The sequence below is a fragment of the Saccharopolyspora cebuensis genome (genome assembly GCF_039542665.1).
GTDB lineage: Bacteria > Actinomycetota > Actinomycetes > Mycobacteriales > Pseudonocardiaceae > Saccharopolyspora > Saccharopolyspora cebuensis.
On record NZ_BAABII010000003.1, the window covers coordinates 556,420 to 614,090 of the forward strand.

Below are 57,671 nucleotides of genomic sequence, written 5' to 3' on the forward strand. Positions count from 1 at the left end.
AGACCAACGGAGCGGTCTGGCGGGCCTGAGGCCGGAGCCCGTCCTCGGTGATGACCGGCCGTCGGGGCGGCGCCCCGAGCCCTCCCGGCGGCCCTCGCCGCGGCCCGGACCAGACCCCGCGTCGAGCGGTTTCGGACAGTGCGATGCGGTTCGGCCGTCGGGGAGTGACCCCGGCTTTCCCGACCGCTCCCACCGCGGCCGTCGGGGCCGCTTCCGCGAAACGAGCGTGTGGAGGATGTCATGAGCGACAAGACGGGGATCGACTACTGGCTCGAAAGCGACATGTGGGAGGACACCCAGTACGCCGATTGGAACAAGATCGACTCCTTCGTCGAAGAAGGACTCCTGACGGAGGAGGAGCGGGACCTCATCCAAGCGCGGGGCAGCGCTGCCGCCGCGGGGCATGCCGACAGTCCGGATGAGACGGACGACAGCTGGTCGAAGTACCTCGACCTCAAGGAAGAGTACAAGGACGACCCGAGGTTCGGGGACAACGGTACCGCCGAGGACCTGCCGAAGCCGGAGGGCGAGGGCGAAGGCCCGAACGAGGACACCGATTACGTCGACCAGTCCGGTCTGGACTACCCCGGGGAGAAGCCACCGCAGGTGGGGGACGGCCCGAAGCCGCCGAACTACGGCGGTGAGGAGGGCGACGGCCAGCAGGTCGTGGTGAGCACCGAGGCGATCCGGCGCTTCATCGCCACCGTGGGGGAACTGCGCGGGATGCTGGACCCGGCCAAGGGCTACGTCGGCGACATCGACGTCAAGCCGGGCGCTTTCGGCGCGGCGTACGCCTTGCGGGACCGGGTCATGGGGCAGGGCAAGGATTCGGTCGGGCTCCAGCCGACCATCCTGAGCTTCCTGGAGGACATCACGGTCGGGATGGACCACCTGGAGGACGACCTCGCCAAGGTGCTCAAGAACTACGAGGACGCCGAGGAGCTCAACAAGGCCAATGCGGCCGATGTCGAAGGTCTCATGGTGAATTCCACCGCCCGGCTCGGCGGTTCGCCGGGCGCCTGAGCTCGGCGGTGGAGGCGCTCGCGAGGTGCGCAGGCGGACCGGCGCCCGTGCACCGAGCGGCGCCGTGGCGCGGCCGCTCGCCTGCCGCCGGGGCGGCGCGTTCCGGCGTCGCGGCGGAGCTGTTTCGAAGTGGTGCGCCGGGGCCTCCCGATGGCGGGGCTGACCCGGTGCGACGAGGTGACCAGGGGCGGTAGGAGCGGGACGTGGCCGACGAGAAGAGCGAGCACGAGCAGACGTACGGCTCGGAGGACGGCAACACCAAGACCATCGAGGGCGACGACCTCACCGTCGTCGGCAACGCCGAGGGGCAGGCCCCCGAGGGCGGGACGAACGACTTCTCCACGTGGGACTGGAAGCAGATCAAGGCCGCGCTGTTCGGTGCCGCGGCCATCTCCGGGAGCGCGGACGTCGACCCGCTCGACATCGTCGACCCGATGACCCTGGCGCAGGCCGCAAACAACTTCGACCACGCCCAGCAGACCCTGTCGGTCGTCGCGCAGAGCCTCCGCGCCCACGCCCAGGCCACCGCGGGACCGGAGGGCGCGTGGAAGGGCGAAGCCGCGAAGGCGTTCCTGGCCAAGATGGAGACGCTCGCCAACACCGTCGAGGCGCACGCCCTGATGCTCAGCGAGGGCGCCGGCGGCTCGGACAGCCCCTCGATCGGCGCCACGCTCCGGCACAACGCGAACTTCCTCGCCTGGGGCCGGGAAACGGTCGACTACTACGACGGGTACTACGCCGATCTCGCGCTGGACCGGGGCATCGCCGACACGTTCATGAGCGACGGCAAGGAACTGGTCATGGTCAGCAAGGACCCCGAAGTGGTCGAGGCCATGACGAAGTCGATGCGCCAGGTCATCGAGAAGGTGCAGGAGAACTACACCTGGAACGTGACCAACGACGGCCGGCCCTACATCCCCGACCCCGTCAAGGCGACCCCGGAGCCGCCACCGGGGCCGGGCGGGCCGCCGGGCGGGCCTCCGGAGGGCCCGCCGGAAGGGCCGCCCGAAGGACCGCCGGAGGTCAAGGGTCCACCGGAAGGACCGCCGGAGGGGCCGCCGGAGGTCAAAGGCCCGCCGGAAGGACCGCCGGAGGTCAAGGGGCCGCCGGAAGGGCCGCCCGTGGGTGAGGGACCGCCGGTCGGTGAGGGACCGCCCGTGGGTGAGGGACCGCCCGTGGGTGAAGGGCCGCCCGTGGGTGAAGGGCCGCCGGTTGGTGAGGGACCGCCCGTGGGTGAAGGGCCGCCGGTTGGTGAGGGACCGCCGGTTGGTGAGGGACCGCCGGTCGGTGAGGGACCGCCCGTGGGTGAGGGACCGCCCGCTGGCGGTCCGGAGCTGACCAAGAGCGCCGTCGACACGCCTCCGCCCGTGGGCAGCCCGCCCCCGGTGGATCCGCCCGCGTCCGCCGGTGGACCCGGCGGGACCGGGACGCCGCCGCCGGTCGGGGCACCTCCACCGGTCGGGGCGCCGCCGCCGGTCGGTGGCGGTGCGCGCACGCCGCCGCCGACCGGCGACCGGAACCGGCCGCCGGGCAACGTCCCACCGGTGACCACGCCGCCGACCCCGGACACCCCCGATCTCGGCGCCCCGCCGTCCGTCCCGGAGGTTCCGGCGCCGAACGGCGGCGGGTTGGGCGACCTGCCCCCGGTGGGCAGCGCACCGCCGGTGGGCTCGCCCCCGCCGGTGGGTGACGCGCCGCCGGTCGGCAGCGCGCCGCCGGTCGGTGAGACGCCGCCGGTCGGAAACCCGCCCGCGGTGTCCCCGCCGGGGGAGTGGTCCCCCGGTGCGGATGGGCCGCAGGCGCCCGGCGGCGGCAACCGCGGTGGCATGCCGATGATGCCGCCGCCGATGATGCCGCCGGGTGCCGGTGGGCAGGGCGGTGGCGCGGAGCGCTCGGATTCGTCGGGTCTGCTCGACGCCGGGAACCGGCCGTGGGAATCCCTCGGCTCCGGTCCCGCCGTGGGCGATCCGGAGGCGCCGGGCGGTGCGCTGCCGGGCGCTCCCTCCGTGGACTCGCCGCCCGTGGGCGACGCGCCGCCGGTCGGCGAGACGCCGCCGGTGGCGACCCCGCCCGGGGTGTCCCCGCCGGGGGAGTGGTCGCCCGGTGCGGACGCGCCGCAGGGCTCCGAGCAGGGCGGTCGCATGCCGATGATGCCGCCGCCGATGATGCCGCCGGGTGCCGGTGGGCAGGGCGGTGGCGCGGAGCGCTCGGATTCGTCGGGCTTGCTCGACGCCGGGAACGAGCCGTGGACCGGCTCCGGTCCGGTCGTGGGTGATCCGGCGGCCCCGGCGGGTGCGCTGCCCGGTGGCCCGGGTCTGGACGCGCCGCCGGTCGCCCCGGTGGAGACGCCCCCGGTGGAGGCACCGGTGGAGTCCCCGGTCGCCGAGGAGCCTCCGGCCGAGACGCCGGTGGCCGCCGGGCCGCAGCCGACGGAACAGGCCGGGCCCGGTGGCATGCCGATGATGCCGCCGCCGATGGTGCCGCCGGGTGCCGGTGGCCAGGGCGGCGGTGCCGAGCGCTCGGATTCGTCGGGTCTGCTCGACGCCGGGAACGAGCCGTGGACCGGCTCCGGTCCGGTCGTGGGTGATCCGGAGGCCCCGGCGGGTGCGCTGCCCGGTGGCCCGGGCCTGGACGCGCCACCGGTCGCCCCGGTGGAGACGCCCCCGGTGGAGACACCGGCCGCCGAGTTGCCCGGTGCGGGCGGGAGCTGGGTCCAGCTGGCACCACCGCCGGTGGTGCCGCCGGTGGCCGGTGCGCCCGAGCGCTCGGCCTCCTCGGGCCTGCTCGACGCGGGTGCCGAGCCGTGGACCGGCTCCGGTCCGGTCGCGGGTGATCCGGTGGCGCCGGGCACCGAGGTCCCGCCGGAGCGTTCCGGGGTGGCGGACGCCCCCGCACCGATGCCCGGTGTCGTGCCGGTCGTGCCCCCGGTGCTGCCCCCGGTCGGCGGTCCCGGCACGCCCGGCGGACCGCGACCGGAGGCCCCGGCCGCGGGTCCGCCGCCGGAAGCCGCAGCACCGGAAAGCGCAGCACCGGAAGCCGCGCCGGAAGCCGCAGCGCACGAGCCTGGGGCGCCCGAGCCGGAGTGGCCGCCGGACCAGGTCCCGGTGGTCCGGGAGGACGAGTCCACCAAGGACACCAGCGCCTGGGACGCCCCCGGTGTGCTGCCGTGGCTGGTGCCGCCCCCGGTGGGCGGGTCCGCCGAGCGCGAGCGGGACGAGCCGGCCGCGGACCACGTGCTGCGGGACAGCACCCCGTGGGAGCCGGACGACTCCGGTTTCGCGACGTGGCGGCGCGCGAACCTCGCCGAGGGGGAGCAGATCGAGCCGGAGGCGCCGGGCCTGCGGTGCGCCGGTCCGAACTACACCCGCGAGCAGCTGGCCGCGATGCGCGCCGAGGAGGAAGCCGAGGCCGAGGCCGAGGAGGAGGAAGAGGAGGAGAAGGAGCGCACCAGTTCGGACCTGCTCGTGAGGGATACCTCTGCGTGGGGCGGACGGACCTCCGCACCGCCTCCGGGCGTGCTGGGATGAGGCCGTTTCCCGGGTCGAGCGACACGAGCGAGGCGCAACCATGAGCACCATCACGGTGAAGCGGCCCCCCAGGGCCGCCGGGCCGGAGATGCCGGAGGGCGTGGTCGAGCTGCAGGAACCTCCGGTGATGGAGGAACCGGCGGCGCTCGACTTCCGCTCCATGGCGATGATCCTGCCGATGGGCATGGGCTCCATGGCGATGATCATGATGGTCTCGTCGCGGGGCGGCTCGTCGATGATGTACCTCATGGGCGGGGCCATGGCCTGCGCGATGGTGATCATGATCATCATCCAGATGACCCGTCCCGCTGCCGACCGCAAGCAGAAGATGGCCTCGGAGCGCCGGGACTTCCTGCGCTACATCGGCCAGTTGCGGGAGCAGGCCCGGGAATCCGCCGACCAGCAGCGGCAGGCCGTGGTGTGGAACAACCCGGCGCCGTCCTGGTTGTGGTCGATCGCCGCCGGCCCGCGGCTGTGGGAGCGGCGGGCCAACCACGACGACTTCGGCCGGGCCCGGATCGGCCTGGGCACCCAGGCCGCGGCGGTGGAGTACACCGCGCCGTCGACCAAGCCGATCGAGGACCTGGAACCGCTCGCGGCGGTCTCGCTGCGGCGGTTCCAGGAGGCCTACGGCACGGTGTCGGGCACCCCGATGTCGGTGGGGCTGCGCAGCTTCACCAGCGTGGAGTTCGCCGGGGCGCAGGAGCCCGCGGTCGACCTGGTCCGCTCGATCCTCGGTCAGCTCGTCACCTTCCACTCGCCGGACGAGCTGCGGGTGGCGGTGCTGACCGGCGAGCCGAGCCTGCCCGAGTGGGACTGGGTCAAGTGGCTGCCGCACAACGCCCACCCCGACGCGCACGACCCGGCGGGGCCGCTGCGGCTGCTGGCCAGCGACCACGACGAGCTGATGGACGTGCTCGGCGCGGACATCACCGACCGGCCCGACCACGACCCGAGCAGCCGCCCGGGCACCGTCGAGCCGTTCGTGGTGGTGGTCGCGCACTCCACCGAGATCCCGGAGTCCTCGCGGCTGCTCGACACCGGGCTGCGCAACGTGGTGCTGCTGGACCTGACCGGGCGGATGCCGGGCGGGGCCAAGGTGCTCCGGCTGACCGTCGAGGACGGCGAGGTGAGCTTCCCGGTGGGCGAGTCCACCGGGACCGCCCGGTGCGACGGGCTCAGCCGGGTGCAGGCCGAGGTGCTGGCCCGGTCGATGGCGCCCAAGCGCACCAGCGGCTCGGTGGACGTGGTGGACCAGCCGCTGGAGAGCGACTTCGAGCTCACCACGCTGCTGGGCATCCGCGATGCGCGCACCTTCGACGTGCCCGCGCAGTGGCGGCCCCGGGCCGCGCAGCGCGCCCGGTTGCAGGTGCCGATCGGGGTGACCACCGACGGCGAGGTCGTCGAGCTGGACCTGAAGGAACCCGCCCAGGGCGGGATGGGCCCGCACGGCATGCTGATCGGCGCCACCGGTTCGGGGAAGAGCGAGCTGCTGCGGACCCTGGTCGCCGGGCTCGCGGCCACCCACTCCTCGGAGATCCTCAACCTGGTGCTGGTCGACTTCAAGGGCGGCGCGACGTTCCTCGGCATGGACGAGCTGCCGCACACCTCGGCGGTGATCACCAACCTGGCCGACGAGCTGCCGCTGGTCGACCGGATGCAGGACGCGCTCAACGGTGAGCTGGTGCGCCGCCAGGAGCTGCTGCGGGCCAGCGGCTACTCCTCCTCGTTCGAGTACGAGAAGGCCCGCGCCGGGGGCGCGCAGCTCGTGCCGTTCCCGGACCTGCTGCTGGTGGTCGACGAGTTCAGCGAGCTGCTGGCCAGCAAGTCCGAGTTCATGGACCTGTTCGTCTCCATCGGGCGGCTCGGCCGCAGCCTCGGCGTGCACCTGCTGCTGGCCTCCCAGCGGCTGGACGAGGGCCGCATCCACCGCGTCGAGGGCCACCTGTCGTACCGGATCGCGCTGCGCACGTTCTCCTCGATGGAGTCCCGCGCGGTCATCGGCCAGACCAAGGCCTACGAGCTCCCGTCGGAACCCGGCAACGGCTACCTCAAGATCGACACCAGCACGCTGGTGCGGTTCAAGGGCGCCTACGTCTCGGGGCCGTGCCCGGAGCGCGAGGGCTCGGCGCCGGTCACGGCCGAGGCGCGGGCGTTCTCCGAGGTCGTCGCGTTCCGCGCCCAGCCGTACCCGAGCCTGCACCAGGTCCGGCAGGCCGCGGTGGAGCAGGACCGGGAGGAGCCCGAGCCGAGCGCGGAGCCGGAGCCCGGTGAGGACGCGCCGTCCTTGGTCGAGGTCCTCATCGACCGGCTCCGGGGCGCCGGACCGCCCGCCCGGCAGATCTGGCTGCCGCCGCTGTCCGAGGCGCCGAGCTTGGACGGCCTGCTGCCGAGCGTGGTGCCCGACCCGGAGCGCGGGATGTCGGCGAACCCGGGGCGCGACCAGCACCCGCTGCGCATCCCGGTCGGCGTCATCGACCGGCCCTACGAACAGCTCCGGGAGCTGATGGTCGCGGACCTGTCCGGTTCGGAGGGGCACGTGGGCATCGCGGGCGCGCCGCAGACCGGCAAGTCCACGCTGCTGCGCACCCTGCTGCTCGGCCTGGCGCTGCACAACACCCCGGAGGAGGTGCAGTTCTACTGCCTGGACTTCGGCGGTGGCGGGCTGATGTCGATCTCCGGGCTGCCGCACGTGGGCACGGTGGCGACCCGGATGGAGCGCGACCGGGTGGTGCGCACCATCGCCGAGCTGATGCAGCTGCTGGAACGCCGGGAGGCGCTGTTCGCCGAGCGCGGCTTCGAGTCGATCGGGGCGTACCTGGAGGCCCGCGAGCGCGGCGAGGTCGACGACCCCTACGGGCACGTGTTCCTCGTGGTGGACGGCTGGTTCACGGTCAAGCAGGACTTCGCCGACCTGGAGGAGCGGTTGGGCGAGCTCGCCTCCCGCGGCCTGTCGTTCGGCATTCACCTGGTGGTCGCGGCGACCCGGTGGTCGGAGATCCGCACCTGGCTGCGCGACCTGCTGGGCACCAAGTTCGAGCTGCGCCTCGGTGACTCGATGGAGTCCGAGATCGGCCACCGCAAGGCCGCGACGGTGCCGAACCAGGTCGGGCGCGGGATGACCGCGGACGGCTACCACTTCCTCACCGCGCTGCCCCGCCTGGACGGCAGCTCCGAGGCGGGCGACGTCTCGGAGGCGACCAAGACGGTCGCCGAGGAGATGCGCGCGTTCTGGCCGGGGCGCACCGCGCCACCGGTGCGGATGCTGCCGACCAGGCTGCTCGCCGCGGACCTGCCCGCGCCGCAGCAGCAGTTCCGGATGGCCCTGGGCCACGACGAGCAGCGGTTGCAGCCGGTGTGGCACGACTTCTTCACCCACCCGCACCTGATGGTGCTCGGCGACAGCGCGACCGGCAAGACCAACCTGCTGCGCCTGGCGCTGCGCTCGATCCGGCAGCGCTACGGCCCGGACGAGGCCAAGATCGTGCTCGGCGACGCCCAGCGCGACCTCGACCGGGAGGTCCCCGCCGAGTACAACGTCGGCTTCGGCTTCACCCCCGACGGCATGCACGAGCTGGCCGGGCAAACGGTGTCCTCGCTGACCAAGCGGTTGCCCGGCCAGGACATCTCCTCGGAGCGGATGCGCAAGCGGGACTGGTGGACGGGCCCGGAGCTGTTCCTGGTCGTCGACGACTACGAACTGCTCAACGGCTCGATGGGTTCGGTGCTGGACCCGCTGCTGCCGATGCTCCCGCAAGGCGTCCACATCGGACTGCACCTGGTGATCGCGCGGAGCACCTCCGGTGCGATGCGGGCGATGGCGGACCCGGTGCTGCGCCGGCTCTGGGAGCTCGGCACCCCGGCGCTGCTGCTGTCCTACCCCAAGGAGGAGGGCAAGTTCCTCGGGGAAGCGGCCCCGCGGACGCTGCCCCCCGGCCGCGCCCAGCTCGTCACCCGGCGCGGCATCCAGCTCGTCCAGACCGGCCTGGTCGAGGGAGATCCCGCGCTGGTCCCCCAGGCGGCGAACGCGAACGCGAAGGAGAACCGATGACCAGCGCCAGGGTCGCGGAGCTGTGCCGCGTCACCGTGCACGGCCCGGACGGCAGGGCCGACCTGGCGGTGCCGGTGTCCACCCCGGTGGCCGACCTGATGCCGGTGCTGCTCAGCCACACCAAGCGCCAGCCCGCCGACGACGACCCGGGTTCCTGGGTGTTGCAGCGGCTCGGCGAGCAGCCGCTGGACCCGGACGGCACCCCGGAGACGCTGGACTGGCTGGAGGGCGAGCAGCTGCACCTCCGCCCGGCCGCCGACCCGCTGCCGCAGCTGGACTTCGACGACGTCGCCGACGGGATCGCCACCCACGTCGAGGAGCGCCCGGACCGGTGGAAGCCGGAGTACGCCGCGCCGCTGTTCCGGGCGTTGTCGGGCGCGGTCGCCGCGGTGGTCGCGCTGGTGCTGCTCGGCGAGGGACCGACCGGCCTGCACGCCGGGTTCGCCGCCGGGCTCGGGGTCCTGCTGGCCGCCGCCACGGCCCCCTTGGCGAAGAAGGTCAAGGACGTCGCGATGATCCGGCTCACCGGGCTGGGCGGGGTCGCCTTCGCCGGGATCGCCGGGCTGATCGCCGCCGACGGGGCTGCCGGGATCGCGGTCCCCACCGTGCCCGGCCTGCTGGTGGGCACCGGCAGCGCGGCGTTCGCCGCCGCGGTGGTGCTGGTGCTGCACCGCTTCGCCGACCGGCGGATCCCGTTCACGCCGTTCCTCGCCGCGCTGCTGCTGGCCGTCGCGGTGCACGGCGCGGTGTGGACGGCGGTGGGCTTCGGGCTGACCCCGGGCCAGACCGCCGGGATCGCCGCCACGTTCGTGTTCGGCATCGTGGTGTTCGCGCCCAAGGTGACCATCCGGGCGGCCTTCCTGCGCGGACCGCAGCTCCCGCGCAACGCCAAGGACCTCCAGGAGGACATCGACCCCGCCGGGGCCGAGGACGTGGCCACCCGGACCACCAACGCCGACCGCTACCTCAGCGCCGCCCTGGTCTGCGCCGCCGCCGTGCTCGTCGGGGCCTTCCCGCTGATCATGACCGAGACCGGCTGGGTCACCTGGACGCTGACCGGCGTGCTGGCGAGCGCGGTGCTGCTGCGCACCCGCGCGCTGCTCGGGATGTGGCAGCGGGTGTCGCTGGCGGTGGCCGGGACGGTCGGGCTGGGCCTGGTGGTGCTGCACTTCGCGCGGACGTTCACCCCGGGGTGGCGCGCGGTGCTGGTCCTCGGCGTGCTGCTGGTGCTGGTGGGCCTGGTGCTGGCCGCGCTGCGCCCGCTGAACCGGCGGATGCTGCCGATCTGGGGCCACCTGGCCAACGTCTTCGACACCGTCACCGCCATCGCGGTGCTGCCGCTGCTGTTCCAGCTCCTCGGGCTCTACGCCTGGGCGCGCGGATTGGCCGGGTGAGCCGTGCAGACCCAGCGGGACCACGTCCACGCCTACCAGTTCCTGATGAACCGGATGAGCTCGGCGCTGGTGCTCGGCGACCCGGCCAGCGCGGAGGTCCCCGCCAGGCGGGCGAAGACCGGGCTGATCATCGGGCTGGTGCTCACGATCCTGATCGGCGTCGGGTTCGGCGTCTACGGGATCTTCGTGCCCGGCGGCAACGAGAAGTGGAAGGCGCAGGGCGCGATCGTGGTGGAGGAGGAGACCGGCACCCGGTTCGCCAACGTCGGCGGGGTGCTGCACCCGACGCTGAACTACGCCTCGGCGAAGCTGCTGCAAGGTCCGGGCTCCACCGTGGAATCGATCTCGCGGGCGTCCCTGGAGGGCGCCCCGCGCGGGGCGCCGATCGGCATCCCCGGCGCTCCGCAGACGCTGCCCCCGGCGGCGGGGATGGTCGGTTCGCGCTGGCTGGTCTGCCTGCCGAGCGCCGGTCAGGACGGCAGCGTCAACCTCGACTTCGACCCGGCCGCCGCCTCGGCCGCGCCGCCCGCCGACACCTACCTGCCGGTGCGGTCGGTGGACGGCACCGAGTACCTGCTGTGGCAGGGGCGCAAGCACCGGATGGCGGACCCGTCGGTGGCGGTCGCGCTGGGCATCGCCAACACCCGCCCGGCGACCGCACCGCCGTGGTGGCTCGACGCGGTGCCGGCCGGGCCGGTGCTCCAGGCGGCGCCGGTCGAGGGCGCGGGCAGCACCGCGGTCGGCGGTACCGCGCACCCGGTGGGGCAGCTCTTCGAGCAGCCGGTCCCCGGTGCCGAGCCGCAGCGGTTCGTGCTGCTGCCGGACGGCCTCGCGCCGGTCGGCCGTACCGAGTTCGCGCTCCAGGCCGCCCGCCCCGGGGCCGCGGACCCGGTGGTGCTCGACGCCGCCGCGGTCGCCGCGGCACCCCGCTCGGCCGACCGTTCGCTGCTCGACCGGCTGCCCGACCTCGGTGGCGCCCGCCCGCACGGCAGCGGCGACGCGCTGTGCCTGCGGCAGTCCCCGGCGGGCGACCAGGTGCGCAGCGAGGTCGTGCTCGCCCCGGCCCGGCAGGCGAGCGCCCCGGGCGGCTCGATCCACGTGCCGCCGGGCTCCGGGCTGGTGGTCGGCGCGGTGCCGGTCCCGCCCGGCCAGCGGGTGCCCGACCGCTACCTCATCACCGACCAGGGAACCAAGCACCTGATGCCGGACGACGAGTCGATCCGGTCCCTCGGCCTCGGCGCCGCGGCGGTGCGCCCGATCTCGAACGAGCTGCTCGCCACCCTGCCGACCGGCCCGGTGCTCAGCCGGGCGGCGGTGGGCGCGGGCGGGAAGGTGAGCTGATGCCCGCGCTGACCAGGCGCCGCCGCGACGAGCCCGACGTCCCGCTGATGAAGCAGACCGTGGGCAACGCCCTCGTGGTGTCCCCCGAGCGCCGGATGACCCCCGAGGCGCAGGAGATGGCGCTGTCGGTGGCCCCGGACACCGAGCACGACATGGTGGTCGTCGACCTGCCCGGTGACCTGCCGATCTCGGCGTGGGACTCGGTCGCCGCGCTGCTGCCCCGGCACCGGCGCGGCGTCCGGCTGGTGCTGGGCGGGCGCTCCCGGGAGGCCACCGCGCTGGCCGGGCAGTGGCTCTCCGAGCGCCTCGGCCGCACCGTGGTGGCCCCGGACGGGGTGATCTTCCGGGGGACCGGCGGGACGCTGTTCGTGCACTCCGGCAAGGGCAGCGGCTGGGTCCGGTTCCGGCCCGGCAAGGCGCCGGAGTGGGAGGCCAAGCGGTTCCCCCGGCCGATGTGGGACGCCGGCGTGGTCGAGCCGTGGCCGACCAGCTCCGTCGGCGTCGCCGAACCGATCCCCGGCGGGGTGTGGATCCACCCGGCGGTCCGGGATGCGCGCACCGGCGGGCACTGGGACCGGCTGACGCGCGGGATGCCGTGCCAGCCGGAGGTGCTCACCATCGTGCTGGGCTGCCCCGGCGCGCCCGCGCTCTCGCTCGACGACGTGGCGCGGTTCTGGCGCCGGCTGGACCCCGCGCTGCGGGACCGGGTGCGCTTCGTCCAGTACGGACCGGTGCACCTGCCCGAGGGCGACGCGCTCGGGCAGGCCCTCGCGGACCTGCTGCACACCAAGGTCGTCTGCTACAGCGGGATGCCGGTCGGTTCGCGCTTCGCACCGGACGTCTACACCATGCTCCCGGACGGCGAGCTGGGCTGGCACGCCTTCGCCCGCGAGCTCGGCTACGCGCCCCGCGGGCACGCCGCGCACCAGGACGCCCCGGTGCTGCTGAGCCACCGCGCCCCGTTCGCCGGCCTGGAGCAGGTCGCCCCGGCGGTGTACTGGTACACCCCGGACGCGGTCCTGGAGGTCGTGCAGTCGGGGCTGTGGGTGCGTCCGCCGGAGGGAGCGCAGAACGCCGACGCGGTGCGCGCCGAGCCGGGCAGCGCGGAGGTCAACGTGCTGTCCTACGACGCCGTCGACGAGCGCCGCGCCGCCCGGATGCGCCGGCTCGCCGAGGACGTGCTGGCCCGGTTGGACCCGGCCACCCGGGTCCGCTGCCGGATCGCGCCCGCCTCGGAGGCGGGCCGGGGCGCGGTGCGCGTCACCGGCCCGGCCGGGGGCGCCCTGGGCGCGGCACCTGCCCCCGACGCCCCGGCGGCGGGGTCCGCCGCCGCGCCGCCGGAGGCCATCACCGACGTCTTCGCCCCGGCCGTCGACGCGCCCCCGCCGGTCGAGGCGCCCTCGGCCGGGCCGACCGCGAGCCCGGTGTCCGCGAGCCCGGGGCCCGCGCCCGGAACTCCGGCCCTCGACGTCCCACCGCCCGCCGGAACCACCGCGCCGCCGGAGGCAGCCGCACCGCCGCAACCCGCCGCCCCGCCGGAGGCAGCCGCACCGCCGGAGACCACCGCACCGCCGGAACGCACCGCGCCGCCCGCGACCGGCGACGAACCCGCGTCGGCCATGCCACTCCGGTTGGAGAGCTCCCCGGTCCCCGACATCGGCGCCCCGGCGGAGCCGCCCGGCGCCCCCGCCGAGCCGCCGTCCCGGCCGGAGCCGGAAGCCGTGCCCGAGCCGGAACCCCGATCCGAACCGGAACCCCGGGCCGAACCGGAAGCGCGGGCCGAACCGGGAGCGCGGGCTGCCGAGGAGCGGCCCGCGCCGACCCCGGCGCCGCGCGCGCAGCCCGTGCCGCAGCCCGGGGCCTCGGCATTGCTGCCCGGCACCGGCATCGCCGAGGAACGCGCCTGGCTGCGCAAGTCGCTCAGCCGCGAGTTCGACGCCACCGCGCACTCGGTGTCCCGGATCATCAGCGAGCACCCGGGTTTCCAGAACGACGCCCGCTCCTCGTCCGACGTGCTGACCGACACCGTGGCCGTGCGGCTGTACCTCCAGGCGCACGGCGCGGCGGTCGACACCGCGCTGCGGACCGGCGCGAACGGCCCGCACGTGCCCTTCGCCCGCTGCGTGGTCTCCGGGTTGAGCACCCTGCCCTCGCACCGGGGGGCCACGGTGTTCCCGGCCTCGCCGTCCACGGAGCACTGGGAGCTCTACCGGAAGCGGCAGCTCGTCACCGAGTGGGGCTTCACGCACGCCCTGACCGAGCCCGGCGCGGAGCAGGGGGGCGAGGTCGACGTGCTGGTCTGGTCGATGACGGCCCGGCGCACCAAGCTGCTCGAACTCGACGGCGCCGACCGGGTGGACCACCGCGTGGTGTTCGCGCCGGGCACCAACTTCAAGGTCCTGGAGCTCGTCGAGCCGGGTGCCGAGGGGGAGCGGGGGCGGATCCTGCTCCGCGAGCTGGCGCACTCCGAGGTGGACGAGGAGGGCCGGGTGACCGCGCGCGCCGCGCTGGACGAGCTGGCCGGGACCTCGCTGCGGCGCTGCGTGGAGCGGTGGGCCGCGGGCCGCTCCAGCGGCGTCGTCGGCGAGGCGGCGCGCGCCCGGTTCGGCGCGCTGCCGGGGCTGGTGTAGCCGGACGTGCCGGTGCGGAGGACGAGGACAGCGCGACGAGGGGACGGTCGATGAACGGCGAAATGCTGGTGGTGGGGCAGGGCGGCGCCTTCGGGTCGATCGGGGCCGCGCTCGCGGCGGCCGAGGACGGCGCCACGATCAGCATCCGGCCCGGCCGGTACGAGGAGAACCTGGTCGTCGACCGCACGGTCAACCTGGTCGCCGAGGGCGGTGCGGGCACCGTCGAGGTGCGCGCCGCCGAGGGCAGCGCGCTGGTGGCCGACGGGGAGGGCGCCCAGCTCCGCGGGCTGGTGCTGATCGGCGACGATTCCCGCTACCCGGCGGTGGACGTGCGGCGCGGCGAGGTCGCCCTCGACGGCTGCCGCATCGAGGGTGCTTCGTGGGCGGCCCTGCTGACCCGGGGCCGGGGTTCGCTGGCCGCGCGGGGCTGCCGGGTGACCAGCAGCAGCGGCGCGGGCATCGTGATCACCTCCGCCGCGCCGAGCACGGTGGAGGACACCGAGGTCGTCGACGTCACCTCCTCGGCGGCGGTGATCGGCGAGGACGGTGCGCTGACCCTGCGCCGGATCGCGGTGCGCGCCCCCGGCGGCAACGGGATCTGCGTCAACGGCCGGGGCCGGTGCGTGCTCGAAGGCGGGACCATCACCGAGGCCGCCAAGCCCGCGATCGTCGTGGAGCAGCAGGGCGGCTTCCGGGCCACCGAGCTGGAGGTGCGCGACGGCGCGAACGTCGACCTGTACCTGACCGGCGGGACGTCGGTGGAGATCGTCGACTCCCGGTTCTCCGGGGCGGCGGGCCAGGCCGCGCACATCGCCGAAGGCGCGCAGCCGGTGCTGCGGGGCTGCACGTTCGCCGCCGCGCGCTGCGGGGTCCAGGTGACCGGGCGGGCCGCGCCCCGGCTGGTCGGGTGCACCGTCGAGGATTCCGCGCTGGGGATCGTGGTGGACGCCGAGGCGGCCCCGGTGTTCGAGGGGACGTCGGTGCGCGGGTCGACCGAGGCGATCGCGCGGCTGTCCTCCGCCGCGACCACCCGGCTGACAGGGTTCCGGGCCACCGCGGAGTCGGGGTCCGGCGTGCTGCTCGCGGGCACCGGCGAGACCGTGTTCGACGACGTGTCGATCGAGACCGGCTCGACCGCCGCGCTGGAGTCGGCCGAGTCCGCCCGGGCCGTGCTCACCGATGCCCGGATCACCACCGGCGCCGAGGCCGCGGTGCTGCTCGGCGGCGGCCGGGCGGAGCTGACCTCGGCGCTGCTGCGCGGCGGCGGGCTGCGCGCGGACGGCGAGGTCGCGCTGACCGACAGCGAGGTCGTCGACGCGGTCGCCGACGGCCTGCTGGTGGCCGGCGGCGGGTCGCTGGCGGCGGTCCGGTGCCGGATCCGCGCGGCGGGCGGGCACGGCGTGCACGTGACCGCCGGGGGCAGCGCCGAACTGGACGCGTGCGAGGTGGTCGACAGCGCCCGCGACGGTGCGCACCTGGACACCGCCGAGCCGGTGTCGGTGCGCGACTGCGTGGTCAAGGGCAGCGGTGGCGTCGCGGTCCACCGGCCGGAGAACGACGCGCGGATCACCGTGCGGGACCTGATCACCGACCCGGGCAGCGGCGGTGCGCCGGAGCTGGAGGTCCCGCGCACCGAGGCCCAGCCGGAGCAGGACGACTCGCTGCGCGGCTACAGCGGCGCGGACCTGAGCGGGCCGCTGGCCGACCTCGACGAGCTCATCGGCCTGACCGGGGTCAAGCAGGAGGTCCGGAACCTGATCAACCTGATCCGGATGTCCCAGGTGCGGCAGGAGAAGGGCCTGCCGATGCCGCCGATCAGCAGGCACCTGGTCTTCGCCGGCCCGCCCGGCACCGGCAAGACCACCGTGGCCCGGCTCTACGGCGCGGTCCTCGGCGAGCTCGGCATCCTGTCCCGGGGCCACATGATCGAGGCGTCCCGGGCCGACCTGGTGGGCCAGTACATCGGCTCCACCGCGATCAAGACCACCGAGCTGGTGAACCAGGCCATCGGTGGGGTGCTGTTCATCGACGAGGCCTACACCCTCACCGCGCAGACCGGCGGCGTCGGCCCGGACTTCGGCCAGGAGGCCGTGGACACGCTGATGAAGATGATGGAGGACCACCGCGACGAGCTGGTGGTCATCGTGGCGGGCTACTCCGAGCTGATGCAGCGGTTCCTGGAGTCCAACCCCGGGATGGCCTCCCGCTTCACCCGGACCATCGAATTCCCGAACTACAGCGTCGAGGAGCTGGTCACCATCACCAGCAACCTCTGCCGCAAGCACTACTACGAGCTCACCGACGACGCGGTCGAGGAGCTGATCAACTACTTCACCCGGGTGCCGAAGGGCGAGACCTTCGGCAACGGCCGCGTGGCGCGCAAGCTGTTCGAGGAGATGATCAGCCTCCAGGCCTCCCGGCTGGCGCAGCAGCCGCCGGCGCGGGATTCGGACCTGAGCAGGCTGACCGCCCAGGACATCACCCCGCAGACCGCGCAGCTCGAACAGCTCCCGGCGGTCTCGGACGAGCCCGACGCGGCGGCGGATCCGCGCTCGGCGCTGCACGCCACCCGCACCTGGCGGCGGCTCGCCGAGCTCAGCGGGCTGGACGGGCCCCGCAACGCGATCGGCACGGCGCTGGTGGGGTTGTGCGAGCGGCGCAACCAGCGCCGCGCCGTCGGCGGGCACGGCAACGCGGTGCTGCTCGGCGCGCGCGGCAGCGGGCGCACCGAGCTGGCCCGGCTCTACGCCCAAGGGCTCGCCGAGCTCGGCCTGGTCGCCGTCGGCCAGCTGGTGCGGGTCGCGCTGGGCGAGGACCTGAGCCCGCAGTGGCCGGGCCAGGCCGAGAGCCTGGTGCGCAAGGCCGTCGAGGACGCCCGGGGCGGGGTGCTGGTGGTCGACGCCGACGCTGCCGAGGCCGCCCAGCAGGAGGAGGCCGAGGCGCTGCTGGCCGCGCTGCGCGGCGACGCGGACGACCTGGTGGTGGTCCTCACCGGCACGCGGTCCGCCCTCGACGCGGTGTTCGCGCGGGTGCCGAAGCTGCGGGAGTGCTTCGCGCTGCGCTGGGAGGTCGGCACCTACTCCGCCGCCGACCTGGCGGCGATCGCCGTGCGGTACCTGCGGGAGCGCGGCCACGAGGTGCCCGACGAGGTGTGCGCGGCGGTGCGCGACCACCTCGCGCGATCGGCCGAGCCGACCGCGCACGCCGCCCACCGGTTCTCCCGGCACCTCGCCCGGACCGCGGCGTCCCGCACGCTCACCGTCGCCGACCTGTCCGGGATCGCGCCCCGCGACGAGCCGGTGCGCGCCGGGCTGACCTCGGTGGGCTGACCGGGCGGACCGGTTGCCCGAACGTCCCCGATCGCCCCACCGCCGGGCCCGGTCGGGTTTCAGTGGAAGACGACCCGCGCGTCGAGGAGGTTCCATGTCCGAAGTGGATCGGTCCCGCATCGAAATGCTGCGCGAGGAGGCGGAGCGCCACCGCGCGAACCTCGCCGAGATGCAGCAGCGCCTGAGCGAGCTCTCGGCGACCGCGGTCTCCCCCCGCAAGGAGGTGTCGGTGACCGTGGGCAACCAGGGCGTGATCAAGGACCTGCACTTCCCCACCAGCGCCTACCGCAAGCTCCCCAAGAAGGAGCTGGCGGAGCTGATCACGAACACGATCGCCGAAGCCCGGGAGAAGGCGACCGCCGAGATCGCCGGGATGGTGGCGCCGAACCTGCCCGCGGGCATCGACGCCAAGGCCATGGTCAACGGCGACATCTCCGCCGAGGCCCTCGTCCCGGGCGAGTCGCGGATGCCGCAGGTGTTCGAGGAGCTGCGCAGGCGCCGCGCCGAGATCATCGAGAGGGGCCCGGCGCGATGAACGACTCGCTGTGGGTGGACCCCGAGCGGCTGGGCCGCAGCGGTGCGGGCTACTTCGACGCCCAGCAGGAGCTGGAGGGCGTCTCGCAGGACGCGCACGCGATCATGCTGCGCTACTACAACAGCATCGGCAGAGACGAGGAAGGCCAGAAGTTCCGAGCCGTCCTGGAACAGGGCATCCAGCAGTACCACAACGGCATCGACCAGCTCAGCGCCGCCATGAACTACGTCGGCGAGGGCCTGCGGAGCAACGGCCAGCTGTTCGGCAGCGCCCGGGACAACGCCGACGAGACCACCCACGGAATCCTGACCGGGATGGAGCAGGGCGCGGCGGCGCTCGGGAAGGGCGTCCCCGCGTCGCCGCCTCCCGGCGAGGTACCGCTGGTGCGGGCGCAGCGCGCGGAGATGGCGCCGCTGGCGCACGAGAAGGGCGAACCCCAGCAGCGGTGGCACCTCGAACCTTCCGAACCGGCGGAGGAGCCGCTGCCCACCGAGCCCGGGGTCGGGGCGGTCGAGGGCGAGCCCGCCGGGGCGTTCATGCCGGCGCACTCGCTGGGCGCGCCGGGCGAGGACGGCCAGATGAAGTACCGGCTGCTGGGGATGGACGAGGTCCGGACCGTCCCGAGCAACACCATGACCTCGCAGCTGTCCATGCAGGCGTTGCGTTCCTCGGAGCAGGTGCTGGCCGGGGGCGAACCGCTCCCGGAGGGCTACCACATCCTGATGGCTTCCGAGCTGCCCGGTGGCGAGGTCCGGTTCGGCGTCGAGGACTACGCCGACGTGGTGCCGTTGTCCGGCGACGTGCGGGTCGAGAACTCCGACGACCCCTCGCTGAGCCGGGACCTCACCGAGGACGGCATGCGCGCCTTCGCGGTCAAGGACCGCACCGAGCAGGACCCGCCGCAGCAGCCGGGGCTGCACATGGCCTTCGGCGAGGACGGCCGGTCCGCGTACTTCCGGTACGAGGACGAGTGACCGGAGCTTCGTGATGGGTTTCCCGGCGGGGCACCGGGGTCGGGTCCACCGCCGCCCCCGCCGGGGGAGGGTGCTGCCCGGACGGGTCCGCGCGGGAGGGAGGTGAGCGGTGGCCGACATCATCGTCGAGCTGCTCACCGGCATCAACCCGCCGGACTCCGACGCGGCGGGCATGTACGCGATGGCCTCGGAGTACCGGGGCAACGGCGACGACCTGCTGAACAAGGGCGCGCACCTCGACTCGCTGTCCGGCGCGGCGCTGAACAGCGTCGACGGCTCGACCGCGGAGGCCATCGCGCACTACACCAGGAACCTCTCGCTCCCGGTGCAGCAGTACGTGACGGCGCTGAACAACACCGCCTCGCTCATCGACGACTTCGCGCTCAACGCCGAAGAGACCATGTACGAGCTCTACACCATGGCCTCGTTCTGGGCGTGGGAGATCTACTCGGCGATGTTCTCGCCGTGGGGCTCGCTGGCGCTGCCCGCCCTGTACGCGTCCGCGCGCCTGTGGTTGAACGACATCGCGCAGGCGAGCAAGGCGGCGGCGAACAACCTCACCGACTGGCTGGACCACGCCTGGGACATGATCGAGGCGGTCGCCCAAGGTGCGGCCGAGGCGCTCGTCCCGCAGTTCGCCACCATGAACAACGGCAACCGGGACGGCGTGGACGGCGAGAAGGTCGGGCAGAACATCTACGGCGAGGTCGTCGGCGAGGCCATCGCCGGGGCCGCGGCCGCGGCGGCCAAGAAGCACGACGTCACCAAGGACCTGCCCAAGACGGCGACCGGCGCGGGCGGCATCGAGGTGCTCGCCGAACTGGGCGCCGGTGGCTCGGCGGCGGCCATCTGGGGCGGCGACTTCAACCCGCTGACCTCCGCCACCTCGGGTTTCATCTCGGGCGCGAGCACCCAGGGCGCGGCGAACATCTCGCAGGACGCCCGGCACGAGTACGACGAGCGCCACCGCGACTCCGACAACCCGCCGACGGACATCAGCTCGAAATCCCCGGACTTCGAGTTCACCCCGCCCCCCGGGGGCCGGGACCAGTCCGCCGGGGCGGGGGACGACCCGGACGGGCCACCGCCGAACGGCGGCGACGAGCCCGCGAAGCAGCCGCCACCGCAGGAGAAGCCGCCGCTGGAGCAGCCGGGCGAGAAGCCGCCGGTGTCCTCCGGCGGCGAGCCCGACGCCAAGGCCCCGCCCGCGCAACACGGCGACGAGAAGGCGCCGCCCGGCCACACCGGCGCGGTCCCGCCGCCGACGTCCCGCCCCGGTGGGCAGGCGCCGCCGCCCGGTGCCCCGCCCCGTTCCGGCCAGGCCCCGCCCCCCGGCACCGGACCCGTCGCGGGCGGGGACACCCCGTCCGGCGACGGGCGGACCCCGCCGCCCGCGTACTCGCCCACCGCGCCGCCGGGGCACGCCCCGCCCACCTACGCCGACGCGACCGGAGCGCCCCCGCCCGGTTCGCCGCCGCCCGGCTCGCCGGTGGCGGGCGAGAACGCGCCGCCCGGCGGTCCGCAGGGGCCGCCGCCCGCGTACGAGCCCGCTCCTCCCGGGGTGGCGCCGCCCAGCTACACCGACGCCGTCGGGCCACCCCCGGCCTACGCGCCGCCGGACGCCGCCACACCGCACGACGTCTTCGCACCGCCGGACGACCTGAAGCCGCCCGTCGAGGGTGCCGACCAGCCCGGCGGGCGGCAGCCGGAGGACGGTCCCGGCGCCGCGCCCGCGACGGGACCGACGCCCGAGAAGCCCGGTGCGGTGCCGGTCGAATCCCGCCCGGACGGCGGTGGCGCGCGCCCCGGCACCGAAGCGCCACCCACCGGTGACCAGGGCGGTACCGCCCGGCCCGCCGACACCGCCCGGCCCGCCGACACCTCGGGCGCCGTGCCACCGCCCGGCGAGCGCCCCGGCACCCCGACCGCGGTCCCGCCCACCTCCGGGCAGAACCCGCCGCCGGGCGCGACGACCCCGCCCCCGGCGGGGACCGACGCGACGCAGCCGCCGATCGCCGGGAACCCGGTCGCGCCACCGGGTTCCGCGCCACCGCCGACGGCGACCCCCGGTGCCGAGAACGGACTCCCGGGTTTCGACACCGACCTGACGCGGCCGGAGGAGGGCCCCGGCGCCCAGCGGCCCTCGGCCGAGCAGGCGACCGGGCAGCCGACCCCGGGACGCGCGGAGACCCCGCCGCCGGGTGCGGACCACCGGCAGACCCCGGGCGAGCAGAACCCGGGCGAGCAGAACCCGGGCGAGCAGAACCCGGGGCAGCAGTCCCCAGGGCAGCAGGGCCCCGGGCGTTCCGAAGTCGACCGCCAGGGCCAGCAGTCCCCGGGCGAGCGGGATTCCGACACCGGTCCGGCGAGCCAGGACTCGACCCAGCAGCCACCGACGCAGCTCCCCGGCCAGCGGCCCGCGGGCGAGACCGGTCGGCAGGAGACCGGCCCGCAGACCTCCGCGCACCAGGAGAGCCCCGGTCAGCGGGACACCACCGGCGAGCGCGACGACCGTGGTCAGCGGGACACCACCGGCGAGCGAGACACGACTGGTCAGCGGGAGCAGGACGCCCCGTCGCGCGGGCAGACCTCGCCGAGCTCCGAGCAGCCCGGTGCCGACCGCACGACCCAGGACTCCGGCCAGCCGACGACCACCGGTCCGGCGGTCGTCACCGGACCGGCCGGTCGAGCCGACAGCACGTCGCCCCCGGCGACGACGTCCCCCGGCCAGCGGGACTCCACCGCGCCGCCCCCGGCGACCGCGCGGGGCGGCGACCCGACCACGTCGAGTCGCAGGCGTCCCGGCACCTCGCACGAGCAGGCCCCGACCGAGGTGCCGACCACCGGACCGGAGCTGTCCCTCGAACGCGAGGCTCCCACCGACGGCCCGGCCACCGGACTCACGCTCTCGACGCCCGCGCCCGAGACGTCCACCGAGGGCGGCGATCGGCACGCCACCGAACCACAGCTCCAGCAGCACCCCGCCGGACCGCCCCGGACCGAGGCCGCTCCGCTGGTCAAGGACGCACCGCCGGTCAAGGACGCTCCGGCGGTCAGGGACACCCCGTCGGCGAAGGACGCTCCGCCGACCAAGAATGCTCCGCTGGCGAAGGACGCTCCGCCGTCGAAGGACGCTCCGCGGACCAAGGACGCTCCGTCGGCCAAGCGCGCCACGGCGACCGAGGACAGCCCGGGGTCCCGGGAGCGGGGCCCCACGCGCGACGACGACGGTGCGCGGGAGGTCCCGCCGGAGGAGCCGGTCACCGGTCCGCGGCGTCCGGTGCGGGTGGTGTCGGCGGCGAACCCGGAGGCGGCGTCGAAGTCCGCCCAGGAGGTGCTGGCGCGGGCCAAGCAGGTCAACGGCGACGCGTACGCCCGCGGTGTGCCGGGCAAGCAGCGCAACTGCGGTCCGGCGTCGGTGTCCTTGGCGGACTCGTTGCGGCGCCAGGGTGCTGAGGTCACCGCGCCGGAGAGCGGGGCGGTGCACCGCGACGACGTCGAGCGGGGGCTGGGCGGGGCGAAGTTCGAGCGCCACCCCGGCGGGATCGACGCGGTGACCGAGCGCTTGTCGCAGGACCCGGAGCACGACCTGCACGTGGTGTACCGGGACCACGGCGACGGCACCGGGCACTTCTTCATCGGGGTGCGCACCGAGGACGACGCCGGCGGTGTCGAGGTCGCCTACGTGGACCCGGTGACCGGGGAGCTCGAAGAACTCGACACCCCCGCCGTCGAGACCTGGTCGGTCCCGTTGAGCCTCGCGGACCGGTCCGAGCTGACCCCGGCGGTGTCGCCGGTCGGTACCACGGGCATCCCGGACGGGCACCAGCCGGGCACGCCGCTGGGCATGGGCGGAATGCCGGCGCGCGACAACGTGATCCGGCGCTGGGACAACGAGACCGGTCCCGGCCCGGTCGTCGAGGGCTACATCGGGGGTGTCCGGCGCGTCACCTTCAACGCGCGGGACGTCCGCTCGTGGGGGCTGACCAACGCCTACGGCCAGTCGATCGGCCCGGCGTTCGTGTCCGCCGCCGAGAGCCGGACGGCGCTGGAGATGTGGGCGACCCCGCCCGATCGCGGCTCCTACACCCACCGGGCGGCCCCCGGCGAGGGGCGGGCGGAGGCCACGGACGTGCGGCGCGCGACCGAGCGGGAGCGTGCGGGCCTGCCCGTGCGGGTCCCCGCTCCCGGGGCGCGGGACCACGCCCGCTACCCGGGCCTCGGGCCGATCGACGTGCCCGCGCACGCGACGACGTCGGGGCGGACCGAGGTGCACCTGCCCGCCGGTACGCCGATCAACGGCAGGCCGCTGCCGATGGACATCACGCTCTTCGTCCCGCCGGTGTCCTTCGCGGTCATCGTCGACCAGGACCCGCACTTCCGGGCGGCGTACCGGAGCAGGCCGGATGCCGACCTGCGCTTCTTCAACTGCTACTCGGGCAACACCATCGCGGGGTACGAGATCGCGCGGACCCTGTACTCGATGGGTTACCGCAACCTCGTGCACAACCCGGTGGGGGTCAACACCACCGTCGGCGACGTCCGCAGCCACAGCACCGAGATGCTCGGCGACTTCTTCGTCGCGGACGGCTGGCGGACGTGGCGGCCGTCGAACGGCGTTCCGCAGCCGGTCCCCGAGACGACGGCGAGAACCCGGTTCTCGGTGGCGGAGGTGCAGGCCCTCGGCATGTTCGAGGGCAACCGGGCCTGGGCCCACTACACCGCCGAGCAGCGGGCCGCGGCGGACGCCTTCGACGAGCAGCAGCAGACCTACGTGTCGCCGCAGGACCTCCGCCGCGACCCGTCGACCTTCGGCGCGTCCGAAGTCGTGTCGGCGGAGACGTTCGAGGAGGACCCCGAGGCGGGGGACCGGTTCGTGCGGGACCGGTTCGCGCCCGTGCTGGGGGTGAACGAGGGCGACCACCACGCGGACCCCACCGGGGAGCGGACCAACGCCGTCGACCGGGCGGTGCGGGACCTCACCGCCGTGGACGACCCCGGTCCGGCCCAGCGCGGGAGCCCGGACGACCGCGCCGGCACCGAGGTGGGCGGGGCCCGTCCGGACGCGCCGTCCGAGCGGGGGACGCGCCCGTCCCGGCTGCGGCTCACGCCGCAGGGCTGGATGCCCGCCACGTCGTCGCGCAGTGGACCGGTCACCGGGCAGGACGGGACCAGTTCCAGCGCGGACGCGCGGTCCGACTTCCGCTCCGCCGAGGACCGGGCGCTCTCCGAGCCCGCGCCCCCGTACGACCCGACGAGCCCGCCGCCGCCGTCGTACGAGTCGATCCAGCAGCGGCCCCAGGACGCACCCCCGTCGTACGAGTCGGCGACCGAGGAAGGGTCGCGGCAGCGGGACGACGGCGATCGCACCGGGGAGCAGGAGCCGTCGACCGGACCCGAGCGGACCTCGCGGCCGAGGGTGGTCGCCAGTGGCAGCTTCGCGACTCCCGAGGAGGAAGCGCGCTACCTGGAGCGCTACCGGGACGTGCTGTCGGTCAACAGCGCCGAGCACGACGACCCGGGTGACCAGCAGGTCGCGCGGGGGCGGGAAACCAACTGCCTCAACGCGGCGGTGCAGGGGTTCAACGCCCTCACCCAGGGCAGGCCGTTCCGAGCGGAGCCGAGCGGTCCGGTGAGCCGGGCCCGTGCCGCGGACGAGCTGGGGGTGGGCTTCCAGCGCGCCGGCAGTTGGGCCGAGTTCGAGCAGCGGCTGCTCGCCGACGACGTGCCGAACGGGACCGCCGGTGTGGTGATCGACGGCACCCAGGCGCTGCTGTTCCACCGGGATTCCGACGGCGTGCTCAACCTGCTGAACCCGCAGAACCCGCCGGACGGGAATCGGGGCGGTTCGCTCGCCGACACCCCACCCGGTCCCCGCGACATCCACTGGGCGCCGCTGTCGCCGGAGGCGGTGCTGCCCCAGATCACCGCACCGCTGGACGCCTCGACCGATGGCCCCGACCTGGTCCACGGCGGGGAACACCGGAACCTCGCGGTGCGCACCGCGGGCCAGAAGCGAGCGCTGTCGGCGAGCCGGGAGAACAGCGCCGAGCCCCCGAAGCGGGCGCGCGGGGACGACGGCCCGTCCGGTGAGCAGACCATGGACACCGACGACGCCGAGCCCCCGGATCGGCCGCGCGGGGACTACACCTGGCCCGATGTCGCGACCACGGCCGTCAACTCCGCTTTCCGCGACCTGGTGCGGCCGGTCGACACCCGCCGGAGCGAGGAGTTCGGGAAGAACTACCTCGGCGCGCTCCAGAAGAGCATCGACCAGGACCGCGAGCTGGGCTTCGTGGTGAACGCGATCGTGCCGGCCCGCGACCTCGACCAGATCGAGGACGTCGTCGGGGCGATGACCGCGGGCATGCGGGAGATGGACGGGCGGGTCGCGATCGTCCTCGGCGTGAACGGAACCAACGCGGGGGGCGACACCAAGGACGAAGCGGACCAGGCGGTGCGGGCCGCGGTGCTGGCGGCGCAGGAGTCCATCGAACGGCTGGGCGTTCCGGTCGCCCTGGTCGCCGTGGACACCTTCAACCCCTCGACGAGCAGCGGCGGGACGAAGATCCCGTACGGGGACTTGCGCAACCGGACGCTGCGGAGCGCGGCGAACAAGGACGTCATCGCGGCCCTGACCGACAAGGGCACGCACCCGTACCTGTCGTTCCAGGACTACGACACCGGGCGGCGGACCGCGCCGACCGGCGGGCACGTGTTCAACCACTTCGAGGCCCAGGTGCGGACGTCCGACTCGGACCTGCCGCCGAGCCGACCGCTGATGATGTCCGGCGGCTACCGGGTCGGCCCCGACAACGTGTTCGATGGCGTGATCGAGTCGTTGGAGCGCGAGCGGAACCGCCTCCAGGCGCAGCTCGACGACGCGGACGCCGCCGAGCGCGATGAGCTGTCCGGCGAGGTGGACGCCCTCGACGCGGAGATCGAGGCCATCCGCGACGACCGGGAGGCGCTGCACGAGGAGTTCAGCGACCAGGTCGGCACCGACATGGTGACCCGGGACCGGCAGGCGGCCCTGCACCCGCTGCTGCCGTACTCGCCGGAACCGAACCTCTACGTGGACGCCACCCTGCTCCTGCGGCCGGGCCTGGCCATCGGCAGCGAACGGGAGGAGTTCGGCTTCGGCGACGGCGGTGCGGAGTTCGACAAGCTGGCCCGCAAGCTCAACCGGCAGAACGCCGAGGAGTTCGCGGAGCACTACGACGACCTCTACGACCAGGCCTACGACACCGAGGTGCAGGCCGTGACCCGCGACGTGGTGGAGAACGCGGGGAAGGCCGAGAAGGCGGCGGAGCTGGACGCGGGCCTCGACCCGGCGGCTCCGTCGAAGGCTCCCCCGGAGACCAGGAACGAGACGAAGGACGATCTCGTCCAGCGGGTGAAGTCCGACGCGGCCGGTGGCCACCCGATCCGCGAGCGGCCGTTCCTCACCGGCTTCGTGAACAACGCCATCGAGACGGACATGACCCGCATCGCCCGCGACTGGTACCGGGGCGGGCGGACCACGCGGGTGCTGCCGCAGACGCACATCGACATCAACTCCCTGCGGAACCGGTTCTTCCAGGCCAGCGAGGACACCGATGGAAAACCGGGCAACCCCATGGGGGCGGTCAAGGGCACGAAGCTCGGGACGTACCAGGGGGAGTACCCGGGTCGCACGAATCGGGAGCCCGACCCGCTGGGCGTCGCGCTGAACAAGTTGGACTTCACCCACCTCGGCGGCAACAAGAAGAACGTGCTGCACGGGGCGCTGTCGATGAGGATGCGCAGCCGTCACGCGGCATTGCGGGACGTCCGCATCGGGCTCCCGACCGATCCGGCGGGCGCGGTCGGCCGGCACGGCAGCCGCTTCGCCCCGGAGGAGCGGAAGACGTTCAACCCCAAGACGATGACGGCCCACAACACGGCGCTGACCCCGCAGGCGCCGACCATGGTGCGCAACCTCCAGATGTTCACCGAGACCTACCTCGACTCGGGGGCGTCGGGGCCGGTGATCGGCGAGGGCTCGTTCTACCGGAGGGTCGCCACCGCCCTCGGCGGTGAGATCGACCCCGCCCAGGTCCGCGAGGACGTGGTCGGCACCGCGACCGCGCTGTTCGCCTCGGAGTCGGGCAAGGAGACGGGGCCGGGCGGGGCGTCGCTCGCCGACCAGCCCGCCACCCGGTTCACCGTCCAGCACCGGATCGACGACAAGGTGGGGCCCTTGGTGCTGGCCCTGTCGCAGGGCCCGACCCGGTCCGGCAGCCGGGTCGACGAGCTGGTCGGCCGCCTGGTGGCGACCGACCTCAACCGGGCGGTGCACGCCGAACGGCCCGACGGCACCGTGGACGTCTTCGAGCCGTTCCCGCGCGAGGGCGCCGACGAGCGCGGTCCGGACCTGCACGTGCCCGCGCCCAGCACGGAGCCCGACGAGTCGCAGCACGCCCCGATCCCCGGCTCCTCGCTGGACGCGCTCGTGGTCGTCTCGCGGCAGACCTTCGCCGGGGACCCGGAGGGCGAGACCCGCTTCGTGCGGAACCACTTCGCCCCCGTGCTGCTGGTGAACAAGGACGCCCACGACGCCGACCTGCCCGGGCACCGGACGAACTGCCTCGATTCCGCCGTGCAGGGCCTCAACGCGGTGGCGGACCCGGAGGGCGCGGAGGCCGGGGAGTACCGGGCCGGGCCGAGCGGACCGGTGCACCACGCAGCAGCCGCCGAGAAGCTGGGGGTGCGCTTCGAGCGGCAGCCCCGCGGTTACCACGACATCACCCCGCAGATGCTGGACCGGCCCGACGGCTCCCGGGGCCTGGTGTTCACCACGGACGGGAAGAACGGGCACTTCTTCACGGTCCACAAGGCCGACGGCATGGTCGTCTTCCTCGACCCGCAGACCGGTCGCCTCGCCGACCTGTCGAAGAGTCCCAGCAAGGTCCTGTTCGCCCCCGTCCCGAGCGGCCAGGTGCTCGGCTCCGCCCGGACGCCGGTGGACCACGCCATCCCGGAATCCGAACGGGGCGAGTACGGCGGTTCGAGCGAGCGCGATGGCGGGGCGGAGAACGGGAGCAGCCGCCGGAACCCGCGGCGGACCGGGAACCGGGTGGTGCCGACGTTGGCTCGGTCGGGGCCTGCGCCGGATGGTCTTGGCGGTGGGCCCGTTGAGTCGGGTGGGGATCCGGTGGTTCCGGCGGAGGAGCGTCGGCATCCGCGGCGGTCGGGGAACCGGGTGGTGCCGTCGTTGGCTCGGTCGGGGCCTGCGCCGGATGGTCGTGATGGTGGGCCCGTTGAGTCGGGTGGGGATCCGGTGGTTCCGGCGGAGGAGCGTCGGCATCCGCGGCGGACCGGGAACCGCCCGGTTCCGTCGTTGGGTCGGTCCGGGCCTGCGGAGGGTGGTCCGGATGGCAGTTCGGCCGCTCGTGGTGGAGTTGAGGAAGGCCCGGTTGCTGGCCGGTCGGGTCCTGGTGGAGCGGGTCGTGCGGTGCCGCACGATGACCGGCAGCTGGATGAACTGGACATCCCGGGGACCTCTTCGGATGGCGTGCCGGTGGATCCGGCGGTGCGGCGGCAGCAGCTGGAGCAGCGGCGCGAGATGCGGCGGGCGCAGGAGGAGCGGGAGCGGCGGCGCCGGGAGCATCAGCGGTTGAATCCGACCGGTGACGAGCGGGAGATCCTGGATCCGGTGCCGCCGTACGAGATGCCGCGTGATCACCAGTCCCTCGACGAGCACGGACTGCCCGCGCCGCCGTACGAGACGTTCGTGGGTTCGCGGACGAGGCGGGAGGACCCACCGCCGCCCGAGTCGGGCAACGCGGACCGGCCCCTGCGCGGCGGGCGGGACAGCGGTGGTCGGCGTCCGTCGGGCCGCGGTGCCGGGGCGGGATCGGACCGTGGCCGGGAGCTGTTGTTGGAGCAGCAGCGGATGGTCGAGGCGACCAACGAGCTGGCGCGGCGGATCGTCGAGAAGTACCCGCCGGATCGGTTCTCCTACGTGGGGGTGGGGCGCAGTCCGGCGCCGGTGATCGCGGCGTTGCAGGCGCGCGGTGAGCAGGCGGTGTCCTTCCCGCTGTCGGGTTTCCGCGTGGCGCCTGATCCGGATTCGACGGCGTACGGCGCGTTTACGGGATCGGGTACTCGGTTGTTGTCCGAATCCGAGCGGGTTCTGCTCGGGCAGCACTTCGACGAGTTCCTGGGCGACCTCCCGACCGACCGGGACGTGCTGCTGGTCGACTACACCGTTTCCGGCCTGTCGTTGGTGGCGGCGCAGCATTTCCTCCAGGAGCACCTGGGTGAGCGGTCGGTGCACGCGCTGGCGATGTACAGCGGGCAGACGTCGGGGGTGTTGCGGGGAACGCGTGCGAAGATCCTGGACAACGGGACCGCCGCCGAGGGGCGGTTGTGGGATTCGCGGTTCGATTCGGTGGCGCTGGATTCCGGCGAACCTCTCGTTGCCGAGGGCCCGTTGGCGTCGTCCGGTCGGTTGGAGTCGACCGGTCCGCTCGGTGCGGGCGGACCGCTGCTGGGTGCGGCGTTGGGGAGCCAGACCTTCGACGAGATGTCGGAGCACGGTGAGTTCCCGTTCCTGCGGCGGGCCGTGGACTCGGCGGGTATGCCGGAGTTGTTCGACGTGTTCCGGCCGCGTCCGGATGACCGGGTCGGGTACATGGACCGGGCGGGCAGCGGTTATCAGGCGTTGGAGTCGGCGCTGCGGTACGGCCCGGGTGGGCCGGAGTCGGTGGCGGCGCTGACCGATTCGGGGTCGCCTGGGGGGCGTGCGGTCGCCGGTGGTGGGCGGTCGTTGCCGGGGGTGCTGTCGGCGGGGACCTTCGCCGACGATCCGGTGGCCGGTGCGGACTTCCTGCGGGAGAACGTGCCGCATTTCGGGTTGGCGAACGCGGACAACTACCGGCGGGGGGTGCCCGGGCACGACACGAACTGTGCGGTGGCCGCGGTCCAGGGAGCCAATGCCGACAACCATCCGGAGCGCGCTGCGGAGTTCGAGGCCGCGCCGAGCGGTCCGATGTACCGGCAGGAGGTGGAGCGGCAGACCGGGCTGGAGTTCTCGCATCGGCCGGATGGTTATGCCGGGATCGCGGAGCACGTGGCGAACCAGCGGGACGGGTTCCAGGCGGTGGTGTACCGGGACCAGCGCAGCGGTGACGGGCACTTCTTCCGGGTGAAGAACGTCGGTGGCCGGGCGGTGTTCCTGGACGACCAGACCGGGTGGTTCGCGGACCTGGACACCGATCCGTCGGAGGTCTGGCTCGCCCCGGTGCGCTCGGACGCCGAGCTGTCCTTGCAGCCGAAACCGCTGGAGGGTGAGGAGGAGCCCGTCGGCGACGGCCCCACCGGCCGCGGCGGCTCGAGCCGGAGGACCGGCACGGCACCGCAACCAGCCGCGGTGCCCGAGGACATCGAGCTGGACACCCTCCGGCCGGTACCGCAGCCGGTCGCGAGCGGGAGCGAGCGCCCCGAAGCCGAGCGCACCGAAGGCACCGAGGACGCCACCCAGCGGACCGAGCCGAGCAGCGCCCCGAACAGCGCGCCGGCGATCACCCTCACCGAGCCGGACAGCGAGCACTCGATGCTGCTGGACCTGAGCTCGGCTCCCGACTACGTGCAGGACGGGAAGTCGCTCGGCCGAATCCTGCTGACCGGTCTGGAGACCGACGCGCTGGTCGAGCGGGTGCGCGCTCGGGTGCCGAACCCGGAGAACCTCGAAACCGAGGGTTTCGACGCGATCGGGCGGGTGGCCAAGCGGGAGTTCGAGAACCTCCAGGGCCGGGCCGGACGCAAGTTCCCGGTGCGCGTGGGCAAGGACTGGTACGAGGTCGCGGTGCGCGCCACCCCGCGGCTGCCGCAGGACTTGCACACCGTGGCCGCCGAACCCACCCAGGGTGACACCCAGATCGACATGACCACGCAGACCGGCGGTGGCAGCTCGCGCACCGCCACCGTCGCGACGTCGAGCGAGGTCGGGGTCACCGTCACCGGGGGCCAGCTCGTCGGCGCCTACGGCACGCTCGGGGCCCACGCCCCGCTCGCCTCCCCCGCCGTCTCCCGGCCGGGCGAGTCCTCCTACCAGGCGGCGTCCAACTTCCGCTCCGCGAAGGGCTCCACCCACGCCCAGGTACCGGTCGACTTCGTCATCGAGGTGCGCGACGCCGCCGGACGGCCCGTTCCGGCGCCGGAGGGCCGGTCGGGCGCGGTCACCGAGTCGGCCGACGTGCGCATCCCGAACGACCTCGGCATGACGCGCTATCCGGAGGTGGCGTCGACGACTCCCCCCGAGGGGTGGGCATCGCGCCTGGAGAACTTCGGTGTCGAGGCGGTGGTCGACATCGACGACCGGTTCGCCGAGGTCGCCGCGCAGATGCATCCCTCGATCACCAAGCTGGGCGCGCCGGGGCGCAGCACGCTGCAGGACTTCCTGAGCCCCGGCAACGTGCGCAACACCATGGCGCAGCTGGTGCGCGGCTGGACCACGTCCCAGGACCTGGTCAGCCCGCACGCCAGTCACGGCACGGCGGTCCAGATGCGGGCTTCCCACGGCGAGGTCGAGCTGCTGGGCGTCTCCGATTCGACGTCCATGCGGCTCACCGAGGCCGCCACTTCGAGCGGCAGCACCGCCGCGGCCAGCAAATCCGGGCTCGACGTCAACGCCGCCATCGGTGGCGGCGCCAGCGTCCCGGGAGCCGTCGGCGCGCGGGGCGGGCCCACCGGCAGCTACAACACCAGTCGATCCGCGACCTCGACCACCGGCGTGGAAACGACCACCAAGTCCGCGATGCAGGTCAAGGGGGACACCGGGCTCTACAAGGTGCGCACCACCATCGAGGTGCGCACGGCCAACGGGCGGACGATCACGGTTCCGGCCACGACCTACCTGCGGACCGGTCTGCGCGAGGCCGCCGCGCAGGGCCTGCCGGTGCCGCCCGGCACCCCCAGCTCGATCACCACCGCCCCCACCGAGCGGCTGTTCCCGCCCCCGTTCCTGGGCGCGAAGGCCGCTGCGGGGGACATCAAGGTCGGCGCCTCGCCCGCGTTCGACCAGGTGCAGGGGGAAGTCGAGCGGGCGCTGCGGCAGCTCAAGGGGTTCGGCGACTTCCTGCCCAACTGGCGGGACACCAAGCTCAAGGCGCGCAACAACGGCAAGCACTACTCCGACGCCCAGGAGCAGTTCGCCAACCTGCGCAAGATCGACGCCGAGCTGTCCCCCGCGGCGTTGCGCACCAAGCTGGGGAGCCTGCTGGGCCGCGGGGTGTCGGTGAACCTCAAGCGGCGCGGGTTCTTCACCAGCGATTACGTCAACGTCAACGTCAAGGTCCGGCTCGGCGAACCCGAGCACCTCGGCAAGGCCGACGAGCGCACCGTGCGCTCGATCGCCGCCAGCTCGCCGAAGTGGGAGAACAGCACCACCCAGGAGCACGGCTGGTCCGCCGGTGCCGAGGTGATGGTGCGGGGGCCCGTGGACGCCGACCCGGCCCGGACGACCTTCATCCCGTCGGCCGGGCTGAAGTACAGCGACTCCACGGCGTACAAGTCGTCCGCCAACCCCACGACCAGCCACCAATCGGTGCTGGTCGCCGGCCCGAACTCGCAGTTGTTCCGGTACCCGGTGGAGTTCGACGTCGAGATCACCCGCTACAGCCGCAGCCGGTCCTGGGTCAAGCGGCTCACCCCCGGATCGCCGTTCCGGGTGGTGCCGGCACCGGCGGTCGTCGCCCGCACCGCCACCGCGGAGCGACCGGCCGAACCCGGCGTCGTCGGCATCCCGGAGATCACGGGCCCGGCGTCGACGTGGGTCCCGGACGGGGCGACCGCGAAGAACGACCTCTCCGCATTCACCCCGGGAACACCGTCGACGCGTGAGCTCGACGACTCCGACCCGAGGACGATCCGGGACCTGCTCGGCCGCAAGGACCGCCCGAAGGCGCCGAACTTCCTGCACGTCGAGGCGGTCGCGAACACCGATGTGCTGCACCGGGAGGCCACCCGGCTGCTCGCCGAAGCCGCGGACGGCGACGGGGTGCTCGGCCTGCCGGGCAGCGACTCGGGCGGCATCCAGGACCGGTTCTTCAGCCCGGAGTTCATCGAGTCCGAGTTCCGCCAGCTCGTCGACCACGGGATGCAGGAGGATGCCCTCGCCCACAGCCGCCGGGTGTACGACCGCACGGGCGCCCTCGGCATGGACTTCACGCTGACGAACCCGAGGCTGGTCTCCGTCGCCGAGGACTTCAGCACCGACAACAACGGCGCGGGCGGGTACAAGGCCGCCGAAAGCAAGACGCGCAAGCGCGGCTGGGACCTCAACGTCGGCCTGAACGTCTCCGCCAAGCCGCTGACCGATCCCGCCGACGGGCCGAGCGGGAGGGGCGTCGGCGGGCTCGGGGGCAAGCCGTGGAGCCGGTCGAAGTCCAAGACCCAGGGCAGCGAGGTCTCGGGGAGCCTGGAGCGCAACCGCGGCACGCCGCCGGATGCGCGCACGGTGCTGGTGCAGCTGGACGCCGACGTGACGCTGCTGGCCGAGAGCCGCAAGCGGAACCTGGTGCACAACACCAAGCCGCAGGCCAAGGGTTCGGTCGTGACGCTGCCCGGCGGGGTGTTCCTGCGCGTCACCGAGCAGGAGGCGCGCGACCTCGGTGTGCTCGGCGAGCAGACCGCGGTCCCGCAGGCCAGGACCGAGCGGATGGCCCCGCCGGCCACGATCCACCCGCACGGGCCCAGCTCGCTGGGCATGAGCGGGGTCGAGGACGTCCCCGACCTGACCCCGCTGATCGAGGAGATGCGCGAGCGGCTCGGCCCGGAGGGCAAGAAGCTGCTGCCGGATTCGGTGCTCGACGACTCGATGCGCAACCTGCGGCAGTTGGGCAACCTCACCTCGCGGCGCAACGTGGCCGCGCTGGTCGACAGCGTGGTGGACGACAGCATCCCGCTGCTGGTGCACCGGCCCAAGGTGTTCGGCCGGGACAGCTACCAGGTGCTGCTCGGCGCCAAGCTCGGTGAGCCGGAGTACCTCGACGTCGTCAACGACGGGGTCAAGCTCGACCACAACCTCACCCGGGGCACCAAGGCCACGGATTCCGAAGCCAAGGCCCGGAAGTGGGACGTGGGGTTGCGCACGTCCGGCGGCGTCGCCCCGCAGACCAACAACCCGAACCTCTCGACCACGGCGGGCACCGGGCTGGCCGCCGAGGCATCGGTGGGCCGGAACCGCACCACGACCCGGTCGCACTCGGAGACCGACCAGCAGACCTACGCGCGCAACGGCGGCGGTCCGGCGGCCCGCTACCGCGTGCCCATCCGGTTCGAGTTGACCGTGCTGCGCGACGGCGAGCCGCCGATGACGGTCACCCTGGACGACTACCTGCGGACGCGGCTGCTCGCCGACAACCTGACGGTCGCCTCGGACAACGCTCCGGCCCGCACCGGCGACCACCGGCCGCGGCAGACCGTGCGCGGACCGGACGACGCCACCCCGGAAGCGCTCCGGGAGTGGCAACGGGAGAACCCGGTCCTGCCGTCCAACGCTGCCCCGGAGGGGCTGCACGGTGCGGGGGCGCTGCGCAGGGCCGGGCTGGAAGCGCTGCGGCGGGCCGGGGCGAAGAAGGGCCTGCTCATCGACGGCGCCGCCGCCGCGCACACGATGCGCACCACGGCGAGCACCGAACTGGTGCAGGCGCACCTGCCCGGGATGCTCTCCGGGCCGCTGTCGGTGCCGAAGCTGCACGAGGCCGTGCTGGGCAAGAAGCAGCACGCCGACGTCGAGATCTACGCCCGGTTGCGCAACCCCCGGCTGGTCGGCCTCAGCGACGAGGTGACGATCGGCGGCTCCCGCAACGACTCCGAGTCCGACACCGTCGACGTCAAGACCGAGGACGTCGGGAGCGCCACGGTGGCTCCGGGCGCCGGGCGGGCGCGGTGGACCGAACCGGGTGGCCTGCTGCGCCCCGGCGGTGTGGAGTTCAAGCGCTCGGCCGAGGACAGCGAGGCCATCGCCGAACGCCCCGGCGGTGGGCAGAAGAGCAACGTCAAGCAGCAGGGTCGCAGCGGGCTGGTCGCGTACGACGTGGAGTACCGGGCGGTGGCCCGGATCGGTGATTCCGTCGGCGTGGTCGACCTCTCCGTCCCGGCGTCGACGAACCTGCGGGTCCGCGGGTCCGACCTGGCCGGGTTGCTCGGGCGGGACCTGCCCCGGGAGCTCTCCGCCGCCCAGGACGAGGTCAAGGCCAAGGCGAAGGCGTGGCGCACCGCCGAGGTCGCGGTCGACGGGGCCCGGCACGACTCCGTCGACAAGCTGAACGAGATCGCCCCCCGCCGGGCCGGCGCCGAGCAGGCGCTGGCGGGCCACCGCGACGCCCTCGCCGCCGCCGAGCAGCGGGTCCGGGACGCCGAGCGGGGCATCGAGCGGAGCGACGCCCGCGCCGCCGAGCTGCGCGAGGAGCTCGCCGCCCGCTCGGAGCGGCTCGACGCGGCCGTGGGCCGCCGCTGGCGGGCGGACGTCGAGCGCACCGCGGCCGGGACCGCGCTGGCGGCGGCCCGGGCAGCGCACGAGGCGCTGGACGCCGAGCAGGCGGCCGAACGCCGGGAGGCCGCTGCGCGGCTGGAGGCGGCCCAGCAGCGGATGCAGGAGGCGAGCGCCGAGTACGAGCGGGCCGAGGTCGCGCACCGGCAGGCGGCCGAGGAAGCCGAGCGCGGCGGCGACCGGTTGGCGGCGGCGACCGAGGCATCGCGCGTCGCTCGCCAGGAGCGGGACGCGGCCGGGACCGCCCGCGAGCTGGCCGGTGCCGAGGTCCGCACCGCCGAGCGGACCGCGCGCGAGGTGGGCGAGGAGGTCGCCACCGTGGAGCGCGCCCTGGAGCAGGCGCGCGCCAAGGCCCACGACGCCCAGACCGGGTGGTGGCACGCGAAGGCCGAGGTGGACCGGCAGCTGGCCGCGTTCCGCGCCGCGCGGCGTCCGTCGGGTCGCGGTGGCGCGGCCGGGCCGGGCCGGGGCCAGCAGCTGCTGCTGGAGCAGCAGCGGGTGGTCGAGGCGACGAACGCGGTGGCGAGCCGGGTGCTGGAGGCGTACCCGCCGGACCGGTTCCGGCACGTGGGGCTGGGGCGGAGCCCCGCTCCGGTGGTCGCCGCCCTGCAGGCCCGGGGCGTCGATGCGGTGTCGGTCCCGTTGTCGGACTTCCGCCCGGCTCCGGCCCCGGAATCCATCGCGGCCTTGGAGTTCTACGAGGACGGGGCGAATCCGCCGACCGCCGAGCAGCAGGAGATGGTTCTCCGGCACTTCCAGGAGTTCGTGGGCGACCCGCCTCGCGGGCGCGACATCGTCCTGGTCGACTACTCGCAGTCGGGGATGTCGTTGCTGGCCGGGCAGCACTACCTGCAGCGGTACGTCGACGCCCGGGGTGGTCGGGCCGCGGTGCACGCGCTGGCCGTGCACGAGGACGCCGATGCCGACGACCTCCGGAGGTTGCGCGCCGACATCGCCCACAACGCCTACACCGACGAGGAGCGGGAGCAGTGGCTGTCCCGCTTCGAGCTGATGTCGCTCGGGCCGAACGGGCCGTTCGGGGAGAACGGGGCGGTCTTCGGCCGGGCGTTGCGGGACCAGGTCTTCGACGGCCTGTCGGAGTTCGGCTCGTACGAGCTCCTGTCGGCGTCGCCCGCGTCCTTCGACGTGCTCCGGCCGCGCCGGGCCGACCGCGTCGGATTCATGGGCCGGGTGGGCAGCGGCTACCAGGCGTTGGAGTCGGCGGTCCGGTTCGGTCCGGGCGGGCCGGAGTCGGTGGCGGCGCTGACCGATGTGGCGGCGCTGGCCGATTCCGGGGCTGCCGGTGGCCGGGCGAGCCGCGGTGGTGGGCGGGCGTTGCCGGGGGTGCTGTCGGCGGAGACCGTCGCGGACGATCCGGTGGCCGGTGCGAAGTTCTTGCGGGAGGAGCTGCCGCACTTCGGGTTGGCGAACGCCGACAACTACCGCCGCGGTGTTCCCGGGCACGACACGAATTGCGCGGTGGCGGCGGTGCAGGGCGCCAACGCCGACAACCACCCGGAGCGGGCCGGGGAGTTCGTGGCCGCCCCGAGCGAGCCGATGTACGTGTCGGAGGTCGAGCGGCAGACCGGGTTGTCGTTCTCGACGGTGCCGGACGGGTACGCCGGGATCGCCGAGCGCATGGCGGACCTGCCCGCGGGGTCGCAGGCCATCGTGTTCCGGGACCAGGGCCTGCCGGTCGGGGCGGGGGAGCGCGACGGCGACGCGGACGGCCCCGGTGGTGACGGGCACTTCTTCCGGGTGAAGAACGTCGGTGGCCGGGTGGTGTTCCTGGACGACCAGACGGGGTGGTTCGCGGACCTGGACACCGCTCCGTCGGAGGTGAAGTTCGCCCTGGTCCCGCCGGGTGCCGAGCTGACCTCGCAGCCGACCTCGGCCGGGGAGCAGCGGGTCGGGCCACCGCCGCCCGGGTCGTCCGGCGGGGACCGCGCGGGTGCGGGGCGGCGCCCGTCGGGTCGTGGTGGCGCGTCCCGGTCCGGGCGGGGCCAGCGGCTGCTGCGGGAGCAGCAGCAGATCGTCGAGGCGACGAACGCGGTGGCGAGCAAGCTCGTGGAGCTGTACCCGCCGGACCGGTTCCTGCTCGTGGGGTTGGGGCGGAGCCCCGCTTCGGTGGTCGCCGCGTTGCAGGCCCGCGGTGTCGATGCGGTGTCGGTCCCGTTGTCGAGCTTCCGCCCGGCTCCGGCGCGCGGGTCCATCGCGCACCGGGTGTTCGCCGGGGAGGGGCTGGCGCCGCCGACCGCCGAGCAGCGCGAGATGATCATCCTGCACTTCCACGAGTTCGTGGGTGATCTGCCGGGCGAACGCGACGTCGTCCTCCTCGACTACTCGCAGAGCGCGCTGTCGCTGCTCTCCGGGCAGCACTACCTGCAGCAGTACCTCGACCTGCGGGGCAGTGACTCGGCGGTGCACGCGTTGGCGATGCACGAGGACTGGGACCTCGACGAGCTCCGGAACCGGCTCGGGGCGATCCGCCGGAACGCCCGCACCCGCGAGGAGCGGGAGCAGTGGGATTCCCGGTTCAGGCTGATGTCGCTCGGGTCGGACGGGCCGTTGGGGGAGAACGGCGGGATCTTCGGCCAGGCGTTGCGGACCGAGGCTTTCGACGGCCTGTCCGAGTTCGGGTCGTACAAGCTCCTGTCCACCTCGAAGCCGTCCTTCGAGATGTTCCGCCCGCGCCGGGAGAGCCGCGTCGAGTACCTGGGCCGGATGGGCAGCGGCTACCAGGCGCTGGAGTCGGCGGTCCGGTTCGGCCGTGGTGGGCCGGAATCGGTGGCGGCGCTGCGGGAGCCGGGCACGCCCGACGGTCTCGTGGTGGCCGGTGGCGGTCGCTCGTTCCCGCGGGTGCTGTCGGCGGCGACCTTCGCGGACGATCCGGCGGCGGGTGCGGAGTTCCTGCGGGACAACGTCCCCGACCTCGGCGCGGTGAACGCGGACGCGTACCGCCGGGGTGTTCCCGGGCACGACACCAACAGCGCGCTGGCCGCGGTGCAGGGCGCGAACGCCCACAACCACCCGGAGCGGGCCGGCGAGTTCACGGCCGCGCCGAGCGACCCGGTGCCGGTGGCCGAGGTGCAGCGGCAGACCGGGTTGTCGTTCTCGTCGGTGCCGGGCGGGTACGCCGGGATCGCGGAGCGGATGGCGGCGCTGCCCAGCGGGTCGCAGGCGATCGTGCACCAGGACCAAGGCGGCGGTGCGGGCCGCTTCGTCCGGGTGCTGAACGTCGGTGGCCGGGTGTCGTTCGTCGATGACCAGACCGGGTGGTTCGCGGATCTGGGCACCGACCCGGTGGCGGTGGGGTTCGCCCCCGTCCCGCCCGGTCCCGAGCTGACCTTGCAGCCGGAACCGCTGGGCGGCGCGAGGGATCGCGGCGGGTCCGGTCGCACCGGCCGTTCCCGCGGGTTCCGGGGCGAGGACGAGAACGGCGACCCGGTCGAGTTCCGGGGGAGCGACGTGCGGCTCGGGAAGTTGCGCGCCGCCGACGGCCGCGAGATCGGGCTGTCCCTCGACACCGAAGAGGAGCTGGGGCGGCGGTCCGAGGACTGGGCCAAGACCATCGGGGACCGCATCCGCGTGGTGCGGACGGCCCCCGGGCAGACCCCGCGCGAGGCGGCGGCCCGGCCGGGGAGCGAGGTGGAAGCGCCCTTCACCGACCCCTTCGTGGTGTCGATCAGCACCGGCGACGGCGAGTTCGTGCTCCCGGTCGCGCGGGCGGGCGAGACCACCGACGTGTGGACGAGCGGTGCCACCTTCGCGGAGCGCCTCGCGACGGGCGGGAGCTTCCGGCGGTACCTGGCCGAGGCGAAGGCGGCGGGGCGCCGGCCCGCGCTGTTCCTGGTGGCCCCGGCCCAGGAAGGTGATCAGCCGGTCGCCGAGCTCACGTTGCGCCTGGCCCAGCTCGGCCACGCCGTCGACGTGTTCCTCGGCTACCACCCGTCGGTGCCGCTGCCCGGAGGGCGCTTCGCGGTGGCCAACAACCAGGGCCTCGTGCGCTTCCGGGCGACCAAGCGGGCCACCACGGCCGGGGGACCGTCCACCACGCGCGACCGCGAGGTCCGGTACGTGGTGGACAAGACGACGCTCGGCTCGACCCGGTACACCGCGGAGGAACTGGCGGAGATCGACCGCGAGCGGGCCGCCTCCGCGCCGACCGGTACCCGCCCGGCCGCCGCGCGGGCGCCGCAGCGCGAGTCGAGCGGGCCGGAGGACGTCGCGGTCGGCGCGGAATCCGACGGGCGCTCGGAGTCCGATCCGGAGTCCGAGGCGGAACCGGAGCCCGGCGCGCGGGGGTCGGCCGCGCGGTCCGGTGCGCGGGCGTCGGACGAGCTCTACGCCGCGTTGGGCGTGGCGGTCGGCGCTCCGCTGCGGACCCTGGACCAGGCGTTGAACGCCCTCCAGCGCAGGTACGGAGGCTTCCGGCCGGGATCGGCGGAATTCGCGCGGCTGCGCGCGGCGCGGGACGCCTACGCCGTGTTGTCGGACCCGGAGGCGCGGGCGGAGTACGACAGGCCCGTCGAGGGCCCGGCCGAGCCCCGGCGGCGGCCGAAGTTCGAGTACCCCTCGACCTCGCGCGGTGAGCGGTTCGACCCGCGTGCCGGGGCGGACTCGGGTTCGCAGCAGGAGAACGCGAAGCCGCAGGCCCCGTCGGAGGGCGCGGAGCCTGGGCGGCGGCCGAAGTTCGAGTACCCGTCGGTGTCGCGTGGTGAGCGGTTCGATCCGCGTGCTGGGGCGGGTTCGGGTTCGCGGCCGAAGGAGGGAGCCCCGTCGGAGGGTGCGGAGCCTGGGCGGCGGCCGAAGTTCGAGTACCCGTCGGTGTCACGTGGTGAGCGGTTCGATCCGCGTGCTGGGGCCGGTTCGGGTTCGCGGCCGAAGCCGGAAGCCCCGTCGGAGGGCGCGGAGCCTGGGCGGCGGCCGAAGTTCGAGTACCCGTCGGTGTCGCGCGGTGAGAAGTTCGACCCCCGGTCGGACGGCGCGGGAGCGGCGCAGCGCCCCGAACCCGGCCCGTCGACCCCGGGGACGAAGCCCGGCGGTGCCGAGCCCGCCGCGACGCCCGAGCCGCTGGCGCCGCTCGCGGACGGCAAGCAGCATCCCCACGAGGTGCTGGGCGTCGGGCCGACCGAGGAAGAGATCAACAAGCAGTTCCGCAAGCTGTCGTTGAAGAACCACCCGGACAAGAGGCCGGAGTCCGACCGGGCCGTGGCCCAGGGCAACATGGCGAGCCTCCAGGAGGCCCGCGATCTGCTGCTGGACCCGAAGAAGCTCGCGATGTTCTACCGGGAGCGGGCGCGGGCGGGCGGGTCCTTGCCGTGGCGCACCGCCGACCCGAGGCCGAACGTCCCCGGCGAGCCCCTGAAGGCGCTCGCGGACGGCAAGCAGCATCCCTACGAGGTGCTGGAGGTCGGGCCGACCGAGAAGGAGATCAACAAGCAGTTCCGCGAGCTGTCGCTGAAGAACCACCCGGACAAGAGGCCGGAGTCCGACCGGGCCGTGGCCCAGGGCAACATGACGAGCCTCCAGGAGGCCCGGGACCTGCTGCTGGACCCGAAGAAGCTCGCGGCCTTCCACTGGGAGCGGGCCTTCGGGAACGAGCCCGGGATCACCGCGAACCGGCAGCAGGACGGCACCGGCCGGTGGTACGAAACCCGGACTCCGCGAGGGGAGGCCGACCCGGCCGCCGAGCCTGCGCCCGGCCGGGGGCGCAGGGGGCAGCGCAGGCCCACCGGCCGGTCCGGACCGTCCGGTGCGCCACCGCGTCGGCGCGGCACCAGCGGCACCAGCGGTGCGCCGGGTTCCTCCAGCAGGTACCCGGATTGGCGCGACACCAGGTCCGGTGCGCAGCCGGGCACCAGCGCCCCGCCGCGGCAACCGCGGTTCTCCCCGGAGCAGGCCGGGTGGGTGCGGGGCCGGCGGGCGGTCGCGTTCGACGGCGTGACCTACTGGGAGCCGCTGTGGTTCAACCCGGCGGCGCCCCGGCAGCGGCCGGTCTACAGCCAGGCCCGCTTCGACCCGCGCGGCAGGACGGTGATCGGCGCCAGCTTCGTGCTGGGCAGCCGGCTGGCGGACGTCTACACGAGCACGGGCATGCCGCTGATGGACCGCCTGATCCGGACGACCCCGGTGGAGCGGCTGGCGGACGCGCTGAGGTGGAACCGCCCCGGCGGCGCCGTGCGGCCCTCCTGGGCGGGTTATCCCGTCGTCGCCGACATGATGGGCACCCCGGACGGCCCGCGCTTCCAGCTCCCCGCCGACGGGGTCTTCATCCCGGGGCGGGCCCTCGTGCCCTTCCAGCCGGACGAGCAGGTCTTCGCGGACGGCGCCGAGGCGGGCGTCGTGCTCGCGCACTCCCGGCACTTCCGGGAGGCGTACGCGCGCCGGAGCTCGGACTCGATGTTCGTGATGGCCTGCGACCTGACCCTCGACCAGCACGACCTCCGGATGGTGCAGGCGCTGCGCGCCGCCCGGTACGGCCTCGCCGCCGACGTCCCGGACGGCCGCCTGGACCTGCGCATCACCGCGGACGGGCGGCACGTCGAGTTCGGCGTCGCGCACAACCGCGGCCTCCTCACCTACCCGGTGGCCCCGGCCGCCGACCCGACGAGCGCGCAGGCGTTCGTGCGGCCGGAGACCCGGTACTACGCCAACCAGCTCGACGACATCACCTTCACCGAGCACGGGTTCATCCCGCCGTACTACGCACCGGCGACCGAGCACCGCGGTCCGGACGACGAGCCCGCCGAGGACGAGCGGGTCCGGTTCCAGGCCCGGACCGCCCTGCTGGAGTTCGACCCGAGCGGTGCGCCCCGCGACGGCGGGTCCGAGCGGGCGGGCGACCTCGCCGCCGAGCCCGGGCCCGAACGCGCGGCCGGGCCGGTGCGGGGTCGGCCGGTGTCGGCCTCCCGCCCGTCGGACGGCCTGAACGCCGACGCCGACAGCGCCCGCCGGGCGGCGCAGGACGACGCCCAGGCGTTGCGGGCGGAGCTCGTCGGCGAGGAGCGGGCCGCGGCGGAGCGCAAGGCGGCCGAAGACCTGCGCAGGGAGCAGCGGAAGGCGGCGCGCAAGGCCGCCCGGGGTGCCGCGTCGGGTGCGCAGGACCCGGTCGTCCGCACCGGCCGGGGTGAACCGGCCCCGGTGGCGGCGCGCAACGCGGACCGGATGGCGCACCTGCCGGGCCCGGTGATCGCGGGGGCGCACCCGATCCGCACCGCCGGACCCCGGGTGCGCGGCGGACAGGGTCCGCGCGGGCTGACGAATTCCTCGACCGAGCTCGCGACGGCCCTGGCGACCTGGCAGGACGCGTCCGCCGACCGGCGCGGCCGGCCGATCACACCGGGCATGGCCGGCGCGCTGCTGGTCGGCGACGTGGTGGTGCCGCGCTCCAGCATGCGGCAGCGACCCGGCGGCCCCGCCCGGCCCGACCTGCACCCGGCCGTGGAGCAGGCCTTGGCGTCCATGCCGAACCGGGCGATGGCCTCCCGGGGGCACGGCAAGTGCGCCGAGGTGGCGGCGGTCTCGGACTACCTGGACCAGGCCGACCCGGGCCGGACCTGGTCGGTCGAGCAGGCCAGGGGCCACCTGGAACGCGCCGGGGCGGCCATGACCGCGCACAACCTCAGCGGCACCCAGCGCTCGGCGTGCACGAGCTGCCGCCACCTGGCGGGCGAACTCGGCATCGCCGAGCTGTCCCTGCAGCGCCGGTCCGCTCCGGTGGTGGTGTCGGCGGAGACCTTCGCCGGGAACCCGGAGGCGGAGCGGAACTTCCTGGACGACGGCGGCTACGGCCCCGCCATGGCGGTGAACGCGCCCGCGTACCAGGAGGGCCGACCCGGCCACCGCACCAACTGCCCCGCCAGCACGGTGCAGGCGTTCAACGCCCTGCGGTTCCCCGACCGGGCGCGCCGGGGCGAGTTCCGGGCCCCGGCGAGCGGTCCGCTGCCCCTGGAACGGGTCGAGGAGTGGACGGGCGTGCCGTTCAGCCCGCTGCCGCACGGCGAAGGCGCGCTCCAGCGGTACCTGGCGGACGCCCCCGGCGGGACGGCCGGGCTGCTGTACCGGGAGTTCGCCGACCAGCCCGGGCACCTCTACCTCGTGCACAAGCCCCTCGACGAGCGCATCGTGCTCCTCGACCCGACGGCCCGCCGGTTGGCCCCGCACCACGAGCCGAACGGCCAGGAGTGGTTCGCGCCGCTCGACCACCACGACGTGATCGCGATCAACGGCCTCACCGAGGTCGGGAGCTCCGGCGTCCCCGAAGGCCACCAGCCGGGGGCTCCGCTGCGCATGGCCGGGATGCCGAGGCAGGAGCCGGGGGACCGGCCGTCGGACGCGCTGTTCGCCGCGCTGGGCGCGGACGTCGGTGCTTCGCGCCGGGAGCTGGACCGGGCCTTGGCGGCATTGCAGCTGAAGCACGGGACGGCGCCGGAGGGGTCGGCGAGCGCCGCGCGGCTGCGGGCGGCAGGGGACGCCTACGACGTGCTGACGGATCCCGCCGCGCGGGCGGACTACGACGCCGAGCACGCCGACCGGGGCGCGGCGGGGACCGCGCGACCGGAGTCCGGGCAGCCCAGCGCCGGGGAGCGCAGCGCCGGGGAGCCCGCGTCGGACGCGCCCGGGCTGGAGCGGCTCGGGGGGTCGGACGACTACGCCGTCCTCGGGGTCGAGCGGGACGCCACCCAGGAGGAGATCAAGAAGCAGTACCGGAAGCTGGCCCTGCGCAACCACCCGGACAAGAACCGCGGCGGCGCGCGCGAGGACATCGCGCTGGCGAACACGCAGCTGCTCAACGCCGCCTGGGAGAACCTGGGGGACCCGGACGCGCGGCAGGCGTACGACGCGGAGCTCGCGCGGGCGCGGCGTGGTGCGGCGGCTGACCCGGAGCCCGAGCCGTACCGGGAGCACACCCGTCCGGGGCGGAAGGCCGGACCGGAGCGCGGGTCCTCGGGGGCACGTCCCCGTCGGCGCGCCACCCGGCCGGACCCGGGCGCTCCGTCCGGGCAGGCCCGCCCGGGTGCCCGCCGCCGGGGCGGGGGCTTCCCGGAGTTCCCCACCGGGCGGGACGCCGGGCCGACGACGGGTTCGGCCCGCCCGGGCGCCGGGCCGCGGTTCACCCCGGAGCAGCTCGGCATGATCTCCGGGCGCGTCGACCTGGGCGGTGCCTCGCGGAAGGTGTGGTTCCGGCCGCAGGACGTGTTCGCCGGCCCGGTCTACGACGGGGCCGCCGCGGGCCCGGGCGGGAAGCTGGGCGTCAGCTTCGCGCACCGCAGCGCCAGGCTCTCCCAGCACTTCATCAGCCCGGGGATGCCGCGCCTGGACCGGCAGGTGCGCACCCTCTCCGACGAGGACCTCGCCGATGCGCTGAGCTGGATGCGCGGGGACGGCATCGTGCGCCCCCAGTGGTACCTGGACCGCCCGAGCAAGCAACCCCTGGTCCTGGACGTGGACACCGACGGGCACCGGGCGTCGATCGCCCTCCGGCCCGGGGCGCGGGCGATCGACGACGACGGCCGCGTGCTCGACCGCGTGCCCGAGATCGGGGTCGGCGGAACGGAGCTGGCCGTCGTCACCGACGCCTCCCAGCACTTCCGCGCCGCCTACGAGCGCAAGCGCAAGGCCACGCTCGTCGGCTTGGCCTGCTCGATGGGCCGCTACGAGCTGGCCCACCGGTACATGCGCGAGATGCGCCGCCGCGACTACTCCTTCGGCGCGGTGTTCGCCAAGGACGCCCTCGACATGCGCATCACCCCGGACGGCAGGCACCTGGAGCTCGGGGTCGCGAACAACGCCGGCTTCCTCGCCTTCGATCCGGCACCGGAGGACCGGCCGATGCGCCTGGCGGTCGGTCCGCCCCCCACCGGCACCTACTCGGCCGCCGAGGAGGCCGCGCACCGGCGGAACCGGGTCGGCAGGCCGCCGTACCGGAGGCCCGCGACGGAGCGGCGCGGCCCGCTGCCGACCGGTCGGGACCTGCTGTCCCGGGCCCGGACCGCGCTGCTGGAGTTCCACCCGGTCTCCGCGCGCCGCCCGGTCGAGGAGCACGAGCTCCGGACCGTCCCCGCGGAACCCGCCGAGCCGGCGGTCGCCGAGGCGGAGCTGCCGGTCGAGCCGGCGTCGGTGCTGGACCGCGCCCGGGAGGAGCGGCCGGGGCTCGACGGCGGGATCGACGGCGCGGCGATCCGGGCGAAGGTCAAGGCGCTGGTGGCCGACCCGGAACTGGACGAGCGGGTGGACGTCGCCTTCTCGGACGAGAACCTGGCGGAGGAGTTCCGGAACGGCCTGGAGGGCCTGCACGTCGTGGACCTCGGGGACGGGGCGGGGCGGGGCCCGCGGGTGGTGCTGGACCTGGTGGAGCTGTCCGAGCCGGACGCCGCGCTGCCCGGCACCGGCGACGTGTCCACCTCCCGGGACCGGTCGCGGGTGCTGCACCAGACCGCCGGCAGCCGGGCCAAGGTGATCACCGACTCGCTCGCGGTCCGGGTGCCGACGCCGTTCGTCGTGGTCGGCGGCAGCCTCGCGGGCACCACCCACCAGCGCGGTTCGGGTCTGAGCTCGAAGGCCGACCGCACCGGCAAGGTCGAGATCACCGAGACCGGCGTGCCGTCCACCCGCGCCCGCCACCAGGGCCGCTACCGGATCAGCGTGCACCGGCCGGGGCGGCTGCGCTCCCGGACCGGCACCGACGACGTGCTGGTCGACCTGGGGCTGAAGTGGCCGGACCGCCGCGAGCTGAACCCGGCGGGCGGTCACCGGATGGGGAGCCCGGAGGCGATCGAGCACGTCGAGTTCTCCGGGACCGGCGGCATCTACCGCGCGGTGCGGGACAAGCTCGGCGGGGAGTTCCGCCCGAACGACGAGGCCGAGCGCGACTTCCGCGCGGTGCTCACCGAGCTCGGCGACGAGGGCGAGGAGCTGCTCAGCGGCCGGACGCTGCGCAAGACCTTCCACTTCGCCGGGAAGTGGAAGCCGGTCGACGTCCTGATCACCGCGGTCGGCGTCCGGCCGCGCCGGGCCACCACCTCGGCCGCCACGCTCACCCGCACCGAGGCGGTGCGGGGCGAGGTCGCCGCGGACGAGTCGGTCACCTACCGGCGCGGTGGGGGCGCCGAGGTGCTGGGCGGGGACATCACGGGCGTGACCGGCCTGGCGATGGGCCCGAAGGTCGAGCACGGCCGGTCCACCCAGCACAGCGGGGCCACCGCCGCGAGCCACGAGCACGAGACCGCCGAGACCTACGCGGGACCGCTCGACCGGCACCTGGCGGACCTGGTGTTCCTGGTCGACGTCCTGCCCAGCGACGCCGACCGGTCGTCGGGGGAGCCGACCCCGGTCCCGGGGACGGTGACCAGCCACGTCGAACCGCGCACCGCCGCCCGGCACGGGTGGAGCTCCAGCGCCGACGAGGCCGGGCCCGCCGGCCGGGGGGTCGACGCGGCGACGGCCCGCCGCGCCCCGGACCGGGTGGACGCGTCGTTCCACCTGCCGGAGGCCACCGTCGAAGCGCTCGTCGGTCCGGTGGTGCACGAACTGGCGGTGCGGGGGCACGTGGTGATGCGGGAGGTGCCGCGCCTCGCGCAGCGGATGCGGCGCTTCGTCCGGGCGGAGTCGCGGACCATCGCGCGCGGCGACGGGGCCCGGTTCCCGCTGGGCGCGCTGTACCGGGGTGCGCCGGACGTGTTCTTCCACGGGACCATGCACCGGGACCAGGCGGCGGAGTCCGGCGACCGGCGCGGCGGCACGATCGGCGGCAAGCTCGGCTCCGCGCACCGGCGGACCACGGGCAAGGACGAGGGGCGGAGCTGGTTCGGCGGGGTCAGCGCCCTGGGCTACGACGGCATCCTCTGGCCCAGCTCCAAGGGCACGGGCGGGAACCGCAGCACGAAGCTCGGCGACAGCGTGGTGCGCACCGTCCGCCGCGACCAGCCCTTCGCGGGTGAGGCGCCGGTCCAGCGGTACGACTACCCGACCGACTTCGCGGTGCACCTCGGCGGTACCTGGTCGGAGCCGGGCCGGGCCCTCGCCCCCGTCTCCGGTGACGTCACCGTGGCGGTGCCGGAGCCCTCGGGCACCTCGCTCGACGAGGCGCCCCCCACGTCGGGGCCCGACCCCACCTGGCAGGACGGCGAGCCGCAGCCCTTCCAGCGCCGGGGTGAGCTGCCGCCGGGCGAACTGGAGTCGATGGCGCCGCCGCCGGGGATGCGCCGGACCGCGGCGGGGATGCTGGGGACGACCCCGGTGCACCGCTGGCGGGAACGGCTGAAGATGCCCTTCGTCGGGCGAACCCCGCCGCGGTTCGACGAGCACCAGGGGCACTGGCTGCCGTCGACCGCGGACCTGGCGAAGGAGCCCGGCGAGCACCCGCTGAACGAGGCGAACCCCGGGCTGGGGGCGCTGGAGGTCTTCACCTCGCCCGCGGCGCGGATGGCCGGCTTCGACCGGGCGGTGCTGCACGAGGACCGCGCCGAGCTGAAGTCACACAACCGAGGTGGCCTCATCGGCACCCGCGAGCTGCACGGCGAACTGGGCGTGCGGACCCGCCTGGGCAACCCGACCGTCGTCCGGGTCGACGACCAGCACCGGTTCGCCGACAAGAGCAGCTCGGAGACCGAGCGGGCGCTCGCCGAGGAGAAGTCGTGGAGCGCCCGGATCCGGGCCGCGCTGGTGTTCTTCCTGCCGGTGAACCCCGAGCTGACCAGCGGCGCGTCGCTGGCCGCGGAGGTCGCCTACACCAGCGGGTCCGGGAAGGGCACCGCGGACAACGCCAAGAGCGGCGACGGGACGGGCCACCACGAGCGCGGCTACCTGGTCCGCTACGACGCCGCGCACACCGTGCGGACCTCGGTGCGGCGGCGCTGGGACGACGTCCTCCACCGGGTGCACGGCGGCACGCCGAGGACGGCGACGAAGTCGCTGCGCCAGGACGGTGCGGTCGAGGTGTGGGTCCCGGCCGGCTCGATCGACCAGGTCGGCGAGCTCACCGAAGCCGATCTCGCGAAGCTGCGGCCGGAGGACGCCGACCGCTACCGGGAGGCTCGGGGGGAACCCGCGGCGACGCGCGAGGTCCCGGCCGTGCGGGCGCCGGAGGACGTCGGACGCGGTCGGGGCGACATCACCGCGCACCGGGCGGACGCGCCGCGCGAGCTGGCCGGGGTGATCTCCGGTGCGGTGACCGCGTGGGCGAACGCCCACGGGCAGGTGGTGGACGCGCCGTCGCGGATGCGCGCCGCGGTGCGGCGGGCGATGCGCCGCTCGGGTCCGGCCGACCTGTTCCCGCTCCAGCGCCGGTTCGAGGAGCTCCACGACAGCCTGATGCGGGGGTCGGTGTGGCCGGTGCTCGGTTCCCGGCTCGCGGACCCGGTGCTGCGCGAGATCATCACCGGCGGGTGGCCGCTGCTGGTGGTCAGCGACCACCCCTACGGTCGTGTCGAGCAGCTCGTGGTGGTGAGCGGTCGTCCGGGCGAGGGCCGCTACCACGACACGATCGGGAAGCCGACGGACCCGGCGCAGCCCGAGCGGTCCGCCGATCACGAGCTGGTCCGCAAGACCGGCCGGTACGACACGCGCGGCTTCATGGGGATGTTCTCCGGCGGCGGCGTCCTCTACCCGGCGGGGAAGGGCACCCCGGCGAGCCTGATCGTCCCGGGCGCCGCGATCACCGGCAACGCGGTCGCGAAACCGGAGCGCGGGACCGAGGACACCACCGGCGTGGCCGCGACCAGGAAGGGACCGTCCCACCGGTTCGTCCACGACCTCGTCGACGTCGAGGTGCGGGTCTTCCCGCAGGCGGCCCCGGGCACCTACCGCAAGTTGCTGCCGAACCGGGTCTCCGCGCTCAACGCTCCGGAGCTGAGCCGACCGTGGGCCCCCGGCACCACCTCCACCGTGCCCGCCGCGCTGCGCTCGACGGTGCCGGTGGCGGAGACCCTCCCGCTGGAGGCGCCGGCACCGCCACCGCTCGCTGCGCTCGACGGGGGGTCCCCGGCGTTCTCGCCGGAGGCGGTGGTGCACGTCGGGCGGTTCACCGCGCCGAACCTGCACGCCGCGACGCGAGGGCTGATCGTCGGCGGCGGACCCGAGGACCGTCCGGGGCTGAGCCCGTCCGACGCCTACTCGCTGCTGACCGAGCTGCACGTCGACAAGCTGCGCAACCACCTGCCGACGATGCTGACCGAGGGGGGACGCGCGGTCGAGTTCCGGACCGGACCGCTCGCCCAGGTGACCGTCGGCGCCACCCCGGGGCACCGCGAGCTGCACCAGGTCCTCGACGGCTCGCTCACGCCGAAGGAGCTCCACCAGCGGATCACCAAGTGGGCCGCCGACCGCGGCCTGGCCTGGGGCCCCACCTTCACCTTCGACTTCCGCGACCCCAACGTCCACGACGCGAACTTCCGCCCCGCGCAGCAGATCGGCGACATCGAGACCGACATCGGCAAGGCGCAGCGCGGGCGCTCCAACGAGGTGTCGTCGAAGCGGAAGGGCAGCAGGCCCGAGCAGCGGCGGATGTACCTGGTCTCGGTCGTTCCGGAGCGGTGGACCCTGACGCCCCGCTACCGCGGCGAGGGCCACCCGGCGGGGTGGTCGGAGACGATCACCACCGGTGCGGACCAGCCGATCCCGCTCCTGGTCGACCGGCGGGGCCTGCTCGACCTCGGCTTCCAGGTGCCCGCGGAGACCGGCGCCGCCCTCCCGCGGATCGAGGAGTTGCCGGAGGACGACGGCTTCTACTCGGCGGCGGAGGAGTTCTCCGACGACGAGGAGTTCTTCTCGGCGGACGAGGGGGAGGCCCCGGAGGACGGCGCGTCGGACCAGGACGTCTCCTCCGAAGCCGAGCGCCCGCAGGCCCCGCCGGTGCGGGAGTCCGCCCCGGCGGCCCCCGGTGCGCGGCCCGCGCCGCAGGACCCGGCGTGGCGGTCGGCCCGGGTGCACCCGGTCTCGGCCGACGGCTACGCGCCGCTGTTCGAGGTGCGCCGGATCTCCACGGGTGGCGCGGAGTTCCTGGCGGCGTCGCTGCGGTTGGGGTTGCGGCCCGGCCCCGGCGTGCGGCCGGAGCGGGTGGACGCGGCGCACCGGGCGTTGCGGGCGGCCGTCGAGCGGCGGCTCGGTGCTGCGGTGCTGCCCTCGGGCGACTTCGCCGGGCGCGGCCTCGTGCTGGACGTCGAGCGCGACGACGACGCGCCGCACGCCGGGTTCACCGTGGTCGACGGCCCGGCCCGGGACGGCGAGTGGTCGCTGGACAGCGGCGGGGACGAGCTGCTGGACCGGGTGCTCCAGCAGCTGGGCGCACCTCCGGCGGACGGCGACCTCGCCGGGCCGCGGCAGCTCGCCGGGATCGCCGCCGCGATCGAGGCGAACGTGCCGATCCACCCCGACCCGCGCCTGCGGGAGGAGCACCCCGCGCCCATCGCCGGGTACGACGTCGCGGAGTACGACGCGGCGCGGGCGGCGGCGCAGGTGGTCACCGTGGACGCCGACCTCACCCCGCCGTTCTCGGCGGCCGGGCACGGTCCCCGCGCTCTCTTCGACGTGCGCCGGTTCGAGGTCGGCGGGGAGCGCGTCGTGGAGGCGACCCTGCGGCTCGACCTCGACCCGGTGGGGGCGAGCCCCGAGCAGGCCGACGCGATCTGGCGCTCGGCGGTGCACGGGCTGAACCTGGTCGTCAACGGCGAGGGGCTGCTGTTCCCGGACGGTGCGCTGGCCGGGGAACGGCTGCTGGTCCGGGCCGAGCGCACCGGGCAGGACCCGCACCGCCGGGTCGAGCTCACCGAACCCGGCACCGGGGCCCAGGACGACCGCTGGCCGGCCGGCAGGTCGCCGCTGATCTACGCGCACGAGGTGCTGCACCAGCTCGGCTTGCGGGATGACTACGCGGGGAAGCGGAAGCTGCCCGCGAACCTGCTCCAGCACCTCAAGGACCGGAAGTACCCGGTCGCCAGGCACCTGGCGTCCTGGGGCGGTGCCGTCCGGGGCGTGCGCACCGCGGGTGGCACCGTGATGGGCGGGATCGGCACCCAGGACCTCACCGTGGCGCCCCGGGTCGGCTCGCACCACCTGTCCCAGCTCGGCCGGACCATCGAGGGCGCGCTGGCCTCGCCCGCGCCGCACCGCAGCACCGCCGTCCGCACCACCGGCCAGCACGCCCCGGGCCCGGAGAAGACCGTCGACGTGCGGGCCCGGGAGTTCATCGCCGCCCGCGCCCCCGAGAGCGCGGCCATCTGGCGCGGCGCCGACGGCCGGGAGCGGCGGGGGACCGAGCAGGAGTGGGCGGCCTGGATCGAGCACGGCGAGCAACTCGCCGAGGAACTGGACCGCGTGGTGGGCGGACGGCGTGCCACCGACCCGTTCCCCCTCCAGGTCAGGCTGGACGATCGGCTCGCGACCTTGAGGCGCGACCACGCGATCGCGAGCGGGGAGCGGACCCGCACGGACGGCTTCACGTTCGGACCCGATCCGACCGCTCCCGAGCTGGGGGACATCGCGGGGCTGGCCACGGAGGTGCGCTACGCCTCGACGCGGGTGGAGGGCTTCGTCGACGTGCTGGGCGACACCCTCGGCGACCTCGGCACCAACACCGAGGTCGCGGGGGCGTACCTGCGCGTCCAGCGCGGCTTCCGGGAGCTGCTCGCCGACGTGAACACCTGGTACCGGGAGTCGGCACCGGGACGGGTCGACCCCGTCGAGTTCGCCGTGCTGCGGTCCCGGCTCAGGCGGTTGGCGAACGCGCTCGCGGAGCAGTACGGCGACTTCGGGCGGACGACCTCCGCGGCGCAGGAGGAGATCGCGGACAAGCTGGTGCCCGAGACCGACGGGCGGTTCGGGAACCTGGTGGCCGCCAACGACGTCCCGGGGCGCCGCGTGTCACCGGTCCGGCCGGCGAACGCCTTCGACGCGGCGGTGCGGGCCGTCGACCCGAGCTCGCTGCGGTTGTTCGACCGGATGGCCGGTCCGGGCGGGATCCTGTGGCGCACCGACGAGCAGCCGGCCTTCCGCACCGACGACCGGGACCACGAGCTGATCTTCCGGATCGGGTTCGTCCCGTGGAACCGGGTGCTGCCGGAGACGCTGGACGACTACCAGCGGGAGATGCAGCGGACCAACCTGGTCTCGGCCTCCCGGAGCCGGAAGTTCGCGCACGAGTTCGGCCGGAAGCAGACCTTTTCGAGCACCACGCAGGTGTTCGAGATCCACGCTCCCGGCGGGATCGACCTGGTGGCGACGTTGAACCGCCAGGCGATGCCCTACCAGCAGGAGATCGTCCACCCGGGCGGCGTCCGCCCCGAGTTCATCAAGGGCGTCTGGGTGCGGCAGCGCGGTGGGAGCGAGCGGTTCATCCCCAACCCGGGTTTCCGGCCGCACCCCCCGTCCGCGCTCCCGCCCGCGCCGCTCGCCGAGGTGAAGCCGAAGGACGACGCCGCGGACCGCGCGGTGGCGGTCCGCGGGGTCTCCTACCCGGGTCCGAACCGGCCCGACCTGCTGTCGGAGCGGACGCCGCGCAGCGGGCCGCTGCCGCCGGTGGTGCACCGCGGTGAGTTCGAGGTCGAGGACTTCGACGGGACGCCGCACGTGCGGCTCTACACCGTCGTGTCGATGGCGCAGCACCCGCAGTACGACGCCACCACCGGCAAGCCCACGGCGGCCTGGGCGGGCGATGTGCAGCAGAACTCGGTGACCGGCGAGATCACGGTCCTGACCTCCCAGCTCGGCCGCCCGCTGTCGGTGATCGCCGGGCGTCCGCTCTCGGCGGTGCAGCTCCTCTCGGCGGCGGAGGACGTGCTGGGCCGTTCGCAGTCGTGGCGGCTGTCGGGGAACCCGCCGCTGATCCGGTCCTACCTGGCGCCGCTGGCGGTGGTGCGGGAGATGAGCCGCAGCGCGGCGGCCCGCGAGCAGTTCCCGCGCCAGGCGGGGGACCGGGTGGTCAACGTGTGGCCGGGTTCGGGTCCGAACCTGTTCACCGTGCCGCAGAAGTTCCTGCCCGAGCTGGTGCGAACGCTGGCGCCCGGCTCGCTGATCACCTACACCTCGGGGGTGGGCCAGGAGGCCCTGCCGCGCGGGAGATGGGCGGGGTCGGTCGAGCACGTGGACGGGTTGCGCGACCGGCTGGGCGTGCCGCGCACCGACCAGGAGCTCACGCCGCGGTGGCGGCCGTGGCCGACGATGGAGGAGCTGGAAGGCGGGTCGACCTGGCGGGCCCGGCGCGTCGGGCGCGCGCTGCGCCAGCACTACGCGACCTGGGAGGAGCTGGTGGCCCCGGGGCAGGTCGGTGCGGCGCACCCGCTGCTCGACGGCGACCCGGCCGTCCACCAGCACGAGCGGACCGAGGCGCTGCGGGAGTTCCTGGCCGAGCACGGGTTCGACGGCGACCGGCTGCTGGACTGCGCCGAGCACCACATGGACGGGATGCCGGACTCCTGCGACCTCGACCGGTTCATGGCGGGCGTGGTGCGGCCGTGGGCCGACCAGGCCGCCATCGTCGAGGCCCTCGCCGAGGACCACGGCCGGATGGAATCCGACCTCGGCATCACCGGCAAGGGCGCGGAGAACGCGTACTCGACCTGGCAGCAGGAGCAGCCGTCGCGGCAGGCGCACCAGCGCGCCGCGGGCGAGCGGATCACCGGGCTGTGGCGCGGCGGCGCGAGCCCGGAGGAGATCGTCGCGCAGGTGGAGGACGCGTTCGAGGAGCTCGCCGAGCAGTACGACGAGGTCGTGGGCGGCGGTGACGACCGGACCCACCGCGAGCGGGTGCGCAGCGCGCTCGGCCAGTTCCTGGCGCTGGCCGGGAACGAGTCCGACGCGCAGCGGGTCGTCCCGGTGGACCTCGCGGTCAAGGTGCTGCTGTTCCGCCGCCTGGCGCGGGAGAACGCGAACCGCCAGCACACCGGCCGGTACGCCCAGTACCGCGAGGACCACCCGGACCTCGAACACCGGGGTCCCGGAGGCCTGGCGGACTACGACGACGAGCAGCGGCTCATCCGGGACGCGTCGCGGGAGTACCGGCCCGACACGTCCGCGGAGGACGCGCTCGCCCTCGAACTCGCCCAGCGCCACGGCGCGCTGTTCCCCGAGGGGCAACTGGCCGCCGCCCGCGCGCTGATCGGTGGCGACGTGTTCGGCTCCTACCTGACGGGCGCGGTGGACGCGGCGGGGGCTTTCACCTCCATCGTCACCACGGCGCTGCGGCTGACCGGGCGGGCCGACCTCGTCCACGGTCCGCTCCCGGACGACGTGGTCCGCGACGTGCGGCGGGTCTACGACGAGCTGCACCAGCTCCACCAGGCGGAGTTCTCCGGGCGGACCAGCGCCGGGCTGCGGTGGAACCCGGGCGGAGGGTCCGAGCCCGGGTACGACCGGTACTTCGAGCACCGGGACGGGGAGCTCGTCCGGACGCCCGGCGGCAGGCACTGGCGGTACGCCGAGCGCGTGCGGCCCCTGCTCGTCGCGCTGGACGAGCTGTTCGAGTCCCCGGAGGCGGTGCGGCAGGCGTTCGCCCGGCTGTTCCAGGGCCGGTGAGCGGCGCCGGTGGGGGGTTTCCCGCACCTCGCGCCGCCGCCGCGCACCGGTGCGGTCCGCGCGGTCCACGATGGGGCCGCCCCGGCGACGGGGCCCACGAGCGACCGAGGTGATGATGAGCGAGGAACCTGCCCGCCGGGCCGCGGAGTGGCTGGACCGCACGTACGGCGGGCTGGTCGTCCTCACCGGCGAGGAACCGCTGTTCGAGGGCGAGCGCAACCTGCTGTTCGGGTGCGACTACGCCTCCCCGGCACCCGAACCGCTGCTGGCCGCCACCGTCGCGGTGCCCAAGGACGGCGGCGACCCGTTCCCGGTGGCCAACGCCGAACCGCTGGACGAGGGGATCAACGCGGCGGGGGCCGGTTCCTGGCGCTCGCGGGTCAACGCGCGGGGCTGCGTGATCGCGACGGACGCGGCGGTGGACCGCCACCCGGCCTCGGCGCTGCCCTGGGAGCCGCTGGACGAGGCCCCGGGCTGGTGGGACCGGATGCTGGCCGCGCACTTCCCGGGAGCGGAGGTGTTCACCTGCTCGACGTGGCAGGACGCGACCTCGATGATCCTGGAGGGCGGTCCGGGCACCCGCGGGGTGGTGTGGCTGCGCAGGCAGCGCGGCGGCGTCGAGATCACCGGCCACCTGCTCTACGCCTTCCACGACGAGGACCAGGTCGTCGTCCTCGACGGCCAGCGGGGGGCGCTGGCCCGGCTCGACGACGACGAGGTCGCCCAGATCGCCGTGGCCCGCTTCCACCGGCCGCTGCCCGGGGCGGTCGAAGCCCTCGCGCTGCCGTGGGAGGGCGCGGCGGCCGACCTGGACGCCGCCGTGGACAAGGCGCAGCGCTGGCTGCGGCACACCTACGGCGACGAGGTCGTGCCGGTGGCGCCGGACCCGGCGGACGAGACCGAACGGGGCTGGCTGTTCGCGTGCACCACCCGGCGGTTCCTGGAGACCGGCGACTGGCGCGAGCAGATGCTGGACGCGGCGCTGGTGGTGCCCAAGGCCGAGGGCGAGGCGCCGTTCGGCCTGCCCAACAACGACCCGTGGGCCTACCTGGCCGCCTGGGACGCGGGTTCCGACGAGCTGCCCGAGCCGCCCATGCCCGCCTACGCGGCGTGGTTCGAGCCCACCATGCGCGAGCTCGGCGAGCCGCTGAGCCTGTCCGAGCACCAGAACTGGGGCGGGGTGCTGTCCGAGCTGGCGGAGGCGGCCGAGGGCGCCAAGGCGCTGGTGTGGATCCGCCGCCAGGACGCCCGCGAGCGCGAGACGGTGGGCAACCTGCTGGTCGCGGTGCAGCAGGGCGGTGAGGTCCGGCTGGTCGACTCGATGGCCGAGCAGGGCACGCCCGCGTTCGACCAGCAGCCGCTGGGGCTGCACGTCGTTCGCTTCGAGTAGGGGTCCGCTTCGAATAGGGGTCCGCTTCGGGAGACGGCGCGGGTCGGCGTCAGGAGGAGGTCGGATGGACGAGCGGGCCGAGGTGCTGGCCGACGCCCGGGAGCGCGCCGGGTTCGGGCCGGACGACCGGTGGTACTTCCTGCTCGACCCGGCTTGGGAGGGCGAGGACGAGGGGACCGAGCCGCCGGCGGCCGCCGTGGTCGGCGGCTGGTTCGTGGAGGAGGGCGCGGAGCCCCTGTTCCGCCCCAACCCGGACTACGAACCGTCCCGGCCGGGCCTGCCGACCGATCCGGTCGACGCCGCCCTGCAGCTGGTGGTGGAGGGCGCGATCGACGGCGGCGAGGTGCTGGACGCGCTGCCCCGGGTGGTGCTGGGCCTGGCGGTCGACGAGGCGGGCACCACGGTGGTGACCCGCTCCCCGGACGACCTGCTGTGCGTGCTGGTGGCCACCGCCCCCGCGCACCGGCGGCGGGTGCCCGAGGCGCGGTGGGTGGAGGTGACCATCGACGAGATCGCCGACGGCCTGCCCGAATCCGGCCTGGACGTGCTGCTCAACCCGGGTGCCCCGGCGTCGATGCGGATCGGCGCCGCCGCGCTGAAGGACGCCTTCGCGGCCGACGACCCGGCGGAGGAACCGGAGGCTTCGGAGGAACCGGCCCCGGCGGGCTGAGGCGCGCTCAGCTCGGGGACAGGTTCCCCTGGAGGTTCGTCGACCACTCGTGCCACGGCCCTTCCGCCGGGCCGCTCTGCCGGGTGCGGGTCAGCGAGCCGTCCGCACCGATGCCGTACACGCAGAGCCTGCCCTCGAAGTCCTTCACCGCGGCGGTCAGGTCGACGAGGTCGCCGCCGCGGTCCTGCCACTCCTTCCACCCGGTGCGCCCCGGGCCGGACTGGAAGCTCTCGTGGACGGTGCCCTCGGTGTCCCGCGCGAAGACCACCAGCGAGCCCTTGGCGTCCATGACCACCTCGGGCCGCTCGGCGAACACCTGCGGGCCGCTGCGCCAGTTCTCCCAGCTCCGCCAGTCGGTCCACCGGTTGGCGCCGGGGCCGAGTTCGCTGCTCTGCAGGACGTCCCCCGCCGGGTCCACCGCGAAGAGCTGCAACCGGTTCTGGTGGTCCAGCGCCACGGCCGGGGTGCTGGCCACGGTGCCGGTGATGCCGCGCGCCGGGGTCCACTCGTCCCCGCCGGGGCGGACCTGCGAGTGGGTCCACACGACACCGCCCGCGCCCAGGGCGAAGAGCTTCAGCTCGTGCTGCGCGTTGATCTGCACCGCCGGGTCGTCCTCGACCGGCGGAGTGGACATCGCCCGCAGCCCGGTCCACCGACCGGTGCCCGCCTGCGCTTCGTGGGTCTCCCACAGGGTTCCGCCTGCCGAGCGGGCGAACACGAACAGCCTGCCCAGCGAGTCCTGCGCCGCGGCCGGCGTGCCGACCAGGTCCTGCCCGCCG

Annotated in this window: 14 protein-coding genes (2 of these 14 only partly in view); 13 read left to right on the forward strand and 1 reads right to left on the reverse strand. The window is 74.7% G+C overall.

All coding sequences use genetic code 11. The features are described 5' to 3' along the window. The 13 genes from ABD976_RS05460 to ABD976_RS05520 all read left to right on the forward strand — a co-directional run. Window positions 1-29, forward strand: partial view of a WXG100 family type VII secretion target gene (locus ABD976_RS05460; protein WP_345358068.1) — the 3' end only. It extends 262 nt beyond the left edge of the window; only the last 29 of its 291 coding nucleotides appear in the window; its start codon lies beyond the left edge, outside the window; its stop codon occupies window positions 27-29. 211 nt (window positions 30-240) lie between these two features. After that, window positions 241-1,023, forward strand: a complete 783-nt coding sequence (locus tag ABD976_RS05465) for a hypothetical protein (RefSeq protein ID WP_345358071.1) — start codon at window positions 241-243, stop codon at window positions 1,021-1,023. A 203-nt stretch (window positions 1,024-1,226) separates the two neighbouring features. Continuing rightward, complete coding sequence (locus ABD976_RS05470; RefSeq protein WP_345358074.1) at window positions 1,227-4,550, forward strand: hypothetical protein; 3,324 nt, start codon at window positions 1,227-1,229, stop codon at window positions 4,548-4,550. A gap of 40 nt (window positions 4,551-4,590) precedes the next feature. Beyond that, entirely contained in the window at window positions 4,591-8,601 is a 4,011-nt protein-coding gene (gene eccCa / locus ABD976_RS05475) for a type VII secretion protein EccCa (protein WP_345358077.1), read from the forward strand. Further along, a complete protein-coding gene (gene eccD, locus ABD976_RS05480; protein WP_345358080.1) occupies window positions 8,598-9,995 on the forward strand; it encodes a type VII secretion integral membrane protein EccD in 1,398 nt (465 codons plus the stop codon). Before eccCa ends, eccD begins: the two co-directional genes overlap by 4 nt. Before the next feature lie 3 nt (window positions 9,996-9,998). After that, the gene (gene eccB / locus ABD976_RS05485; protein ID WP_345358083.1) at window positions 9,999-11,336 is read left to right on the forward strand and encodes a type VII secretion protein EccB; all 1,338 of its coding nucleotides are present in this window, start codon (window positions 9,999-10,001) and stop codon (window positions 11,334-11,336) included. Next, window positions 11,336-13,966 carry a hypothetical protein gene (locus ABD976_RS05490; protein WP_345358086.1) on the forward strand — a complete coding sequence of 877 codons (2,631 nt, stop codon included), beginning with the start codon at window positions 11,336-11,338 and terminating at the stop codon, window positions 13,964-13,966. The genes eccB and ABD976_RS05490 overlap by 1 nt, the downstream gene beginning before the upstream one ends. Window positions 13,967-14,016: 50 nt before the next feature. Next, window positions 14,017-17,295, forward strand: a complete 3,279-nt coding sequence (locus tag ABD976_RS05495) for a right-handed parallel beta-helix repeat-containing protein (protein ID WP_345358089.1) — start codon at window positions 14,017-14,019, stop codon at window positions 17,293-17,295. Window positions 17,296-17,389: 94 nt separating this feature from the next. Continuing rightward, window positions 17,390-17,830, forward strand: a complete 441-nt coding sequence (locus ABD976_RS05500) for a YbaB/EbfC family nucleoid-associated protein (RefSeq protein WP_345358092.1) — start codon at window positions 17,390-17,392, stop codon at window positions 17,828-17,830. Continuing rightward, window positions 17,827-18,804, forward strand: coding sequence for a hypothetical protein (locus ABD976_RS05505; RefSeq protein ID WP_345358095.1), 978 nt, complete (start codon window positions 17,827-17,829; stop codon window positions 18,802-18,804). Before ABD976_RS05500 ends, ABD976_RS05505 begins: the two co-directional genes overlap by 4 nt. A 109-nt stretch (window positions 18,805-18,913) precedes the next feature. Next, window positions 18,914-54,832 (forward strand): DnaJ domain-containing protein, encoded by a 35,919-nt coding sequence (locus ABD976_RS05510; RefSeq protein WP_345358098.1) that lies wholly within the window; start codon window positions 18,914-18,916, stop codon window positions 54,830-54,832. Window positions 54,833-54,947: 115 nt separating this feature from the next. After that, window positions 54,948-56,222 carry a YrhB domain-containing protein gene (locus ABD976_RS05515; RefSeq protein WP_345358101.1) on the forward strand — a complete coding sequence of 425 codons (1,275 nt, stop codon included), beginning with the start codon at window positions 54,948-54,950 and terminating at the stop codon, window positions 56,220-56,222. Between the two features lie 64 nt (window positions 56,223-56,286). Beyond that, window positions 56,287-56,892 carry a type VII secretion system-associated protein gene (locus ABD976_RS05520; protein WP_345358104.1) on the forward strand — a complete coding sequence of 202 codons (606 nt, stop codon included), beginning with the start codon at window positions 56,287-56,289 and terminating at the stop codon, window positions 56,890-56,892. 7 nt (window positions 56,893-56,899) lie between these two features. Here the strand turns inward: ABD976_RS05520 and ABD976_RS05525 are convergent, their stop codons facing one another. Further along, window positions 56,900-57,671 carry the 3' portion of a PLL family lectin gene (locus tag ABD976_RS05525; RefSeq protein WP_486374961.1) on the reverse strand. Its footprint extends 590 nt past the window's final position, so the window shows 772 of its 1,362 coding nt (coding positions 591-1,362); the start codon falls outside the window, past its right edge; the stop codon is at window positions 56,900-56,902.

Bases quoted from the DNA above. Each gene is read 5' to 3' on its own strand.
- ABD976_RS05465 (WP_345358071.1), top strand. From the start codon at position 241: ATGAGCGACAAGACGGGGATCGACTACTGGCTCGAAAGCGACATGTGG.
- eccCa (WP_345358077.1), top strand. From the start codon at position 4,591: ATGAGCACCATCACGGTGAAGCGGCCCCCCAGGGCCGCCGGGCCGGAG.
- eccD (WP_345358080.1), top strand. From the start codon at position 8,598: ATGACCAGCGCCAGGGTCGCGGAGCTGTGCCGCGTCACCGTGCACGGC.
- ABD976_RS05490 (WP_345358086.1), top strand. From the start codon at position 11,336: ATGCCCGCGCTGACCAGGCGCCGCCGCGACGAGCCCGACGTCCCGCTG.
- ABD976_RS05495 (WP_345358089.1), top strand. From the start codon at position 14,017: ATGAACGGCGAAATGCTGGTGGTGGGGCAGGGCGGCGCCTTCGGGTCG.
- ABD976_RS05500 (WP_345358092.1), top strand. From the start codon at position 17,390: ATGTCCGAAGTGGATCGGTCCCGCATCGAAATGCTGCGCGAGGAGGCG.
- ABD976_RS05505 (WP_345358095.1), top strand. From the start codon at position 17,827: ATGAACGACTCGCTGTGGGTGGACCCCGAGCGGCTGGGCCGCAGCGGT.
- ABD976_RS05515 (WP_345358101.1), top strand. From the start codon at position 54,948: ATGAGCGAGGAACCTGCCCGCCGGGCCGCGGAGTGGCTGGACCGCACG.
- ABD976_RS05520 (WP_345358104.1), top strand. From the start codon at position 56,287: ATGGACGAGCGGGCCGAGGTGCTGGCCGACGCCCGGGAGCGCGCCGGG.